47 protein-coding genes and 2 pseudogenes are annotated in these 47,067 nt (G+C 36.4%); 43 read left to right on the forward strand and 6 right to left on the reverse strand.

The features are described 5' to 3' along the window. The first annotated feature begins 350 nt into the window (after window positions 1-350). From N0M92_RS25985 to N0M92_RS26000, 4 genes and pseudogenes are all read left to right on the forward strand, one after another. The gene (locus N0M92_RS25985; protein WP_260288520.1) at window positions 351-533 is read left to right on the forward strand and encodes a hypothetical protein; all 183 of its coding nucleotides are present in this window, start codon (window positions 351-353) and stop codon (window positions 531-533) included. After that, window positions 524-838 carry a hypothetical protein gene (locus tag N0M92_RS25990; protein WP_260288567.1) on the forward strand — a complete coding sequence of 105 codons (315 nt, stop codon included), beginning with the start codon at window positions 524-526 and terminating at the stop codon, window positions 836-838. Before N0M92_RS25985 ends, N0M92_RS25990 begins: the two co-directional genes overlap by 10 nt. Before the next feature lie 10 nt (window positions 839-848). Continuing rightward, a pseudogene (locus tag N0M92_RS25995) lies at window positions 849-1,763 on the forward strand (IS110 family transposase); the annotation flags it as partial. Window positions 1,764-2,051: 288 nt separating this feature from the next. Then, window positions 2,052-2,327 (forward strand): hypothetical protein, encoded by a 276-nt coding sequence (locus N0M92_RS26000; protein WP_260288521.1) that lies wholly within the window; start codon window positions 2,052-2,054, stop codon window positions 2,325-2,327. Between the two features lie 148 nt (window positions 2,328-2,475). On the opposite strand, the gene N0M92_RS26005 is transcribed toward N0M92_RS26000, so the two are convergent. Then, complete coding sequence (locus N0M92_RS26005) at window positions 2,476-3,726, reverse strand: MFS transporter (RefSeq protein WP_260288522.1); 1,251 nt, start codon at window positions 3,724-3,726, stop codon at window positions 2,476-2,478. Window positions 3,727-3,917: 191 nt separating this feature from the next. Here N0M92_RS26005 and N0M92_RS26010 point away from each other — a divergent pair, with 191 nt between their 5' ends. From N0M92_RS26010 to N0M92_RS26070, 13 genes and pseudogenes are all read left to right on the forward strand, one after another. After that, window positions 3,918-4,769 (forward strand): LysR family transcriptional regulator, encoded by an 852-nt coding sequence (locus N0M92_RS26010; RefSeq protein WP_260288523.1) that lies wholly within the window; start codon window positions 3,918-3,920, stop codon window positions 4,767-4,769. A 137-nt stretch (window positions 4,770-4,906) separates the two neighbouring features. Next, window positions 4,907-5,416 (forward strand): MepB family protein, encoded by a 510-nt coding sequence (locus N0M92_RS26015; protein ID WP_260288524.1) that lies wholly within the window; start codon window positions 4,907-4,909, stop codon window positions 5,414-5,416. 600 nt (window positions 5,417-6,016) lie between these two features. Continuing rightward, window positions 6,017-6,664: a type A chloramphenicol O-acetyltransferase gene (catA, locus tag N0M92_RS26020; protein ID WP_260288525.1), complete on the forward strand. Its 648-nt coding sequence runs from the start codon at window positions 6,017-6,019 to the stop codon at window positions 6,662-6,664. 618 nt (window positions 6,665-7,282) lie between these two features. Beyond that, a complete protein-coding gene (locus N0M92_RS26025) occupies window positions 7,283-7,645 on the forward strand; it encodes a DUF4871 domain-containing protein (protein ID WP_260288564.1) in 363 nt (120 codons plus the stop codon). A 495-nt stretch (window positions 7,646-8,140) separates the two neighbouring features. Then, window positions 8,141-9,280, forward strand: coding sequence for an FtsW/RodA/SpoVE family cell cycle protein (locus N0M92_RS26030; RefSeq protein ID WP_260288526.1), 1,140 nt, complete (start codon window positions 8,141-8,143; stop codon window positions 9,278-9,280). 208 nt (window positions 9,281-9,488) lie between these two features. Further along, the gene (locus N0M92_RS26035; RefSeq protein ID WP_260288527.1) at window positions 9,489-9,734 is read left to right on the forward strand and encodes a hypothetical protein; all 246 of its coding nucleotides are present in this window, start codon (window positions 9,489-9,491) and stop codon (window positions 9,732-9,734) included. 64 nt (window positions 9,735-9,798) lie between these two features. Next, on the forward strand, window positions 9,799-10,377 hold the full coding sequence (locus tag N0M92_RS26040; protein ID WP_260288528.1) for a dihydrofolate reductase family protein: 579 nt from the start codon (window positions 9,799-9,801) through the stop codon (window positions 10,375-10,377). Between the two features lie 278 nt (window positions 10,378-10,655). Beyond that, a complete protein-coding gene (locus N0M92_RS26045) occupies window positions 10,656-11,165 on the forward strand; it encodes a YfiT family bacillithiol transferase (protein WP_260288529.1) in 510 nt (169 codons plus the stop codon). A gap of 480 nt (window positions 11,166-11,645) precedes the next feature. Then, a complete protein-coding gene (locus N0M92_RS26050) occupies window positions 11,646-12,029 on the forward strand; it encodes a DUF1259 domain-containing protein (protein ID WP_260288530.1) in 384 nt (127 codons plus the stop codon). Between the two features lie 257 nt (window positions 12,030-12,286). Further along, window positions 12,287-12,940, forward strand: a complete 654-nt coding sequence (locus tag N0M92_RS26055; RefSeq protein WP_260288531.1) for an ArsR/SmtB family transcription factor — start codon at window positions 12,287-12,289, stop codon at window positions 12,938-12,940. 11 nt (window positions 12,941-12,951) lie between these two features. Continuing rightward, window positions 12,952-14,223, forward strand: coding sequence for an MFS transporter (locus N0M92_RS26060; protein ID WP_260288532.1), 1,272 nt, complete (start codon window positions 12,952-12,954; stop codon window positions 14,221-14,223). A gap of 660 nt (window positions 14,224-14,883) precedes the next feature. After that, window positions 14,884-15,984: a CotS family spore coat protein gene (locus N0M92_RS26065; protein WP_260288533.1), complete on the forward strand. Its 1,101-nt coding sequence runs from the start codon at window positions 14,884-14,886 to the stop codon at window positions 15,982-15,984. Further along, window positions 15,981-17,114 (forward strand): annotated as a pseudogene (locus N0M92_RS26070) (glycosyltransferase family 4 protein); the annotation flags it as partial. The gene N0M92_RS26065 and the pseudogene N0M92_RS26070, both read left to right, overlap by 4 nt. A 577-nt stretch (window positions 17,115-17,691) precedes the next feature. Here N0M92_RS26070 and N0M92_RS26075 read toward each other — a convergent pair. Further along, the gene (locus N0M92_RS26075; RefSeq protein WP_260288535.1) at window positions 17,692-19,032 is read right to left on the reverse strand and encodes a nucleobase:cation symporter-2 family protein; all 1,341 of its coding nucleotides are present in this window, start codon (window positions 19,030-19,032) and stop codon (window positions 17,692-17,694) included. A gap of 247 nt (window positions 19,033-19,279) precedes the next feature. On the opposite strand from N0M92_RS26075, the gene N0M92_RS26080 reads away from it, so the two are divergent. Then, the gene (locus N0M92_RS26080) at window positions 19,280-20,467 is read left to right on the forward strand and encodes a PucR family transcriptional regulator (protein WP_260288536.1); all 1,188 of its coding nucleotides are present in this window, start codon (window positions 19,280-19,282) and stop codon (window positions 20,465-20,467) included. A 111-nt stretch (window positions 20,468-20,578) separates the two neighbouring features. Here N0M92_RS26080 and N0M92_RS26085 read toward each other — a convergent pair whose 3' ends face one another. After that, window positions 20,579-21,769 (reverse strand): PucR family transcriptional regulator, encoded by a 1,191-nt coding sequence (locus N0M92_RS26085; protein WP_260288537.1) that lies wholly within the window; start codon window positions 21,767-21,769, stop codon window positions 20,579-20,581. Window positions 21,770-22,006: 237 nt separating this feature from the next. Between N0M92_RS26085 and uraD the strand changes: the two genes are divergently transcribed. The 7 genes from uraD to N0M92_RS26120 all read left to right on the forward strand — a co-directional run bounded on the left by uraD (window position 22,007) and on the right by N0M92_RS26120 (window position 27,855). Beyond that, the gene (gene uraD / locus N0M92_RS26090) at window positions 22,007-22,504 is read left to right on the forward strand and encodes a 2-oxo-4-hydroxy-4-carboxy-5-ureidoimidazoline decarboxylase (protein WP_260288538.1); all 498 of its coding nucleotides are present in this window, start codon (window positions 22,007-22,009) and stop codon (window positions 22,502-22,504) included. A gap of 13 nt (window positions 22,505-22,517) precedes the next feature. Beyond that, window positions 22,518-23,501 (forward strand): factor-independent urate hydroxylase, encoded by a 984-nt coding sequence (pucL, locus tag N0M92_RS26095; RefSeq protein ID WP_260288539.1) that lies wholly within the window; start codon window positions 22,518-22,520, stop codon window positions 23,499-23,501. Beyond that, complete coding sequence (uraH, locus tag N0M92_RS26100) at window positions 23,501-23,860, forward strand: hydroxyisourate hydrolase (protein WP_260288540.1); 360 nt, start codon at window positions 23,501-23,503, stop codon at window positions 23,858-23,860. The genes pucL and uraH overlap by 1 nt, the downstream gene beginning before the upstream one ends. Before the next feature lie 30 nt (window positions 23,861-23,890). Next, a complete protein-coding gene (gene tpx, locus N0M92_RS26105) occupies window positions 23,891-24,430 on the forward strand; it encodes a thiol peroxidase (RefSeq protein ID WP_260288541.1) in 540 nt (179 codons plus the stop codon). 593 nt (window positions 24,431-25,023) lie between these two features. After that, the gene (locus N0M92_RS26110; RefSeq protein WP_260288542.1) at window positions 25,024-25,782 is read left to right on the forward strand and encodes a carbon-nitrogen hydrolase family protein; all 759 of its coding nucleotides are present in this window, start codon (window positions 25,024-25,026) and stop codon (window positions 25,780-25,782) included. 258 nt (window positions 25,783-26,040) lie between these two features. Then, entirely contained in the window at window positions 26,041-26,895 is an 855-nt protein-coding gene (locus tag N0M92_RS26115; protein WP_260288543.1) for a hypothetical protein, read from the forward strand. A 54-nt stretch (window positions 26,896-26,949) separates the two neighbouring features. Continuing rightward, on the forward strand, window positions 26,950-27,855 hold the full coding sequence (locus N0M92_RS26120) for a VanW family protein (protein WP_260288544.1): 906 nt from the start codon (window positions 26,950-26,952) through the stop codon (window positions 27,853-27,855). A 688-nt stretch (window positions 27,856-28,543) separates the two neighbouring features. On the opposite strand, the gene N0M92_RS26125 is transcribed toward N0M92_RS26120, so the two are convergent. Next, entirely contained in the window at window positions 28,544-28,924 is a 381-nt protein-coding gene (locus N0M92_RS26125) for a hypothetical protein (protein WP_260288545.1), read from the reverse strand. Between the two features lie 249 nt (window positions 28,925-29,173). Here N0M92_RS26125 and N0M92_RS26130 point away from each other — a divergent pair, with 249 nt between their 5' ends. From N0M92_RS26130 to N0M92_RS26200, 15 genes are all read left to right on the forward strand, one after another. Further along, window positions 29,174-29,701: a nucleotidyltransferase domain-containing protein gene (locus tag N0M92_RS26130; protein WP_260288546.1), complete on the forward strand. Its 528-nt coding sequence runs from the start codon at window positions 29,174-29,176 to the stop codon at window positions 29,699-29,701. A gap of 138 nt (window positions 29,702-29,839) precedes the next feature. Continuing rightward, complete coding sequence (locus N0M92_RS26135; protein ID WP_260288565.1) at window positions 29,840-30,403, forward strand: MOSC domain-containing protein; 564 nt, start codon at window positions 29,840-29,842, stop codon at window positions 30,401-30,403. A 209-nt stretch (window positions 30,404-30,612) separates the two neighbouring features. Beyond that, window positions 30,613-31,185 carry a hypothetical protein gene (locus N0M92_RS26140; protein ID WP_260288547.1) on the forward strand — a complete coding sequence of 191 codons (573 nt, stop codon included), beginning with the start codon at window positions 30,613-30,615 and terminating at the stop codon, window positions 31,183-31,185. Between the two features lie 105 nt (window positions 31,186-31,290). After that, window positions 31,291-32,064, forward strand: coding sequence for an SDR family oxidoreductase (locus N0M92_RS26145; protein WP_260288548.1), 774 nt, complete (start codon window positions 31,291-31,293; stop codon window positions 32,062-32,064). Window positions 32,065-32,213: 149 nt separating this feature from the next. Continuing rightward, entirely contained in the window at window positions 32,214-32,615 is a 402-nt protein-coding gene (locus N0M92_RS26150) for a DUF6157 family protein (RefSeq protein WP_260288549.1), read from the forward strand. Window positions 32,616-32,923: 308 nt separating this feature from the next. Further along, window positions 32,924-34,012, forward strand: a complete 1,089-nt coding sequence (locus N0M92_RS26155) for a tetratricopeptide repeat-containing glycosyltransferase family 2 protein (RefSeq protein WP_260288550.1) — start codon at window positions 32,924-32,926, stop codon at window positions 34,010-34,012. Between the two features lie 456 nt (window positions 34,013-34,468). Further along, window positions 34,469-36,082 (forward strand): hypothetical protein, encoded by a 1,614-nt coding sequence (locus N0M92_RS26160; protein WP_260288551.1) that lies wholly within the window; start codon window positions 34,469-34,471, stop codon window positions 36,080-36,082. A gap of 451 nt (window positions 36,083-36,533) precedes the next feature. Beyond that, window positions 36,534-37,241: a DNA alkylation repair protein gene (locus tag N0M92_RS26165; RefSeq protein ID WP_260288552.1), complete on the forward strand. Its 708-nt coding sequence runs from the start codon at window positions 36,534-36,536 to the stop codon at window positions 37,239-37,241. Window positions 37,242-37,425: 184 nt separating this feature from the next. After that, window positions 37,426-38,034: an undecaprenyl-diphosphatase gene (locus tag N0M92_RS26170; protein WP_260288553.1), complete on the forward strand. Its 609-nt coding sequence runs from the start codon at window positions 37,426-37,428 to the stop codon at window positions 38,032-38,034. Between the two features lie 366 nt (window positions 38,035-38,400). Continuing rightward, on the forward strand, window positions 38,401-39,090 hold the full coding sequence (locus tag N0M92_RS26175) for an HAD family hydrolase (protein ID WP_260288554.1): 690 nt from the start codon (window positions 38,401-38,403) through the stop codon (window positions 39,088-39,090). Between the two features lie 176 nt (window positions 39,091-39,266). Then, window positions 39,267-39,476 (forward strand): hypothetical protein, encoded by a 210-nt coding sequence (locus N0M92_RS26180; RefSeq protein ID WP_076370451.1) that lies wholly within the window; start codon window positions 39,267-39,269, stop codon window positions 39,474-39,476. A 282-nt stretch (window positions 39,477-39,758) separates the two neighbouring features. Continuing rightward, window positions 39,759-40,400, forward strand: coding sequence for a DUF4272 domain-containing protein (locus N0M92_RS26185; protein ID WP_260288555.1), 642 nt, complete (start codon window positions 39,759-39,761; stop codon window positions 40,398-40,400). Window positions 40,401-40,919: 519 nt separating this feature from the next. Then, window positions 40,920-41,717 carry a fumarylacetoacetate hydrolase family protein gene (locus N0M92_RS26190; protein WP_260288556.1) on the forward strand — a complete coding sequence of 266 codons (798 nt, stop codon included), beginning with the start codon at window positions 40,920-40,922 and terminating at the stop codon, window positions 41,715-41,717. Window positions 41,718-42,146: 429 nt separating this feature from the next. Then, window positions 42,147-42,359, forward strand: a complete 213-nt coding sequence (locus N0M92_RS26195; protein WP_260288557.1) for a hypothetical protein — start codon at window positions 42,147-42,149, stop codon at window positions 42,357-42,359. A 209-nt stretch (window positions 42,360-42,568) separates the two neighbouring features. After that, window positions 42,569-42,988, forward strand: a complete 420-nt coding sequence (locus N0M92_RS26200) for a VOC family protein (protein WP_260288558.1) — start codon at window positions 42,569-42,571, stop codon at window positions 42,986-42,988. A gap of 333 nt (window positions 42,989-43,321) precedes the next feature. Here N0M92_RS26200 and N0M92_RS26205 read toward each other — a convergent pair whose 3' ends face one another. Beyond that, on the reverse strand, window positions 43,322-43,861 hold the full coding sequence (locus N0M92_RS26205; protein WP_260288560.1) for an ECF transporter S component: 540 nt from the start codon (window positions 43,859-43,861) through the stop codon (window positions 43,322-43,324). 209 nt (window positions 43,862-44,070) lie between these two features. On the opposite strand from N0M92_RS26205, the gene N0M92_RS26210 reads away from it, so the two are divergent. The 3 genes from N0M92_RS26210 (at window position 44,071) to N0M92_RS26220 (ending at window position 46,723) form a co-directional block, all read left to right on the forward strand. After that, the gene (locus N0M92_RS26210) at window positions 44,071-44,919 is read left to right on the forward strand and encodes a pyridoxamine kinase (protein WP_260288561.1); all 849 of its coding nucleotides are present in this window, start codon (window positions 44,071-44,073) and stop codon (window positions 44,917-44,919) included. Window positions 44,920-45,359: 440 nt separating this feature from the next. Next, entirely contained in the window at window positions 45,360-45,737 is a 378-nt protein-coding gene (locus N0M92_RS26215; RefSeq protein ID WP_260288562.1) for a MarR family winged helix-turn-helix transcriptional regulator, read from the forward strand. 167 nt (window positions 45,738-45,904) lie between these two features. Then, window positions 45,905-46,723 carry a DUF4097 domain-containing protein gene (locus N0M92_RS26220; RefSeq protein ID WP_260288563.1) on the forward strand — a complete coding sequence of 273 codons (819 nt, stop codon included), beginning with the start codon at window positions 45,905-45,907 and terminating at the stop codon, window positions 46,721-46,723. A 255-nt stretch (window positions 46,724-46,978) separates the two neighbouring features. Here N0M92_RS26220 and N0M92_RS26225 read toward each other — a convergent pair. Next, the coding region (locus N0M92_RS26225; RefSeq protein ID WP_260288566.1) for an IS3 family transposase at window positions 46,979-47,067 on the reverse strand (89 nt) is incomplete at its 5' end.

The following is a 47,067-nucleotide window of genomic DNA, read 5'->3' on the forward strand; positions in this document are numbered from 1 at the left end:
TATTCAACTAGGAATTCCGGAGGAAGAAGCGAAAGGATTAACCTACTGTCGAAAAGGTTACCGATTCATAGGAGTATCCAAAGTCGTCCAAAGAGCAATCTCAAACAAAAGACTAAAGCAGAGGGGAATCCCCTCTGCTTTAGAACATTATCTAAAAGCACACACTGTGATATAAATTGAAACGCCGTATACGCGAACCGTACGTACGGTGTTGTGAGAGGGGCGAAAATAAACTTATTTTCCCCCTACTCGATTATGGGACTAAAGGAGCAGTTTAGTTTAAGAAGAAATTGTCTTATAATCTATACAATACCATTATAATAAAGATAAAAAAGTGGGTGTGTAACCAATTGATTTCTTGGAGGATAACAAAATATAATCCTAAAAACAGAGATGAAAGTGGTTATTATCTTGATGACAAGGAATGGACTTGTTTTTCAGAGGTGGAAACAGTAGTAATTGAAGAAGATTATTTGAGAACAGAATCAAATTACATAAACGCAATTACTACTTTTATGGATAGATGGGCTTAAATAAGGTTTATTTAAATGCTTTAGAGATATGGTCTGACGAGGTTGCGAATCAAAATGCTTCTGGTTTTTTATCAAAAATGTGGGTGGGCAAAGGCGTAACTACTCAAGAAATCAATGAGTTAGCAAAGTTAACTTTAAGGAATGTTATTTGGTGTAAGTTAAGTTACAAAAACGATTTTTTTGTTCATTTCGGTTACGATTACTATATGTACATTGGGGCAAATAAGGATTGTCCTAACGCCCGTAAAAAGGTTGAAGATTCTGGATTATTTGTTGAGAATTTTAATTCTCCTTATTTAAATTAGTACCACAATTTCAGTGAGGTTTATACAAACAGACGCTATCGATGCGTACCAGTTGTGTGTGCTGTATTACAAAGAGGATTTTGAACCTCATAAAATTAGAGGAATTCAGCTATTAGACCTTCGGAATTTGTCAAGACAACAGGAAATCGTTACGAATATGTATGTGGAAGCTAAACTTCAGTTTCACACCATTTTAGATCAAGTGTTTCCTGAATACCGGAAGGTTTTTGGGGATCTATATTCGAAGGTTTCTTTATTGATGTTAAAGGAATATCCCACTTCAGAGGCGGTATTAACAGCCGGGGAAAGTAAGCTAGCAGAGAGTGTTATAGAGTTCTGTCCTAGCCGATCGGGTCAATGGGCATGGGAAAAAGCAAAAAAAATAATGGACTCCGCATCTCGAAATCCATTCCAAAAAAACGTGTATGAAAGTCACGTAATCAATCTTCGTATGTATATTGAGTTGCTTTTTCATTACCAGGGACACCTCTCTGATTTGGAAGATCGTATAGTGGCCCTGGCAAATGAACTGGAAGAATATAAGATCATCCAATCGATTCCCGGTATAGGAGAAAAAATCGCAGCCACGATTATCTCTGAAATTGGTGAAATCGATCGGTTTAATCATCCGAAAAAACTGGTTGCCTTCGCTGGAGTAGATCCAAGTGTTCACTCTTCGGGTAAGTTTACGGCAACCATTAATCGTATTACTAAAAGAGGTTCGAGCAGACTACGTCATTCTCTGTATCTTGCCGTACTTTGCGGCATAAGAAGTTCAAGGAACAAAAAGCTTAAAGCTTTCTATGATAAGAAAAAATCAGAAGGAAAACCGGCCAAAGTGTCAATCGTTGCCTGTATGAATAAGTTGCTTCATTGGATTTACGCTCTATTAAAGAGAAAAGAAACGTTCCTAGATTTAGCCTGATTAACGGTTTTGTGAAACAGAGAAAAATCCTTCCAAAAGGGTTTTGGAGGGTTATTTGGCATGGCCAAAAATAGTATATCATAAGGGAAATGAAATTTTTAGAGAAAGATATTGACATCCTATTAGCTGGTTTAGCTGAAGATCAGAGCTGTCTTTAAGGCAGCTTTTCTTTATTAAACTATCGGGGCAGGTTACTGAAAGAAGGACTAATATACCATTATATTACACATCCAATTCTATCCATAATATATATATGGTATAATTATACATATTCTAAGGAGGTAGATTATGTTTAAGAAAATCCTTATGTTATTCTTCTTATTGATCACTTTCATTGGTCTTTCTTCTTTCCAATCTGATTTAGCAAATGCGCCAGTACCAGAAGATGAAGAAGTTATTCTATTACCTGGAAGTGTCACATTAGTTGAAGATGACATTGAAACAGCAAAAAAACAAAGAGAAAAGGCGATGCAAGACATGGCAGATCACCCTGAATTATTTCAATTTGCAACAGAAGTAAATACACTAGAAGAGATGCCAGATAGTTCCAACTTTGATTTTTAATAATATTTCTTCCACAGCTAACGGGTGTGTTAGTTGATTAAGGAACACAATAAATGATCGATCATTTTTATAAAAGAATAATCCATTAAATAGTATAAGGGCATGTGTGTTGATTCATCTTTTTTCAAAACATGCCCTTTCTATTTATTCATTTATCAAGGTTATTTGTATTAATTTGATCAAATTTTGCGGTGATCCTATGATCCATTCTTTTTTTTATTTTTGCTCTGTATAAATTAATCGCTCCTAAAGCTACAGATATTCCGGCCCAATATAGGGCTTGTTGATAACTGTTCAATAGATTAACGACTAATCCGAATAAAGAGGGTGCTATGACAATAAATAATTGATTTAATGTCAATGCTGAACTCACCGTTAAACCTATAAAACGTGAATCCGATTGTTCTGTGATACAAGCAATAAAAATGGAATACCAACCAATGGCTACAAAACCCAAAAGAAAACAAAATAATAGCATCACTATTTCCATTTCAACAGTTATGATGAGTGGGAGCATCACTGTAAGAATTACGGTAACAGCCATCACAATAAGCAATAATCTTTCCCTTTTACCTTCAAAGAATTGATCACTCGCCCATGCGATGACTACCCGTCCAACCATACCACCTATTAAAACGACGCTTAAATATTTTCCTGCCGCTGTTAATGGATAGCCCCCTTCGTTGTGCAAATAACTCATAAAATGCGCAATGATAATCATCTGTAATGACATCATCACAACACCCACTATATACATCGGATATAACTCTTTATTATTTTTGATGACACTCATTTTCTCCTTGAACCCGACCGAGGTTGATCCCGTTTCACTCGTTCTTTCTGGTTCTTTATATAATAATAGGAAGAGCAGCCCTCCCATTATCGCTACGATACCTTGTACTACATGAACTGATGACAAATTGAAATGATAATATGTATAGGATAAAACTGCAGAGGCTAAAGATCCTCCAAGCGGTATTCCCGTCTGTCTTATCCCTAGAGCCAGACCTCTATGTTCGTTTGGAAACCATTTTACGATGGCCGTGCTTCCACCGGTTTGAGCACTTCCGTACCATATACCAACCAACAATAATAAAAGCAGCAATACCATATAATCATTAACAAAAACTAGCGTTAAAGCTGAGAGCCCCAATAAAATGGTCCCCCACCCGATAATGTGTTTTTCCCCTTTTTTATCCATCAAGTAGCCGAATGCCAGCATTGAAAACATCGGACCAATATTGACCGCTGAAACAATGAAGCCTGTTTGAAGCGGTGTTAAATTCCATTCAATTTGATAAAATGCAGCGATGGGTCCCATGCCATATGTCACAAAGGTTGCTGCAGTTTGGGATAACGTGGCCACCAATACGATTAACCATTTATAATATGTATGCATTAAAGCTCCCCCTATGTTTGATGTATCGTTCAATAAGAATTCGGTGGGGTATATTCTTATTATTAGCTTCTAACATTATTTAGTCTCCCTTACTTATTAAGCTAACTAGAGTTTACTCTGCCTGCCCAGAAGCGTAAAATGGAGGAAATTGATAGGGTTCATAAAAATTTTTTATAGGGTGTGCCAACAATATGAACATCAAAGAAATAGCATTGAAAATTGAAATATTAAACCGTCAAAATTTAAGTAAGTCTGCAGAAATCACGAACTATACTCAATCCGCCCTTACGGCTAAAGTGAAAAAAATAGAGTCGGAAATTGGCAAACTTGTTTTTAAACGCACGCCCCAAGGATTGAAAATCACTAGTGTAGGATTACAGTATAAAAACTATCTTCAACTTATTTTAAAAGAGTACGAAGAATTTTTACAAAAAATTGGTGCCTTTCAAACTAACGCTAAAGTGGATTTTGGCACATCACATACAACCTTGAAAATCTATGGTGCCGATATCGCGAATACTTTGAATAAGAACGACATTCAAATGGATGTGGATTTCGCCGTAGATTCCAGTAATGCCATAAACCAAAAAGTGCACAATTCCGAATTAGATTGTGCACTCATTAGTGAACCTATTAAGAAATATCCCGACTTAACTTATGACATCGTTGCAACTGAAACATTCGAGGTCATTTCAAGTAAGGACCATATCATCAATTTTGATTGGGAAACACCTATTACATTGCTCGTATTGAGTATAGGTTGTATGTATACAAGAGCTGTGACCGAATGGCTTATGAATAATCAAATACCATATAAATTAAAGGAAATAAAATCAATCAGCAGTATCCAAGATTTTTTGCAAATCAGCAATACCATTGCAGTATTGAATACTAAGCTTATAGATCTATATAACTATACAAACATTCACTATTACAAATTAAGCTTTAACAATGTCATTAATACCGTTTTTGTTTATAAGATGAACGACGGCGAACAGAACAATATCGTACAAATAAAAAATGTTCTGAAGACGATTGGTTAATTATAAAAAGGGTTTTATCTTAGAGTTGCTTTGGTGGCTCTTTTTTTATGTAACTATCGGGGCAGGATAGTTGAAGAGTACTGTTTGATCTTTATTCAATAATTGGGCCATTTTGTTTGAAATTTAGGAGTGAAGAAATGAATAATTTTTTTACAGCATTAACTTATGTAAATAAAATGATTTATGAGTCGAATCACTTAACTGTAAAGTCAGTTCAAGAAGAGAAACAAAATTCTAAGTATGGTGCTGGTACATTTCAATTATCTTCTAAAACAGTTCGATTCAGAGTTGCGAATATAACCCCTACCAAAGTAGGGCAGTTTGTTGCATTTTGGGAAAAAGACGAAAATAATAAAAATCAACCCTACTTATATGAGGAAGCCCCTGATTTATTAGTTATAACTACCTTTAAAAATGAAAATGAGTTTGGTCAATTTATTTTCCCAAAAGAAATTCTTTTAAAACAGAACATTCTTAGGTCTACTTCAACAAAGGGCAAAATGGCAATAAGAGTTTATCCTAGCTGGGATAGTCCGAGTAGTAATCAAGCGATGAAAACTCAAAAATGGCAGTTACCCTATTTTGTTGACATGTGTAATCCGGATAAATTACCCTTAGAAAAAATATTAGAACTCTATTCTTTTTAATCCTCTGTAATCGGGCGCGATTCTTGAAGAATTTTCGCTTTTCTTGTTGTCGGACTACTTTTATTTGTTGGTGAAATAACAACGGCAGGGGCAATTTCAGCTTGGAGTTATTATCAAGAAAAATTTGGAAACAATTAATTTCTTCTTCATGAGGACTAATCAATTTGGTTAGTCTTTATTTTTTTCACTAGGGAGCAGTTTGTGTCAACTCTACAATAAGCCTTAATGAACTACCATGAAAATAAGTTTCTTTAAAAATGAAAAATGATAATACTTAAAAAGACCCTACTCAATCGTTTAAAAAAAAGAGGAGAGCGTTAATAAATTAGCCTATAGATTAGGGTTGAATGGATTAAGGTCAGTATCAGTATTGACACTTCCTAACCATTTTCATTCTTTGTGGTGAATCGCCGATTTTTGCGATTCATGGATGGCTAACGGGGCAGTTAGTTGAAGAAAGTAATATCTGTAAGTTGATTTTAGTCTAGGAATACTTGATAATGTTGTGGTATAAATGAGTTTGCAAAAGGATGATTGTCATGAAAAAAGCAGAGGAAATAGCCTCCTAAATCAAATAAAACATATTAGGAGGCGTTGTATATGAAATTCAATATAATTGATCGTGAAAATTGGTATCGAAAAGAGTACTTCGAACACTATTTACAACAACAAACAACATTCAGTATAACGAATGAAATTAATATTACTGTTCTTATGAAGAACTTAAAGAAGAAGAATTATAAGTTATATCCTGCGTTTATTTTTATGGTTACAAATATAGTTAATTCCCATCGGGAATTTAAAACCAGTTTTAACCCAGAAGGGAATTTAGGTTATTGGTCAGAAATTTTGCCTTCTTATACAATTTTTGATAAGAAGACATACACATTTTCTAGCATCTGGTCACCAAATGTAAGTAGGTTTTCTGAATTTCATTCTCAGTATGAAAAAGATGTAGAAGAATACAATGGTACGGGTAGTTTATTTCCAAAGACTCCTGTACCAGATAATAATATTCCGATATCTATGATACCTTGGAGTTCTTTTACAGCATTTAATTTAAATATTAATAATGGTGGAGATTTTCTCTTACCCATTATAACTGGGGGGAAATATTCACAAACAAAAGATGAATGGTTCTTACCTGTTTCGTTACAAATTCATCATGCTGTTTGTGATGGTTATCATGCAAGTGTTTTTATGAATGACTTACAAAGGTTTGCTGATGAAAGTGCAGACTGGATCTAGTTGTTCATTGGGTAAATATCTAAAAGGGGAACTGTGAAAGCAGTTCCTTTTTTTATAGAATTACAACCAAAGTTTGTTAATAATTGTACTTAAACTACCATGAAAATAAGTTTCTTTAAAAATGAAAAATGACAATACTTAAGAAGACCCTGCTCAATCGTTTTAAAAAAAGAGGAGAGCGTTAATTAATTAGTCTATGGATTAGGGTTGACTGGATTAAGGTCAGTATCAGTATTGACACTTCCTAACCATTTTCATTCTTTGTGGTGAATAGCTGATTTTTGTGATTCATGGATGGCTAACGGGTGCGTTAGCTGAAGATCAGAGCTGTCTTTAAGACAGCTCTTTTCTTATGGAACTAAAGGGGCAGGATAGTGAAAAAGCATACGTAATATAACTATTTTAAATGTTTGGTATGGTATTTAATGGTATAATTTAAAGAAAAAGAGAAATGAGCTGAAACTTTTTGAAAAAAAAAGCCTTTTTGTAGCACTATTTTTATGTTTATTTGTTGTAAGTGGTTGTACATCAACCAAGGTTCAAGAACCTCAAAATCCAACTAAACTCAGCCTTCCTAAAGATATTCCCAATTTTGTAACGGAAAAAGATTTTGAAAAGATAGATTGGGATAGGACGGCTACCGAATTTGATACAGGTGGTAGTGATATGGTTGGAAACAAAAATAAACTTGGCATAATAGGACCAGAATTAAAACCAAATAAAGTGGAAAAGTGGTTGTGGCATTTTTGGGGGATTGATAAAGGTGAATTAACAATCGTTGGTTACAACCAAGATACTTCAAATACAAGTCCTGTTTTAAGTGATGGGGCCTGGTCTGGGCCTGGTGTCAGTGGTGGTAATGGAGCAGATGCGAGTTTGCCTTCGAATGTCACGCTACCGAAAGCAGGGAAATGGGCACTCTTAGTTTATATTGATGGTAAATTATTCGATACATTGGTTATGGATATAAAGGGAAAATAAACGTCCTGCAAGAACAACTAATTTTAAAAGAGGTGTATTTTGCAACTCTAATTCAATTATAAGCACCCATTCTTAATGAACTAACGGGTGCGTTAGCTTAAGATTAGAGCTGTCCTTAAGGCAGCTCTTTCTTTATGCAACTATCAGGACAGTTTAGTTTAATAGAATTTCTTTTCTAAAGGATTATTATTAATGAATTACTTGTATACCATTAATTACTTTTTGTGAAATAATATTTAAATGTGGAAATGTTACTACCAAAATTTAATCACAGAACAAATAAAAAGAAAAAATAAAATCGTATAACAAAAAAAAGATACCATTTTAAGCCTTATTTTTAATTGGTTATCCTCCATACAATCCTCCATGCTTATTTTTATTCAATTGTATACCTAGAATGTATGAACAATAAAAGTGCTTTTATTTTAAAAAAATTACATTTTTAGTATAATTAAGTTAAATTATAACATAAGAAAATATTTACAAGGGGAAATAATGAAAAATTCAAAGTTGGATTACAACCTAATTACACTTTTACTTTTACTATTTATAACAAGTTGTATAGCTATATTAAATGCTCAAGATTTTGGTCAATATGAAGGGAATTTTTTATTTAGACAAATTACCTGGTATATAGTAGGAATCGGAATAATTGCAGGAATTATGTATTTAGATTCTGAACAGATCTGTCGCTTGAATTGGTTTATTTACTCATTTAGCATAATTCTTTTAATAGCATTGATTTTGGCACCTGAGTCAATAGCACGTAAAATAAATGGAGCCAAAAGCTGGTTTCAATTACCTGGAATTGGTTCTTTACAACCAGCTGAATTCACAAAAATATCCTTAATAATTTGTTTGAGTTTCTTAGTACAAAAACATCATGAAAAATATTTAGTTAAAACTTTAAAAACAGATTTATTACTATTAATTAAGATGGGAGCTGCCACAGCTCTTCCTATACTTTTAATTATGCTACAACCAGATTTAGGTACGTCTTTAGTATTAATATGTATTTTTACAGGGATTTTTATTGTTTCAGGAATATCATGGAAAATAATTAGTGTTATTTTTATTATTATTTCCTTAATTGCTAGTATCCTTATATATTTAGTCTTTTTTAACCCTGAAATGCTTCAATCAATGGGATTCGCAACATATCAATTAGGAAGAATTTATGCTTGGGTTGATCCAGAATCTTATGCATCAGGTGAAGGTTATAATCTAACCAAAGCATTATTAGCCATTGGTGCAGGAGGTGTTTACGGTTATCCGGAAAAGGGAATTTATGTTCCTGAAGCACATACGGATTTTATATTTAGCGTTATTTCTTCTAAATATGGTTTCTTTGGAGCTAGTATTGTAGTAACAATTTATTTTCTCCTTATTTCGAGCATAGTGAAGTTAGCTCTAGAAGTAAAAAATAGTTTTGAATCTTACATATGTACCGGTGTTACTTTTATGATTTTTTTCCATGTTTTTGAGAATGTCGGAATGAATATAGGCCTAGTACCTATAACAGGAATACCTTTACCTTTTATAAGTTATGGAGGAAGCTCATTAATTGGTAATATGTTAGCGTTGGGGTTAGTCTTTTCAATAAGCTATCGAAAAAAAACATTTATGTTTGATTAAGATGACTAAGTATTCCAGGATTAGTCCTATAATCTCTATTGTAATATTAGGTTTGTTTTTATTTAGAAAACTAGTGCAATTTATTAGACGGTAAAACCGTCTTTTTTTATGTCACTGTCTTTATCAACTCAATAAAAAGTCTTATGCAACTAAAGGGGCAGGATAGTTCATTAAGGAATGTAAGTTCGTTTTGGGAATAATTGTTATAATGAAGTGGATAAATCTATTAAAGAAGGATTTATGGGATGTAAACGAAGAGCTATTAAAAGAAGAAGTATTATCAATTGGACATTCCCGTGAAACAATAAATTTATTAGATGTAACACCGTTTGACTGGGATGTAGTATATTCCTTTAAACCATATCCCCCGAAAGATGATATATATGAAACGGTAGGCTATAAATGGGATATATTAGCGGTCATTTTCTTGAATAATAGAAGGAATCATTCGTAAGTAAATCGAAGTTAATTCAGAAGATGTTTTTACTCGTTAAATTCAAGAAGAATAGGGGAGGTATATGGGGAAAATAATTGCAAACGTAAGCAACACATTGGACGGTATCTTTACGGGGCCGAAAGGTGAAGAAAACAACATGGTAAGCTGGGCAATGCCTGGCATCGTGGATTCCACAAATGATGGTCTTGTCATGTTCCAGAAGGCTGACGCACTCTTGATGGGGCGGGTCACATATGAAGGCTTTGCAGGATATTGGCCGTTCCAAGAGGGAGATTGGGCTGACGCCATGAATAAAACTCGAAAGTATGTAGCAACTAATAATAATGAGCTTACGGTAATTCACTGGGGAGACTACGATGATACCATTTCTCTGCTTAACCATGATGTAATGTCGAAAGTAGGGGAGCTTAAAAGAGAAATCAAGGGAGATATCATTGTTCCTGCGAGTGCAGCTCTTGTTCAAAGTTTGATTAATGCTAGTTTACTTGATGAACTCCGAATCATCATTCATCCGGTCATTTTGGGCAGCGGAAAACGTTTCTTCGACAACATAGAAACACGTCACGACATGAAGTTGATAGAAACCAAGCTTTACGAAACAAGTGGTTCAATGCTGATGCGGTATGAAACCGTCAAATAAAACGAGTTTTAAAAAAACGTCTTAAAAATTCTTGTAAATTTAAATCACCACGTAGTGCCAAATTGAAGAAATTGCTTTAATTAAATTCCATGATTATGAAGGATGTTAATACTAAAGATTGATACTTCTTTTCTTACCTTTTTAGATTCGATCTTCTAGAAACGGGCGCTATTCAGGAACAAGGGTAAGCGCCTATTTTGAAGTGATATAATTAAATAAAATTAAACGTTAAGACCGAATTATAATGAAATAAAGAATGAGGAAAAGGGGGATTGAAAATGGATGTAAGATACCCAATTGGGAAACTACAAGTTCCTGAAAAAGTAACATTGGAAAATATTCAAGAATGGCTAAAGGAAATCGAAACTTACACGATTCGATTAAGAGAAACTGTCGACTCATTAAGTGATGAGGAATTAAGCAGAACTTATCGTGAAGGTAGCTGGACAGTTCGTCAACTTGTTCATCACATCGCAGATTCTCAGTTGAACATGTATCAACGTTTGAAGCTGGCTTTAACAGATGAGAATCCAACAGTACCAGCTTTTGATGAAGAAAAGTGGGCTATTCAACCGGATTCAAAGCTTCCTGTAGAAAGTTCTATTAAAATGTTAGAAGGTATAAATGAGCGCATCGTATCTTTAGGACATAGTTTAACTGAAGAGCAATTAGATCGAGCTTTTACTCACCAGGTAAACGGTATAATAACAGTTGCAACTAAAGTTGCAAAATTAGCTTGGCACGAAGAGCATCATTTAGCCCATATAAAAATCGCATTATCAAAATAATACAATATGTATAAAAGTGGCTTATCGAACCTCGATAAGCCATTTTTAAAATTAAAATAAGGAATAATTACAGGAGTTTTATTCAACTAAAGGGGCAGGCATTTTAGGTTTTATTTTTATAAATATCTTTACCAATATAGTACCTACCATTATTCTTTTTGGTTACTTCTTTCTGTACTGCCTTATTAGTGGCCTTTATCGTTTATCCCATCATAAGAAACAAAGCAGATCGAACTCATATAATTAATTTTCATACCGTCTCATTTGCGTCACAGTTTGTGTCAACTCACAAAAATTCTTAAAGAACCATCGGCTGCGCTAATTCATTAATGAGCTTTGACATCAGCTCTTTTCTTATGGAGCTAACAGGAGAAGGATAGTTTGAATAAAAAAATGACTTTCATTTCAAAATAGATGCATATCCGTTTCGAATCTATTCATTGATTCATATCCTATTAATATTAGGGAGGGGATGAATAGATGGCATCTAATGATGAATTAATTTGTCAAAAGTTTGCTAGGATTATCGGCGGCCAAGAAGGATTTGCGGGTGGAAAATGTGTGACAACCATAAATCGAAATGATATAAAAGCAAAAATTTTAGGAAAACGTTTTAGGGTGACCTCTTCTTTCTCATTTGAATCAAGAGATAAGACTGGACAAGCATTGTGCCTAGGTAGGGTAGCACTCTTGCAAAGTGAAGTCGAGAAATTTGTTGCTTTGATTCTTAAACAAGGAATAATAGTTTCATCGATACACAATGAGTGGCTATTTGATGATCCGAATTTGATATACGTTAATATCGAAGCTGTTGATGATCCATTAGTTTTTGCAAAGAAAGTCAGAAAAGCGTTAAGGAACTAACGGATTTCCCACTTGTCTGATTTTTGATGAACATAATACAGGGTGAAAACCCGGTTTTGTTGAACGGATAGGTGCGTTAGCTGATGATTGGAGCTGTCTTTAAGGCGGCTTTTTCTTATGGAACCTAAGTGCTAAAGGGGGATTTTTAACAAACGGTTGGAGTGAAATTTCATAAATAATTGTTTGACTTTTCTTATAACTTTGCTTAATATTCAAGTATTCAATAAAACACTTGAATAGATAGATGGTGATTTTACATGTTTAATGATCGCAAATTAAAAGATTTATTGTATCAAGAGTTCGCAAGAATAGGTAAAAGCCTTTCTAGTCCAAAACGATTGGAAATTCTTGATATTTTATCTCAAGGTCCAAAGTCGGTGGAGACATTATCTAAAACTGCTAATATGTCTGTGGCGAATGTATCTCAACATTTACAAACCCTTGCTAATTCTAGATTGGTAAAGTTTCAGAAGAAAGGGAACTACGTCATTTACGAACTGGCGGATGCAGCCATTTCGGATTTTTTAACTTCCTTGCATACATTATCAGAAAAACAGTTTGTACAGGTTCAACAAATTAAGCAGGAGTTCTTAAATGTCAATCTTGGCATGGATGGGGTTTCACTTTCAGAACTTAAAGAACGGATGGATAAAGGTGAGGTTATTTTGTTGGATGTAAGACCTATGGAGGAATATGAAGAAGCTCATATTCCTGGTGCAGTTTCTATGCCAATTGAAGAGTTAAGTGAGAAACTTTCAACTTTACCAACCAATTGTGATGTGGTTGCTTATTGTCGTGGTTGTTACTGTTTAATGTCAGTGGAAGCTGTTGAACTTTTAAGATCCAAAGGTTTTCATGCATTTCGTCTAGAGGAAGGTGTACATGATTGGAAATTACAGAATGATAAATGAGGTATTAACAAATGTCCAATAAAGCATATCAATTGAACCAGAGTTATGCAGATTCTCAAGAAAAACAAAAAATGTTATACAAACGCACATTAATTATTGTAAGTATTTCTCAAATTTTTGGTGGTGCTGGGTTAGCTGCTGGAATTACGGTGGGGGCACTTCTTGCACAACAAATGCTTGGGACAGATGCATTTGCTGGACTTCCTTCGGGTTTATTTACTTTAGGGTCTGCAGGGGCTGCTTTAATCGTAGGGAGACTTTCTCAACGTTACGGTCGTCGAACAGGTCTAACAGCCGGTTTTATGATAGGTGGACTTGGGGCAATAGGAGTCATAACTGCAGCTATAATAAATAGTGTTTTCCTTTTATTTGCTTCCCTGCTTATTTATGGTGCGGGTACAGCGACAAATTTACAAGCTCGTTACGCTGGTACGGACTTAGCGAACAATAAACAGCGAGCTACTGCTATTAGTATTACAATGGTGTTTACAACATTTGGTGCAGTTGCAGGTCCGAATTTAGTGAATGTAATGGGGGACTTTGCTACATCTATTGGCATTCCATCACTTGCTGGTCCTTTCATTTTATCAGCAGCAGCATTTATCCTGGCAGGTCTTGTACTTTTCGTCATGCTTCGCCCAGACCCATTAGTGATAGCAAGAACGATAGAAGCGTCCAACCAAGAAAGAAAGGTGTTAGAACATTCGACTGATACTGAACAAATAGCAAACAAAAGAGGAATTATTGTTGGTGCGACAATTATGGTCCTTACTCAAATCGTAATGGTGGCTATCATGACAATGACACCAGTTCATATGGGACATCATGGACATGACTTGGGTGATATAGGTCTTGTTATTGGATTTCATGTATGTGCCATGTATCTCCCGTCACTGGTTACAGGTTTCCTTGTTGATAAGTTTGGTCGTACTGCCATGGCTATTGCCTCTGGAGCCACTTTGCTTTTGGCAGGTTTGATATCAGCGATTGCACCAGGTGATTCCATGATTTTCCTAGTGATTGCTCTTTCCTTACTTGGATTAGGTTGGAATTTTGGTTTAATAAGTGGGACTGCTCTGATTGTTGATTCAACTGAAACTTCAACTCGGGCTAAAACTCAAGGTAAAGTGGATGTTTTAATTGCCTTATCAGGGGCTTCTGGCGGAGCCTTATCCGGAATGATTGTGGCTGGTTCAAGTTATACAACATTATCATTTATTGGAGGGTTATTATCTTTATTATTGATTCCAGTGGTTATCTGGTCCCGGGGAAGTAAAAAATGAAATTTGAACTAACAGATGCTTTAGCACAATAGGCGAAATAAAAAAGTCATTTCCTAACGTATAGGAAATGGCTTTTTTTGCTAGTAATTGCTTATCATACAAAATGCCGTAGTTTGGGTGATTCCCCTTCGATGATGAAGGCTCTTTTCGTAAAGTGGGAGCACCGCCCGCCCCGCGAAAGCAAGCATCTGAGGGGGAAATCAACCACACCGCTTTACTTGGTAAATAGGAACAAAGAATGCGAAAACAGCCATGATAAAAAAGGTAAAGCATGTTTTAAAAGTTTGGTCAAAACATGCTTTTATATATTCAATTGAATTGTCCATGGCGAGAGTGAATTCATCGATGAATGATTTAGAGTAGCTTATATTCCATTTGATGATCCTAACGTGTCATAACTGCACTAGAACCCAATTACCTAACAATTTGGGTGAATTGTCTGATACAAAAGTTTTTTTCCCACATAGTTTAATAAAAAGTATGACTGCTCCAGCGGTGTTTGACTAATCACGGATATTTAATAAAGAACAGTATTCAACATTAGAGTATAAAACTATGCTTGTATATGGATACAACCAGATTGGAACATAATGAATCTGTCGTGACCTTACCCTTATTTTGGCGGAAAATACTTTTATATATATTACAGGAGGGGTTTTCATGGAGAAAGCAATAATTGTGCCTTGGGAAGAAGATGAACTTACTCATGAGTTTTTTGTTCCTGAATATATTGAAAAAATGGCATTGGAAGTTCTTGAACATTACGATTTCTCCGTTCAGAACATGCATGTTGTTACAACAAAACCAGATAAAGGCGGCTCTATATGGAAAATGGAAACAAGTTCAGGGCCAAAGAGTTTAAAGCTTTTACACAGAAGACCTACAAGAAGTATGTTTAGCTTGGGGGCTCAAGAATATTTAGTCAATGTTAAGGAAGCAAGAGTACCGCCCATCGTGAAAACGAAAGATGGAAATGATTATGTTGAGGCTGGAGGGAAGTTATGGTTCGTCGCTGAGTGGATCGAATCATTGGCACCTGTAACAAAAGATTTGGAAGGAGCCAAACACCTTTGTAATGCTCTCGGCGAATTCCACCTTTTAAGCAAAGGGTATGTTCCGCCTCAACAAGCTGAAGTTGCATCCAGATTATATAAATGGCCAGCGACTTATGAAAAAGTCATTAACAAAATGGATTGGTTTCGAAACATTGCTAATGCATATGAAGAAATGCCTGCAAGCCCCCACTTGCTGAATGTTTTAGATCAATTTGAAGAACAAGCAAAAAGAAGCTTGGAAAAATTAAATGAATCAAGCTATTTAGAGTTAGCACAACAAGGAAATGAATATTGGGGATTAGTGCATCAAGATTATGGCTGGTCAAATGGTCAAATGGGAGCTAATGGAATGTGGATTATTGACCTTGACGGTGTTGCTTATGACCTTCCCATTCGCGATTTGAGAAAACTGATTACCGGCACAATGGCAGATTTATATAGATGGGATGTAACTTGGGTAAGAGAAATGATCAAGTCCTATCACGAGGCAAATCCAATTTCATCGCAACTATATGATATCTTAATGATCGATTTATCTGGTCCAAATGAATTTTACAAGAATGTTAAAGAAGTAGTATATGAACCTGAATTATTTCTAAATGATCAAACAACAGCCATGATTCAAACAATTGTTGATACCGATCAGACAAAATGGCCAGTTTTAGAAGAAATTAAAGATGATTGGAAGGGAATAGAACAAACATGAAAATTTTAATGATTTGTACCGAAAAGCTTCCGGTTCCTCCAGTACTAGGTGGTGCCATCCAAACCTATATATCAGGCACCCTGCCATATTTAAGTAAAGTCCATGATATTACGGTTTTGGGAATTAATGACCCATCACTCCCTGATCAAGAAACGATTGATGGAAACCGTTATGTACGTGTACCAGGAAAAATATTCGAAGTATATCGAGAAGAGGTTATTAGCTATCTTCAAGCAAATCATTTCGATCTAATTCATATATTCAATCGACCTCGACTAGTCCTTCCTGTCCGAAAAGCGGCACCTAATTCAAAAATTATCCTCAGTATGCATAATGATATGTTTAATCCAGAGAAAATCAATCCGGAAGAAGCAAAAGCGGCCATTGAAGAAGTTACCAATATTGTAACTGTCAGTGATTATATAGGCAATGTCATCAAAGACTTATATCCACAAGCTTCATCAAAGATTCGCACAATCTATTCTGGTGTAGACACCAATCGATTTCTACCCGGCAGTCACTCGAAAATGCAAGGAATTCGTAATGAATTACGTAAAGCAAATGGTCTTGAAAACAAAACGGTCATATTATTTGCAGGAAGACTATCCAATAATAAAGGCGTCGATAGGCTAATCCGGGCATTACCTGAGCTTTCAAGTAAATTTAAGAATTTAGCTTTAGTGATTGTCGGAAGCAAATGGTTCAGCCAAAATGATGTAACTGATTATGTAGCTTATGTAAGAGCATTGGCAAAAAAGCTGCCTATCCCAGTTGTTTCAACTGGTTTTGTTTCGCCTAGTGAAATACAAAATTGGTTTGCTGCCGCTGATTTATTCGTGTGTACATCAATATGGCAAGAACCGCTTGCACGCGTCCATTATGAAGCGATGGGTGCAGGGCTTCCAATCGTAACAACGGCAAGAGGCGGAAACCCAGAGGTCATTCGTATAAGAGAAAATGGGCTTGTAGTAGAGAATCCAGAAGATCCCGGATGTTTTACAGATAAGATTACAGAAATTCTATCAAACAGATCACTAATGGAAAAAATGGGCGAACGAGGCAGGGAACTTGCCCTTACTTTATATAAATGGGATCGAGTAGGATCTGATATACTTGAAGTTTGGAAAAAATGACTGTTTAGACCAATCAAGAGTTATATGAACATGGATTACACTATACTGGAGTTGCTTTTACTTAAACAGACTTGTCACTGGTGCTGCAGGGATCACATTTATGTGAACAATTTCTAAAGGATACGAAAAACGAAATGATTGGCGAGGATACATTTGCAGGACCCGCCCCTACTCCCCCTATTTGCTAAGCAAGTTAACCTTAAAGCTCTCCAGATCCACCCCAAGTTTCAACTTTATGCAACAAATTTGTCAATGACACTCCTCCTGAAAAGCAATCTTACGAAATCAGCCTTTATAAAAAAATGACAATTTAAGGGACCCCTTGAATATAGACTCAAAAAAAGGTCGTTTTCCACATTTTTCTCGAGAAGTTTTTCAAATGAAACAAGTCGAAAAGCCATCAGGCTTTACCCTAAAATTGAGTAAAAAAAAGCACCGTGCTTACCTATTAAATAGGCTGTTACAAGGTGCTTGCATTATTTGTTTGAAAATTATCTGAATAAGGTTATAATTAAAACTGTTGGAGAATTTAGCCAACTATACACCCTTAGAGACTTGCCTTGTCCGCTACTTTCTAAGGGTGTATATTAATATTCTGGCTTATACTTGGTTGAATATCGGGTATGGAATGATGGTGTGTAATCGATGGATTTGATTTTCCATTCAGGAGGGCATTTAACACAACTAGAGTTATTGTACCCATTACTACTCCATTTCCACATATTAATTGGACTGTTTCAGGGAATTTATCGAATGCTTCAGGGACCCCCTTGATTGCTAGACCGACTCCTATTCCAAGTGCAATCGTCAATTGATTGGAAGGTTTGCTCAAATCAGCTTTGGCTACCATCCCCAATGCTGCAGATAGAAGCATTCCAAACATTGGTATCATAGCCCCACCCAGAACGGGTAAAGGGATCATCGTCGTAAGACCGGCAACCTTAGGCACAAAAGCTAGAATGATTAGAATACAACCTGCCGTGACTACTACCGAGCGCTGAGTTACCTTTGTCAGCAGGACCAAGCCAACATTTTGTGAGAAGGTAGAATGGTTAAAAGAGTTGAAGATACCACTTATGAAGCTCCCAATTCCTTCTGCCCGGAGCCCCTTTTCCACATCTTTTTCGGTTATTTCCTTCCCGCATACTTCCCCGAGAGTCAAAAAGACGCCTATGCTTTCAACAGCAATGATCAAAGATATGATTGTCATAGTGATAATAGATGAAAAGTCGAAGGTGGGTACCCCAAAATAGAAAGGAGTCACCATTGTAAACCAGCTGGCCTCTGTAAAGCCAGAGGTATCGACCATACCTAAGAAACCAGCCAATATAGTACCAAGAACCATGGCGAAAAGAACTGAAACCGCTTTCAAGAAACCTTTAGTAAGTGTATTCAACAGAAGGAAACACAGTAGTGTAAAACAAGCTAGCATTAGATTCATAGGATCTCCAAAGGTGGGGGAACCGCTTCCACCCGCTGCATTTTTCATGGCAACCGGCATTAATGATACGCCTATAATTAAAATGACGGACCCTGCAACAATTGGTGGGAAAAAGGGTATTAATTTACCAATTACTCCTGATAAAATAGCAACAATTATTCCAGATACCATAACTGCGCCTAAAACCCCGGTTATACCATGGACTGTTCCTATAGCTATTACTGGCTCAACCACGATAAAAGAAACAGCCATCAAGGCAGGTAACCTTATACCAAATCCTTTACCGCCAATAACTTGAAGCAAGGTGACTATCCCACATGCGAGTAAATCAAACGAGATCAGGTATATGATCTGTTCTTGTGTCAAGCCGATTGCAGGACCGACGATTAGTGGCACAGCCACCGCTCCTCCATACATTACACAAACATGCTGTAAACCTAACAATAGCGTGTTTACTTTGCTCAAATTTTCCATGATTGCCCCCTTTTAATTAGTAAGAGCCTTCTAATTATGTGAATTTAATGAAATCGCCTCCTTGTGATTTTGTAAACGCTTCCCTATGGTCGGTTTTGTTGTTGCTTATTAAGAAACTGCATTTACAAAATTAATCTGTTTTTATATTATCACCGCCATAATGCTAAATCAAGACTATTTTTTGGAAAAATATGAATATTCTTTCAAGTGCATTCTGTTTATAATTAAGAAGAATAGGGGGAGAAATATGTATTTAACGATCGAAAAAGCTTTGAAGCTTCCTGCCCTAAACCAAGTGGAAGTTATTGGAGGAAATCAAGGGTTAGCTCGGGTAATTAATTCAGTAAGTATAATGGATCATCCGGATATATCATGGATTAAACGAGGGGAACTCCTACTGACAACTGGTTATGTGTTTAAAGATGACCTGAATGCTCAAATCAATCTTGTTAGGGAATTGTCGAAAAGAGGAAGTGCTGGATTAGCTATCAAGATTAAGAGGTTTCTTTCTACGATCCCTCCTGGAATGGTAGAAGAAGCGAATAAGCACAATTTTCCATTACTGGAGATTCCTTATGAAATGCCTTTATCCGACTTATTATTCAGCTTTACATATGAACTTGTTAATAAGGAAAAAGTGAAAAACAATGGAAAAGGAAGTTTTGAAGTTTTTCATTCTCTTTTGAATGGGGAAAATAGGAGTTCATCTTTTATCCCCCAATTACAGGAATTTGGCTTTAATCCCGATAAGCCATATATTCTGCTCTTAATAAATGAAACGAAAGAAGAAGGGGATTCATTCTTTCCAATTGGTAGAATGTTGGAGAAATTAAACCAAACGGAAAAAAAAGATTTTATGTATTGGAATATCGACTTCGATGGTCAATTGATTATCCTACAAGGAAAAGGAATGGTGACTGATGAACACCTACTTCTGCAGGCTCAAAGAATTGCCGGCGTTTTAGAAGGTCTTATATCCGAAGATAATCCTGGCACTTCACCATCCATGGGGTTAAGCAAGGTGAAAAAAGAAATCTACAATATGAAAGAAGGGTATATTGAAGCTAAAAAGGCTATTCAACTTGGCTCGAGGGTCAACCCGACTAACATCAATGATTACGCAAGCATTGAAGTTGAAGATTTAATAAATCAAATCCCTAAGGATGCAATAACTCAATACGTGCTATCCATGATTCAACCGATTATTGTATATGATAGGGAAAATGAGGGGGAGTTGTTAAAAACGCTGGAAACATATCTATTTTCAAGAGGGAGAATAGAAGATGCGGCACGCGCTTTGTTTGTTCATCGAAATACTGTAAAGTTCCGTTTGTCTAGAATTGAGGAATTATTGGGAGTTGATTTAAAATCGAGGGATATTGCTTTTAAATTGCAGTTTAGTATAAAAGCCGCGAAGTTATTATCACATGACTAGGTAAAGGAAGCAGGATTTGAAGGAATCGGGGATCAAGTGTTACTGAACTTAGAAAAAACTGCCAGGGAATTAGGCTTCTCTGGCAGTTTTTCATATGGTATGGACTATTTCTTATCGGTCATCCAGTAGACGTTTGGCATATAGGGCAAGTTTTAAAGTGAACAGATCATCATTGCTTAAGTCCATTCCCAATAGTTTTTTTATGCTTTTTATTCGAAAATGGATAGTGTTTCGATGTACCCCCATTTTTCTGGCCGTTTCAGCAGGTCGAAGATTGCATTGCAAATATGCCTCCAAGGTTTTGATAAGGTCAGACTGGGTTTCATCGTCATGGTCCTTCAGCGGTGCTAAATTACTTATAACAATATCCATGAGCATATTTTTTGGAGCATACTGCAAAATTTTAAATGTTATTATTTCTTTGTAGCTGTAAATTTCCTTTCCTGGGTTCAATCGTTTTCCCAAATCAATAGATTGTAAAGCTTCCTGTAAGCTATTAGCTAGGTTATTAATACCTGTATGATAGTTACCGACTCCCAGCGAAAGTTCCATTGGCAGGTGTTTAGCTAAAGTGGAGATAATTTGTTGGCTTATCTGGGTGACTTGTGAATAAAAGTGGGTGTTCCCTAGGGGGATGGTATCCAGATAAATGATAACTAGACTGCCCTTGATATTCCTTATGAGCTTATCGATTTTATATTGCTCGGTTAATGTTTCAATTGTCTTGATGAGCTGTTTATAAGCAATGGAATCATTCCTTTGATTCCATTGCAGCGTTAAAGGTAAAACAGTACATATGTATCCTCCAGTAATTTTAGGGAAGCTGGATTTAAACTCCGTCATCCCTAAAATCCCGTAACTTATATTTTCGGCACCAACTCCTGAAATATCTTCAATACTATAACTCGACTCTTTTTGTTCATTCTGTCTCGTTACAATTTCACGAAGTAGGGGAGACATGATATCTGATAGCGAAAACTCAGTGGGGATTCTGAGAATAGGCAAATTGGCCATATTGGCGATGCTGATAGTAGTTTGTGAAATTTCTTCCAGTTTGATGAACAATCCTGAACAATTCATTTTTGCTAATTCGATTACGAATTGGTCTAATTGTTGCGGATTATCTTGAAATAAGTATCCTGTTGTTAGAATCAATTCATTTGGCTTCAGCCAGGAAAGCACATCAGGAGCATCAAAACTATTGATTGATTCTATTTCTCTATTAAGTCCCTGAATGCCAGCAACCACTTGGCATTGTTTTATCTGTGGTAATTTTAATGCATCAGTCACCGTTAAAAGCATGATAGGCCCCCTTCGCTGTGCCTTTTTTTCTAATTTAACTAATTTTATGAATATTAGCAACTAAAGCTAAGCTATAAGGATAGACTGTTCTTTAAAGGTGAGTGCGGTAAGCACAAAGGGTTTGGAAAAATATTAGCTTTTTCAGCTAATGACCTATAAATAAACACACGTATATAATTCAATTAAGTTAAGAATGTTTTGAATTATAAAAATAATCCGAAGAAGGGAGGGCCAGTATTGATATCTGACCTTAATAGCATAAATGAGTTGAACAAGGTGGAATTCATCCAAAAGTTAGGATGGGTATATGAACATTCTCCATGGATTGCAGAGCGTTCATGGGATTACAAGCCATTCATTTCCTTAGAGGACCTAAAAAAGAAAATGGAAATAGTTGTGCAGAATGCCTCACTTTCGGAACAGCTCCAATTAATCAAGTCTCACCCGGACTTGGCAGCCCGGATTGATATGGCTGAAGCATCAGTTAAAGAACAATCCGCAGCCGGTTTGAATTCGCTTTCTCCGGATGAATATGAAGAATTTCATGCGTTAAATAATCAGTATAAAGAAAAGTTTGGATTTCCGTTCATATTTGCTGTCCGTGGCAGCGATAAAACGTTGATAAAGGCAGAGATGAAAAGAAGGATTGGTTTGGATCAGCCAAATGAACTTAAGGAAGCGATCAAGCAAATCCACTTAATTGCTAGCCACAGATTATCTGATTTTATTAAATAGGAGGAGGAATAATATGACAGTTCAAAATGAAAACAGAACGATGTATTACGGTAAAGGGGATGTATTTGTATATAGGACTTTTGTACAGCCTCTTACAGGTTTGAGGAAAATACCGGAATCAGGTTTCACAGAAAGAGATAACACTATTTTTGGATTTAATTGCCAGATTTCTCTGAAAGGGGAAGCTTTCTTATCTTCTTTTACGGAAGGAGATAATAGCTTGGTGATTGCAACGGATTCCATGAAAAACATCATTCATCGCCAGGCCGCCAATTATCAAGGAAATACGGCGGAAGGATTTTTAAAGTTCTTATGTGAAGTCTTCCTTGATAAGTATAGCCACATAGATGCAGTAGAATTGACAGCAAATGAAGTTCCCTTCGATCATGTACTTGTTCCAAAAGGGGAAGGACATGAAAATAGTGATGTTGTGTTTCGATGTTCCAGAAATGAGAGGGCTACCACTACAATCGAAGTGAAAAGGACACCTACTGGAAGCAAAATCGTCAAGCATTCAAGTGGAATAGTTGATGTCCAGTTAATCAAGGTTAAAGGAAGCTCTTTTTATGGATTTATTCAAGATGAATACACCACACTGCCAGAAGCTCAAGATCGTCCACTATTTATCTACTTGGATTTCGATTGGGAATATAGCCGCTGGGAGGATGCCACTGGAACAAATCCAGAAAAATATGTAGCAGCAGAACAAATTAGTGATATTGCAAACACAGTGTTCCATGAACTGAATAACCGTTCGATTCAGCAGCTCATTTATCATATTGGCATCAGGATTCTGGAACGTTTCCCTCAGCTGGCAAATGTTCAATTTAAAACTAATAATCGTACCTGGGAAACAGTTGTAGATACTATTCCAAATTCGGAAGGAAGTGTTTATCAGGAACCTCGTCCTCCTTTTGGCTTCCAAGGCTTTGTCGTTACACAAGAAGACGTTAAACAAAAAAAGGCAGCTGATTCAACTGTAGGGGTTTCCCGATAATGGACAGTAAGCTGACCACACATGTTTTAGACCTGTCTAAAGGCCTGCCGGCAAAAGGGATGAAGATAGAACTCTGGACCATTGCAGAACAGGGAGACCATTCTTTCATTAAAGAAGTCTGTACAAACAAAGATGGGAGAGTGGATGATCCGCTACTTCAAGGGGATGATCTCAAACCAGGGGAGTATGAGCTTGTCTTTTATGTTGGGGAATATTTCAATGATGGAGCGAATGATCCTTATATAAGGCCATTTTTAAATAAGGTCCCACTTCGTTTTGGAATAAGAAGTAATGAAGAACATTATCATGTTCCTCTGCTTGTTGCTCCAGGAGGATATAGCACCTACCGAGGAAGTTAGTAAATTAGTAAGGGAGTTGGAGGGTTCAATTTGGCATATGAGCGTACTGGTGTAGTGACTTTAGGCGGTAATCCAGTGACCTTAATTGGTCCTGAACTAAGGGTAGGGGATAAGGCTCCTGACTTTGCACTATTAACAAATGACCGCCGTAAAGCACATTTAACAGACTATAAAAATAAGACATGCATCATCACGACTGTTCCTTCGCTTGATACGGGTGTATGTGATTTACAAACAAAGCTCTTAAATGAAGAAGCAAGCAAAATGGGTGATGATGTAGCAGTGTTGGCCATCAGCGCAGACCTTCCCTTTGCTCAAGCAAGATGGTGTAAAGAGAGTAATGTGGAAGCTATAACCATTCTCTCCGACCATTTTGATTTGTCATTTGGTACTGCATATGGAACGTATATGAAAGAACAACGACTGGAATGCAGGGCAGTATTTGTAATAAATCAAGAAGGAACTATTAAGTATGTGGAATATGTACCCGAGGTCACGGATCACCCAGATTATGAATCCGCATTGCAGGCAGCGAAGGAAGTGATAAATAAAGCTGGTATGGCTAAATGAATATTTTCCCTCACGAAGGATATTAAAATTTCATTCTATTATTCGTAAGACCGTCCGATTTACAAAGACTGGACGGTCTTTTGATGATACTGAATTAAATTGGAGTGGTTTTCCCGTGACTTCATTAATGCAAAAGCAGAAAAGTACTTCTACCCAAGTCTTTTTCAGATGTAAAAATATATTAAAAATGACTAAATTTATCATTAATTACTTTTATTTGAATAGTGACTCATGATATAATGAAAGTCCAATAGCTTTATATAACATGGAAGCGCTCCCTTTTAGGGAGTGCCCTTTTTATGTTTTTCACTTACTAATTAACATAACAACGCTAAAAACACCTGAAATAGAAATAAGTATAAACTCCTGTTTAACATCCAAAATTCCTCATCTCTACTCCTTCCACTTCAATTTCTTGATGATACAACAAACAGCCCCTGCAACGGAGAATATTGTGGTAAATGTGTGATATATTCCACATCAGCAAATGGCAAAATCTATCGAGGAAGATTAGTCGAACAAGCCAATCAATGTCTATGCTACAATCATGACAAGCATGGCCATTAAAATAAGTTGATGTTTGGGAGATCACTATGGGGAAAATTAAAATATCTTTATTACACCTATTGCCTATCGCTGGTGATGTGGAGTATAACCAAAAACTAATTGAACAAGCCATTCATATTGCATCAAATAAAAATGCCGAATGGATTATAACACCCGAACTATGTGTCAGCGGACTTCAATTCAATCATAAGATTGGCACTGGATGGATTAACAGGCAGCCTGATTCTTGGATGAGTGATTTGAGCCATAAACTAAAGAATTTGAAAAGCACTGTATTTTTGGGTTGCCCCGAAAAAGGCAGTAACGGAGAGCTGTATAATTCTGTGTTTGTCATAGATAAAAACGGTCATTTATTAGGGAAACAGAGAAAAATCAGTGTTATTGATGATTGGTCAGCTTCCGGGGATGTAATAGAGCCAATAAAAACAAACAATGTCGAGGTTGGTATTATGATATGTGCTGACGCATATCACAAAGATATTGCTAACAACTTATTTGAAAAAGGAGCAAAAATATTAATTGCACCATCTTCCTGGGGTCCCGGATTACATGGTCCAGAGGGAGAATGGGAACAAAGGTCATTAGAAACAGGATTGCCTGTAATTGTTTGTAATCGTACTGGCGAAGACAAAACTGTCCGTTTTTGGGATGCAGAAAGCATGATCATAAAAAATGGTGTACCCCTTCTAACACATAAATCAAAACAATCAGCGATACTTACTTTTGAATGGGATTTAAAAAGCATGGAATTAATATCCCCTCATTTCGACATCGAATACATATAATGAGAACTTAATTTACAACATACACGGCACTCATGTTCAATTAAAGGTTGCGTTAGTTCATTCATTAAGGAACAGGAAAATGAAAAAACTTTGTCATAAATGGAGAAACCCCTTTGGCCGTCCAGGGGTTTTTTTTTGGTGGTCTTTTTATGATTCCCCCAAACCCTGTGTAACAAGGAGGAGTTTAATTTCCAAATTTTCAAAGGTATTCTACTGATAATGTTCTGAAATAATAAGAAAAAATGTGGGAGATACCAAATGAAAAACCATAAATTTTATCAAGTGATTATCGCTATTTTTATACTTGTCTTCATGGTCGATCACCCGGCCCATGCAACGGAATGGGAAGATGAAGAAGGACCAATAAGCTTTAAAATTGAGATGTTGCCATGGGAAATCGTGAACAACATTATTCCTAATAAAACTATTTTCACCATTATTGATATTGAAACGGGTTTATCATTTAAGGTTCAGCGAAGAGCAGGCAGCCATCATGCCGATGTACAGCCACTAACCAAAGAAGATACTCAAATCATGAAGAAAATTTATAATAATAAATGGAGTTGGAATAGAAGAGCCATTATTGTATTAATCAATAATCAAATGATTGCTGCATCCATGCACGGAATGCCACATGGTGCCGGTGCTCTTCAAAACGGTTTTTCAGGTCATTTCTGTGTTCATTTCTCTGGAAGCATTACGCATCGTTTGAAAAACGAAGATCTTTCTCATAAATTAATGGTATTGAAAGCGGCTGGTAAGCTTGATGATTATATACAAACGATAAGTCCTTATGAACTTATACGTATTTTTACCATTGCCGTTAACCAAGGAAATCATAAATTATTAGCAATGACCTTATCAAATCCAGGATATCCTAAAACTGTCAATGAACTTGTTGAAGATATTACATATTTTGGAGTGGTTGAGCCTTTAAGACAACCGCCGGAACAACTAAATGGGCTATTTCTCGTGGATGTACCCGTTCAAGTAGCTATTAATAAGAAGAGAGAAGGCAAAGAAAAAAAGGTAATGCATTTTATGATCCGAAGGGAAAGTTTGACTGATCGCTGGTTCATTGATCAAGATTCGCTCCATGAAGACTTAAAATAAAGGGATACATGCAATGATTAATCCTAACTATATTAGTGTGGGGGGAGCATTCAAATGAGATTAACATGGATTGCCGGAATTTTACTATTCGTTCAACAAGTGAATATCTCTGAAAGCTTATCGGTAACTCAACACGGGCAAACCATTGCCACTGTCAACCGTGCTGATGTTACTATGCCCTCACTAAATGTTCCTATGATGGACTTGGAAAAATACAATCGGTTTATCGAAAAAATAGACCGCCAAGTGTACCAAAAACCTGTAAATGCCACTATCGATAAATATGGTAATATGCTACCTGGGCGGGTAGGTTATAAGCTTTACCATCAGGCGTTTAATGAGCAATTTTATTCCTTTTTGTATAGTAGTAAAGCATACAAAATGGAAGTGCCTTTACTTGCCATTTATCCAAAAGTTGACATCGAATTGCTTGCTCAGATACGTGTGAAAAAAATAGGTGAATATACAACCTATTTTAATCCGAACAATAAAAATCGTTCAAATAATATCTTACTTGCAACAAAAGCGATTAATAATTATGTCGTGTTTCCAGGAGAGACGTTTTCTTTTAACCAAGTCGTTGGCCAGAGGACAGGAGACAAAGGATATATGCTCGCTCGGGTTATAGTCGAAGGAGAGTTTTCTGAAGGGATCGGTGGAGGAATCTGTCAGGTGTCATCCACCCTGTTTAACGCTATCGACAATGCAGGATTGCAAATTATTCAACGCTATTCCCATTCTAGGAGCGTTCCTTATGTTCCATCTGGGCGGGATGCTACAGTAAGCTGGGATGGTCCTGATTTTAGCTTTAAAAACAAGTACAATCAACCTATCCTCCTACGAGCTACAACACAAGGAGGAATTGTTAGCATCGCGGTGTATTCTTCAGATATGATTAATTATGAGGCCCGAAAAGTTCCCAACGCTTCAAAACACATATCAAAAGAAATTTCGGTGTGATTAAAAAGTAAACTCAAGCACGTTCTGTCGTAGACAATCCTCACTAAAAACTGCCCCATTCATACAATATTGCATTAAAAATAATGTCGGTAAATCGAGGAAAACCTGTTCGTAAAAGTACACTTTTACGAACTTTTTACTGTTGAACATGCTTTTGAATAAGAGATATGTTAAAAGTTCAACTGTAGTTACCAATTTATGGTACCATTGGGAGAGCTAAAATTATGGGGATTATATTTCAATTTTTTACGGCTTTGTTGGTTTAGTTATTCTCTTTTTTGTCGTTCAATATGCAATTAGTAGTGGGATTGACAATTCCAAAGAAGTTAAGGGTTTAAGGTCCGAACTTAAACTATATTTTTAACTATAGCGGCAGGTTCGTAGAATAATAAAAAAAATGGGCAACTTCACTAGTAGATGGTTTTTCTAAGTAAGGTGAATTAGTTTCAGTAAACATATTTGGAATGAAGTAAAGCATAGACCGGTCATCAGTAGAGATCCCCCACGAAATAGAAGGGGGCGATGCATGTATGACAGTACAATAAGAGAAAAAAGACAATTAATTAAATAATTGTCTTTTTTTACCTGCATGGAATAGGGGAGAATGTGAAAGGGTTTCAGTATGTGTAGAAATTTGGAACTTCCTGACCCCTATCTCCCTTTGGGGAGTTTTCTCTATAAAGTCTTTTTAAACATTAAATATCCGTGGCGTTGTAACGGAACAAATAGTTTTAACGGAACAAATGGATGAAAGGCTAATGGTGAAATTACCCATTGCCCTGTCATTAACTATCACTTGTCCGGTAACAGCATCAAAACTTCGTAACTCTACAAATATAGGTGTAAATGGTTCAGCGGTTGTAGTGAATCCAATGATTGAACCTATGATAGAAGTCCTTAAAAACTCACTTATTTCTCGTCGAGTCTGACATGCTTGTCCGATTGGCTGTAATGTTGTTTTATGACTCTTATCCATTCCTTTATGACAGCAGAATGATTTATCCTCGCTGAATGAATTATGACCGCAGAATGGGTTATGGCGGCATAATATATTTTGACAAGATTTCATATATATATCACTCCTTTATCTACTATATATATGAGATGAAAAAAAACATGCTTGTACAAATATACTAAATTCCCTGCCTTTATCGCATCCGTGCTTCCATTCGGCCATCGTATTTATATTTTTATGTGTTGGCTTAAGGTCAGAACTGGCTTTAAGGCAGCCTTTTTCATGCATAAAAAAGGTTATTGCAATACGTATGCAGAATAAGGAAATACTTAAAATCTTAGTACATAAAGGGTGTGTATGAGGATGGATTATAAGAATGGTACCGAAGAAAAGGATATAAGCAAGTCACAATTAAAAATAATTCGTGAATTAAATGAAATTTGCTTATCACTTAATATTGACCTTTGGCTACGAGGCGGATGGGCGATAGATTTTCTTCTTGGAAAGATCACTCGGTCACATTCTGATATTGATTTAGTTACTTGGATACAGCATCGTGAGCATTTGGAACAGGCGCTTGTTAATGATGGTTTTCAACTAATGCCAGTCAGCGAGTTTCAAACCGATTTCCTCAAGAACAATGTCGATGTGAGTTTTGTATTTGTTAGGTATTCGGATAATGGCGATATAGTCGCTAACGGATTTCCAGAATGGGTATGGAGGAAAGATGCCTTGCCAATGGAACCTTATAATTTACGAGGTATATCAATGAATGTTTTAAACCCATACCAATTACTTGAAGAAAAAAAAGTTTACGAACAAGGAACAGGAAGGACACTTCGTCCAAAGGATCTTAAAAGCATGGAAATTATTAAAAGATCATTGATGTAAATAGGTAGAAGTTAAATAAGCTTCTTATTGAGCTAACTAATGGAGGTTGCTGCAGCAGCCTTTTTATTATGGAACTAACTGGGCAGGATATTTGAACAAATATATCAAACTATAAGAATAAGGGGGAGATGAATGAAAATGAATGACGAAAAAATCGGCTCGGCCAGTGGAGTAGTAATAGCTGTTAGTAAAAGTGATAAACACACATTCAGTAAGGAAAATTGCACGAGTATAAAGCTGTTGAAAGGTTTGGGCGTTGAAGGAGATGCCCATTTAGGTAAAACCGTAAAGCATCGTTCACGTGTAGCGGCTAACCCAAATCAACCTAACCTGCGGCAAGTTCATCTAATACACTCAGAATTATTAGATGAATTGAAAGATAGGTTTAATGTTAAAGCTGGTCAAATGGGTGAAAATATCACCACAAAAGGTATCGATCTGCTTGAATTACCGAAGGATTCATTACTATATATTGGGGAAACAGCGGTTATTAAAGTAACAGGCTTACGAAATCCATGTGCCCAAATCGATCAATTTAAATCAGGACTGATGAATGCTGTTTTAGACCGGGATAAGCATGGGAACTTGATACGCAAAGCAGGAATAATGAGCATAGTTTTGGAAAGCGGTGAGGTTCACCCAGGGGACGTGGTTAGAATTCAATTACCTCCTTTACCTCATACACCTCTTGAAAGGGTATGAGGTTTTCAAAAGAGCCGTTTTTATTTTCGGTAAAACAAAACAAACTTAACTGGTTGCTTTATTTCTATTAGGGGGTTGCTGAGGCAGCCTTTTTCTTATGTATTGATGAAATTAATCATTTTTAAAGAAAGTAAGCGGCAATAAAATTCTACAAGGAATCCGCTTGAATAATAGGTAAATTATGGTATTGTTAAATTAGAGGTGATTACTTGAGGAAATGTTTTCTTTTTATTAGCCTATTTATTGTTTTATCCTTTTTATCAGCCTGTTCATCAAATCCTTCTATAGAACTAGTAGATGCGAATGTTGATATTGTTAAAGATAAAAGTTTACTTGGTTCAATTGGGATAACTGAAGGAGAAAGAAAGGGAGATGAGCTGGTCCCGACAGCTTTATTTTATAAATTCACCATTGAAAATACAGGTAATAAAACAGCTGGTATTGAAGAAGTTGATAAAGGAATTGAACTTAAGATTGAGCCTAAAGACAAATTGAGAGCGGTGTCAGAAGACGTGATAGGCTTCAATATTTATGATCCCGAAGAGTATAACGGGAGTGGTGTAGGGTTCGGTCATTCCTTCTTATCAGTTCTTAAGCCTGACGAAAAGGGTGAGTATACTCTTGACTACGATTTAGGAGTAAGTGAAGAAAATTCCCAAGTTCCACTACTTGTACCTTCAAAAGATAAATTAGATGAACTTAAGAAGCATGCATTGGATGCTTTTTTAGTTGTAACAATTGAAAATCAAGAAATAGCAAGATTTGACCTGAATAAACCTTAAAAACTAACGTTAGCTAAAAATCGGAGCTGTCATTAAGATAGCTTTTTCTTTATGCGGCAAAAGGGCAAGTATAACTTAAATTTACTGTTGAAATGGAGGGTTATAATGGGCCAAGTAAAAGGGAAAATTGCCATTATTACGGGAGTAAGCCGGCTTAAGGGGATTGGGGCTGCTATTTGTAAGGAGTTAGCCGAAGCGGGTTACGATATATTTTTTACTTATTGGACGGCATATGATAAAAAAATGCCTTGGAGTATTGAATCAGATGAGCCTATGAAATTAAAAGAAGAATTAATAAAAAAGGGGGTTAAGGTATCATGTATGGAGTTGGATTTAACTTTATATGATGCACCTGAACAACTTATAAATGAAGTTTCTGAACAACTTGGTCATCCTGATATCTTGATTAATAACGCAGCATACTCAACTAACAATGATTTTTCAAATTTGACTGCCGTAGAATTAGATAAACATTACATGGTAAATGTTCGTGCAACGACACTATTAAGCAGTAAATTTGCTCAAAGGTTTGATAAGAAATCAGGCGGAAGAATTATCAACATTACATCAGGTCAGTCAAAAGGACCGATGCCTGGCGAATTAGCTTATGCAACAACAAAAGGAGCAGTTGATGCTCTAACCATCACTTTGTCGGCTGAACTCGCCCCTTTAGGAATAACGGTTAATGCAATAAATCCAGGACCAACTGATACAGGTTGGATGACAGCGGAAATAAAAAGTAAATTAAAACCGATGTTTCCTTTCGGCAGAATAGGAAAACCGGGGGATGTTGCAAAAACTATTAAGTTTTTAGTGAGCGATGAAGCAGATTGGATTACAGGGCAGGTTATTCATGCAGAAGGTGGATTTAAAAGGTAAATTAAACTAAATCTTCTTTGTTCAGATATCTTCAATAAAAAAGGTTGCTGAGGCAGCCTTTTTATGTAACTAACGGATCGGATACCGGAAGTGAATAATGGTATAATATGGTATATAAAAATCACGTTGCTAAATAAGGAGGTTGTTATATGAGTTATAAGAACACACTTATTACCATTTCAGAGGATTCAAAAGTTACTTCAGCAAAAGTACCTGTCATCAAAAACGAAAAACCCACAATTGCTTATATTGAGCATGAATTAATTAATAATAACCCATATAAATTTACACAAGAAGACGTACAATTCAAATCATACTTAATCAAGAATCAAATAGAAGAGGAAAATGCAGCGGAACTTCGAGAACAGTTCTTTTCAAAATCCAAAGCTTGCTTCAGGGCTTCTCCGTTAGTGAAAAATTATGGATGGGGAATTCATTATAATAATCAAGGGAAAATCGCCATATATGATGCTAAAAGTGAAATGTATAACCAATTGCTGAATCAAGTCGACATTACAAAACTTAAGGGTATGCGTTCCAAAAGAAAATAAAAACTAACAGGGCAGGTTAGTTGATTAGCAATTGAGCGAGTACACCTGAAAAACTGGAATTAGGAAAGATAACTACTGAGGTGAGTTCAGTATATGAAAATGCTAGATATATATTTGGTGTTTACTAATAAATTAGAGTCCTTCAGCAACGGAATGGTAACAAAAGATGTGTTTGCAAAAAAAAGATCTTAAATTTCCTGCACTTGACGATTTTCCTTGTCATGTCTTGGATTAATTAAATCATACTTCCCCTATCTCCAGACATTATTACAGGCAGAATCTAATATGCTGTTACTGGAGGTGATTTAATGGGCGGGATTTCAATTAGTTTATGCATGATTGTAAGGGATGAAGAAGATTCACTTTCTAACTGTCTTGCTTCAGTTAGGGAATTAGTTGATGAAATTATTATCATTGATACAGGATCAAAAGATAACACGAAACAAATTGCCTCAACCTTCACTGATCATGTTTATGATTTTGACTGGATCGATGACTTTTCGGCTGCGAGAAACTTCGCTTTTTCCAAAGCGACAAAAGAATATATATTCTGGCTTGATGCGGATGATATTTTAACAGAAGAGAATAAGGAGAAATTTTCAAACCTGAAAAAAGAGTTACCTCCCCACTTCGATTCTGTCATGATGTTTTATCATCTTTCTTTTGATGGGAATGGGAACCCCAGCTTCAGTTCCAGGCGGAACCGTCTTGTAAAACGGGAAAAGAACTTCCAATGGATAGGATTCGTTCATGAGTATCTTGAAGTAACCGGACTCACATTTCAATCGGATATTGCCATTCATCATAAAAAGGAAAAAAGCTTTAATGATCGTAATTTGAGAATTTACAAGAAGGCCCTTCAATCAGGAATTGATTTTTCACCGCGCGACAAATATTACTATGCAAATGAATGCAATGACCATGGTTTATATGATGAAGCCATCAAGTGGTATCGTAAATTTCTTGATGAGGGTAAAGGATGGAGCGAGGATAACATTCAAGCATGCGGCAAGTTGGCGGACTGCCATATACAATTAAAAGATTGGGGTTCAGCAGTCCAGTGCTGTCTAAAGTCTTTCGAGTACGATACACCAAGAGGGGAAATCTGCTGTCGGCTCGGATACATCCATATGGAGCAACATGAATATGAACGCTCGATATTCTGGTACAATCTAGCAACACAAATAGAAATACCAGAAACAAAAAGCCCTTTTATCGAGCGGAATTGTTATACATGGCTGCCGCATATTCAGCTTTGCGTATGTTTTGACCGCATCGGCAAGCTAGAAGAGTCAAAAAGACATAATGAGTTGGCTGCTGAATACTTGCCTGATCACCCTTCTGTCCTCTATAATCGCAATTACTTTCAGAGTATCGAAAAAAAGGAAAAAAGCTAATCCCTTGAACGCCAGGGAATTAGCTTTTTTTGCTTCTCGAAAAGTTAATTTTGGGTCTTTTAAACGTAAAATTGGAGATGATTCCACTGGCCATGCGGAATACGGGAAAAGAAGAAGAAACACGTCTGCTTAAAGGTTTTACTCCGTTTGATTACTAATGGAAACTGAAACTGCTTAATGTGGTTTTCAGTTTTTTTGCTTTACAGAAATCCCAGAAAAATACCCTTATTCATTTAAGGGGGGACAATAGCTCTATAAAAATATTGATCATCCTTAGATTAAACAAAGAATACAGACTAATATTATACCTTTTTTGTAGAACACTGGATATTTAACAACGATAAAGGGTTTGTGCCGTTTCACAGTTGTTGTACATTTCATAAAGTATTATAAGGTTCTAACGCCAAAATAAAACACCTAGTATATGGAAAAAACGTTTAGAGGGTGAAACAAAGTATGCCAGAATTCTTTGATGGAATAACATCTCAAAATGCTTCCTATGCCAACTCCATTAACATTCCCACTTCGTCTGATTACCAACTTTTTGGACAGGTTGGTCTTAATGTTAGCGAAGCAATTCCCACTTCAATGATTCGTATTCAATTTGACGGGATCATCACCTTAAAAGTAAATCCAGAAGCCAGTGTTCCTGCACATTTTATTGAAATTATAATTGTTAGAGGGACCAATCCTAATGTTAATACAATTTTTAGCGGTATTAAGACTATTGTTGTTAATGGCTCTGAGGTCGGACCTCAAGAGTACGCATTTTCAGCTTCTGATTACAATGTCCCCAAAGGTTCAGGATATTTAGAATATACAGCTTTTGTTCGTAACATTACTGGTTCAGTTGATACGGATGTAACGCGTGTTGGCCCAGAGAGCTTTAATGTATCAGCTAGTGGAATTACAGGCGCCACCGGAGCTACCGGAGCCACGGGAGCAACGGGAGATCCAGGGGCAACAGGCGCCACCGGAGCAGCGGGTGCAACGGGAGATCCAGGAGCAACAGGCGCCACTGGAGCCATGGGAGATCCAGGAGCAACCGGAGCGACAGGAGCCACTGGAGCCACGGGAGCCACGGGAGCCACGGGAGATCCAGGAGCAACAGGCGCCACTGGAGCCATGGGAGATCCAGGAGCCACCGGAGCGACAGGAGCCACTGGAGCCATGGGAGATCCAGGAGCAACAGGCGCAACAGGAGTAACGGGAGCCACGGGAGATCCAGGAGCCACGGGAGCAACAGGAGCAACGGGTGCAACCGGAGCGACGGGAGCAACAGGTGCAGCGGGAGCAACAGGAGCAACAGGAGTAACAGGAGTCACGGGAGCTACAGGAGATCCAGGGGCAACAGGATCCACGGGAGCGACAGGATCCACGGGAACCACGGGAGCCGCCGGATCCACGGGAGCGACAGGAGTCACGGGAACCACCGGAGCAACAGGAGCCGCCGGATCCACCGGAGCGACAGGAGCGACGGGATCCACGGGAGCAACAGGAGCCACGGGAGCTGCAGGAGTCACGGGAGCGACAGGATCCACCGGAGCAGCAGGAGCAACCGGAGCAACCGGAGCAACAGGATCCACGGGAGCCACCGGAGCCGCCGGAGCGACAGGAGCCACGGGAGCAACAGGAGCAACAGGAGTCACGGGTGCGACAGGATCCACCGGAGCAACTCCTCAATTAACTTTTGCAGAAGTGGATGGTCCAGTCGCTCTCACAACTACTGGAACCGAAACGTCAGTGGTTACAATGAATGTACCAACTATTATTGGCCAGAACGTTAAAGTGGACTATGCGGTATCAATTGATGTGATCACAACGGCCAACTCAAATTTCACCTTTCAAACTAGGCTATATCGTAATGGGACTTTAGTTGATACACGTTCCGTTCAAAGAAGTATAACTGCTGCAGGTACGTCAAGATTTCCTGTTGCATCTACTAATGTAAATACTGCCGCTATTACTGGAACTTCAACATATGAAATTAGAATCGCTTATACAGTAGCATCAAATGTAACCTCTTCAAGTGCAATAAATGCCGATATTAACGCAATACGCTTTCCATAATGAAAGTAACTCTATATCACCAGCCATATTCCTTTAAACTAAGGGTATGGCCTTTTTTTAGGCTCTTTTCGCAAAGATTGTTGTTTTTAAAAACTAAACGATTTAAGTTTGATTGGAGCGCAAGTGCGAGACTCCTGCGGGAGCAGCGGGACAGGTGAGACCCCACAGGCGTTTACGCCGAGGATGCTCACCGCCCGCCCGCGGAAATCGAGCATCTGGAGGGGAAATCAATCACACCGCTTTACGTGGTAAATAGCAACAAAGTATGCGAAAACAGCCTTTTTTTAAAAAGGCTATAAGGCCATAACTTTTTGGATGTACTGAACGTGGATTGAGTACAATGGTATGTATGGCCAAGCTGACAAATGGCAGTTTGTTATAGGATAATGGTGATATATTTGATGGGCAAAATATTAGGGGGAAAACTCCGAAAAGAAGGAAGTGCTAAGCGATGAATTTAGAGATGGTTATGCAGGAACTTGAAGCCCTTGGCAAGGAACGAACTAAAAAAATATACATATCCAATGGTGCGCATGAGCCGCTTTTTGGCGTGGCTACAGGCGCTATGAAACCAATCGCAAAGAAAATAAAAATAAGTCACCATTTAGCTGAAGAGCTTTATTCGACGGGGAACTACGATGCTATGTACTTTGCAGGCATTATTGCAGATCCAAAAGCCATGACTGAGTCGGATTATGATCGTTGGATGGATGCAGCGTATTTTTATATGCTGTCCGATTTTGTAGTGGCCGTAACTTTAGCAGAGTCGGATATTGCACAAGAAGTTGCTGATAAATGGATTGCAAGCGGTGAAGAGCTGAGAATGTCGGCGGGCTGGAGTTGCTACTGCTGGCTTTTAGGGAATCGGCTTGACGTTGAATTTACAGAAAGCAAGATTTCCAATATGCTTGATAGTGTGAAGAATACGATTCACGATTCGCCAGAACGAACGAAATCCGCCATGAATAATTTTCTATACACCGTGGGGATTTCATATTTGCCGCTCCATGAAAAGGCAGTCGAGACTGCAAAGGCAATAGGAACAGTAGAAGTCAAACGGGACAAGAAAAAAAGCAGTTTTCTAAATGCTTACGAAATTATTCAAAAAGAAGTCGATAAAGGAAGGCTTGGTTTTAAACGCAAATATGTAAGATGTTAAAAAAATGGCATCGCATTATGATTGGATACAAGAAAATATCCTTCTTAAACTAAACGTTTGCTTTACTTCAATAAGGAAGGTTGCTGAGGCAGCCTTTTTCTCTAGGTTTAATTGAAGTTTATCTTATTTACATAATGGAATTTAATAAAGTTAAAGTGATAATACAATCAGGAGGAATTTTTCAATGGCTTTGTCCGAAATGAATAGTACATTGTTTAGAATGATTAATAATCTAGGTAAACAATACACGGATTTAAATCCTTTCTTTGTATTCATCGCTGAATACATGATTTTTTTCTTAGTATTGGCGGTCCTGATGTTTTTGTTTTCTCGAAGAAATAAAAATAGAATCATGGTAATCTGTGCATTTATTACATTGGTTATCTCGGAACTATTGGCAAAAATAGCAGGGCAATTCCACTCGAATAATCAACCATTTGCTGAGTTGCCAAACGTTAATAGGTTAGTTGAAAAAGCAGTCAATAATTCCTTTCCAAGCGACCATACGATCATATTCTTTTCATTTTGTATAACCTTCTGGTTGTTCAAAAGGGGTTGGGGGATATTATGGGTGATTTTGGCTGTACTTGTAGGTATTTCGCGAATTTGGGTAGGTGTCCATTATCCAGCAGATGTTCTTGTCGGAGCCATCATCAGTATCGTTTCAGCCACGATCGTTTATAAAATTGTTCTTAGGTTAAGTCTGACTAAGAAATTTTTGGGGAATCAAGGCGAACCATCGATTCTATCTGCCCTATCCGAACAAAAGAAAGGTAAGTCTAAGGACTTTTAAAAAAGAGCCTAAATATACTACCAAATCGATCATTGCTTTCACTTGCACTTTTGGATTTTAGGTCTAGTTTAAAGAACCGAACGGAAGAAGCAAAAAGCATGGAGCAGGACAGAAAATGATGCTTTTATCAAAAGAAAAAAGAATAACAAACAACTAAGAGGTGATTGTATGAAATATAAGAAAGCCAAATAAGAAAGATATAAAAGACCCTAATTGGAAACCGTTTATTAGATAAAGCTTTTAAGCTAACGCCGCACTTTAATTCAATAAGGAGTTGCCTTGGCAGCTCATTGTGTGGAAAACAGAATATTGCAAGTTAAATATTAATATGTTTGGTAAATTTCATTTTTGCAAAGGGGGAAGAAAATGACACAATCATTGATTTTTGATATGGATGGTACATTATTTCAAACAGATAAAATTTTAGAAATATCCCTTCAAGAAACATTTGATCATTTGAGGAATTTGAGTTTGTGGGAGCATAAAACGCCCATTGAAAAATACCGGGAAATTATGGGTGTGCCTTTACCAGTTGTATGGGAAACCTTATTACCTGAACATTCGAGCGAAATCAGACAACAAGCAAATGAATTATTCCACGAGAAATTAATTACTAATATTAATGTAGGCAAGGGTGCTTTATATCCGGATGTAAAGGAAGTTTTTGACCATTTAAAAGATAATGACTGTGCAATATACATAGCAAGCAATGGGCAAATAGAATATTTAAATGCAATCGTAAAGTATTATCATTTAGATAATTGGGTTACGGAAACATTTAGTATACAACAAATACAATCTCAAAATAAGTCAGATTTAGTACATACAATAGTGAACAAATATAATGTTGAAAAAGGTGCTGTAATTGGAGATCGCTTATCAGATATTAAAGCAGCAAAAGATAATAGTTTAGTAGCGGTAGGGTGTAATTTTGATTTTGCTCAAGAAAATGAGCTTGCGCAAGCAGATATCATCATTAACAGCTTAGTTGAATTGAAATCAGTTTTAGAAAAATTAAATGACAAAAGCAATGGCGGAAATAAGGCAATAAGGTGAATTGGTGAAGTTTTTTCTGTTTGCAACAAATGGGGCAGGATAGTTTAAGAAGATGCATCCATCTGTATTATTGAGTCCCAGCGCATGTTATAATGAATGACTTAAGATAATTACTGTTTTTGGACGGATGCCAAGTAAAGCCTCCGCATAGCGATAAAATATGGAGGTGTAAGAGATTGAATAAACAATGGACGATTGGCAAAATTAAAGAATTTGTTGAGAACAATTCGGAAAGTAAGTTGCTAACGACGGAATATCACGGTTTTTCTCAAAAGTTACTATTTAAATGTACATGTGGTAGCAATTTTGAAAAAACGTTTACGAAGTTTAAGAATAATAAACAACGTAAATGTGACGTGTGCCAACCGCCTAAAGCTGCACGATAACATAGTGAATAATCGAAGTGCTGATTTCTTTAGGGAAGTTGGCACTATTTTTATTTAAGGGGACTAAAAGTGGATTTCCTGAAGGGGAGGTCTGGACGATTATTCACGCTTAAACTAGTGGGTGCGTTAGCTTTAAAAATGGGCTGTCATAAGGCAGCTTTTTTTATGCAACTAAAGTCTCAGGGAAGTTGGGATTAATGGTATAATAAAAGATAGTGTGTGGAAAGTTTTCCTAATAATAGTTTTAAGGATGACGGGATTTACCTAATAGTGAGGTGCGGAATGAGAAGTTCGAAAAATAGAAAAAAAAGATCGGAAAAAATATTAAAGACCCTAAAGGTACCAATAAATAAACATTTACCCTTAACGGAAAATGAAGAAGAAGTTTCTCTTAGAACGAAAGAAGAGATCATTAACAGAATTATTCCATTAGCGATAGTCTCAGCGAAAGCTATGGAGGCTCCGTTAGAAAAAATTGAGGAATTTATTGAAAGATATAATGCTAACGAATTATTCACAGAAGAAGAAAAAAAGTTTTTAATGAAAAAACATCTGAATCAGAACGAGCTGATCCAGTACTCTTGGAAGTTGGAATGTATTTGGCTTCTGCTTTGGTCTGTAAATCTAATATCCGATATAGATGTTCCAGCCGATACGTGTAATGCTGAATATGTTTTTGAGACGGTTTTTCTTCATTCTAAAAAAGAGTTGCTTGATAAATCCTCTATAAAACCATCCAGTGATATATTAGATAGCCTTGATTTTATTTATAGAGCGCATTGGGCGGTACGGGAAGCCCAAATAAATCATTTGGAAGTTCCATCCTCTCTAGATGAAGGCGTTGTATATGAAAGACACTACACTCTTAATTGGCTAGTAAATTATATGGATCAAGAATGGGAAGAAATAAGTACAGATACATAAAAGCGCGAATACTTTCATGCTCCCTTATCAGGGGTAAATGTGAAGTTTTCCACTTAATTTAACGGGTGATTGTTTCAAACAAGGAAGGCTGCTGAGGCAGCCTTTTTATTATGGCACTAACAAGGCAGGTTTGCTGGACAGGGACGAATTACCAGTACAAAAGTTTTCATATTTTGAGATAATCAATAAGCACCAAGATGAATGTAATAGGGTGTATGAGTTGCAATTGTATGCATGAAATGAAGTGAGAATTTCATGGGGAATGTATTACTAGGGCTGCCAATCGGAAGATTTATTGCAGCCTATATAAGGCAATACACAGATTATAAATAAATTGTAGGTTCCATAAAATACATAGTTAAATAATTTAATTTTATTGAACTAAAGGTCGGTTCAGTTGAAGAGAGGGTTGCGACGAGAGCTCATTTTTCACGTAAAAGAACAGACATGTTATAGTATAGGAGAATCGGATTTTATTTTATCTGAGGTAATCTTAATCATCAAAGGAGTTTATTCATAATGCATGTGCTACAAAAAACACAAAAAATAGTTCGCTATCAGAATCAACAGGGCAATATACATTACGGTATTGTTGAGGATGAAAAGATATTACAACTGTCTAGCAGTTTTGCTGAACTTGTCAACAAGGAAATAAAGTATGACGGGGTAGAGCTGAAATATAGTGACGTAAAAATTCTGGAACCTGTAAAACCTTCGAAAGTTGTTAACTTCGGCTGGACATATGCAGGTCATGCAAAGGAAACAGGGGGAGAGGCGAACCTTGTAGAACCATTTCTATTCTTAAAGCCGTTATCTTCGCTTATTGCAGACAAGGAGAAAATTATCCTTCCGCCAAACGAGCTATCCAACCAAGTTGAACTTGAAGGGGAAGTAGCCTTGGTGATTGGAAAGCGCGGAAAAAACATCAAAGAAGAAGATGCGCTTGATTATGTGTTCGGTTGCACGATATTTAATGACGTCACAGCAAGAGATCTTACAAAAAAAGATCCACAGTTTACGCGGGGCAAAGGATTTGATACGTTCGGACCTTTGGGACCGTGCATCGTTACCGGGGTAGATCCCACTAATTTGCGGATTGTGACCACTTTAAACGGCCGCGTTGTCCAGGACGGAAACACCAATGAAATGTCTCTAAGCATTCCGTTTCTAATCAGCTGGCTTTCACAGGTAATGACACTGGAGCCAGGTGACATTTTGGCCACGGGTTCACCATCTGGCAGCTGCCCGATCAAGTCGGGGGATGAGGTCGTTGTTGAAGTCGAGAACATCGGTCGCTTAACTAATGATGTTCAGTAAGATGTGCCAGCATTCTTCATAACCACAAATGCTAATAGTTAGTAAAGATCGGAGCTGTCTTTTAAGGCAGCTCTTTTTCTTTATGCATCGGGCAAGTTAGTTTAATAAGGGATTTCCACTTTTACACAAATGGAAAGATGTGAAATGGTATGATTGAAAGAGAAACAGTAATTGTACAGAACCTAATTTTTTTTTGGGGGAATATATTCTTGAAAATGGTTAGAATCTCTTAACAATAATGGTTATTGTTCTATCAGGTTATATTCTAATAACTCGAACACTGGATTTATTAACGCCGTATTATTTGTTTTTCCTTGGGGCACTAATTTGGGTGATGGGATTAGCCGAATTTCAAAAAGACAGAAAAGTTTGGGGGAGCTATTGGAGAGTAAATATGCTTACGATGCTGTTTAAGGAGTGAGATAAATAATGAATTTATTAAGCTTTTCAAAAGTGAAGATTTTAAAACTATCTATTCATGCATTGTTAATAGGTGTTTTATTAACATTAGTTAGTTTAATTGTTAATGATGTTATTTCAATGGTTCTTCATGAAAGAATGACATTGAATTTAATATTTATTAATGTAATTATGGCTTTTTGGGTTTTGTGGGCAATGCAAAATACAAAATATCAGAAATAATGAACTTGAGTTTAGTTAAATAAAGTGTTTTTTATTCAGCTAACGGGTGCATTTCTTCAATAAGGGAGCTGCTTCGGCAGCTCTATTTCTTTTGGAACTAAAGGGGCTGGGTAGTTGAAAATTCAAAAGGGCAATTATGGATAATTAAAAGGGGAAAGATATATAAGTGGAGAATGAGTTTATTTAAGTGATTAAAGGAGGCGAACAGTGTGAATAAAAAATTATTAAGGGTAGGAACTACTTATATCCCAGTTTCAAATGTAGAACTTTCTTCTGAATGGTATGTAAACAAATTGGGGGCAGAGTTAAGCTATAAAGACGAAGACAAAGCAATTCTTAATTTTGCGAACCAAAGTATTTTCCTTGTTAAATCTAAAGAAAATCAAAGCTCAAATTTCTATGATATTTACGGTGTTGAGCGTTTTTCTATAACTTTTGAAGTTAATGGAATAAATGCTTTAGAAGCTATACATAGAGATTTTAGCCATAAACAGATTAAAGTTAGTGCAATTGAAGATAGAGGACATTCAGGGGAAAATTTTATTTTCTTCGATTTAGATGGTAATAAATTTGATGTATGGAGTGAATTAAGTCCAATCTTCAAAGAAAAATACCTTATCTCGCAATAGAGAAGAATGTTTTCTGGTTGAACTAACGGGTGCGTCGTATTATAAGGTTAGCCAGTTGTTACTGGTTGCTACAGGAGTTCCACGTTATATGCAAAGATTAAATAATATAAATTGGGTGAAATATTCATGTAGTTCTAGTGCCCATTAACTTTTATTAGCCAGTTAAAAAGAAGGTGAATACAAGAAGAAGAAAGAGAAATCAAGATTACGGATTAGAGCGAAAAATCGAACATGTTGGAAAAATCCGCAATGCAGTCTTAATGGCTGCCTTTTTATTTAATTGTCAGGGTATCAAAAACTAACATCAAAAATAAAGGGTGTTTTTCAGCGAATTTACTTAAAATAAGGAACCTTTTTCAAAGCCACATTAACTGGAACGGCAACGATAATTCCTAATATATTTTGAACGAGATCTCCAGGTATCGAAGCTAAAGGTGCAATCCAATTACCGTATAGGATCCCTTCACCAATATAATAAACAGCTATCATAAATGGAATGGAAACGATTGTTGCTATTACATTGAAAGCAATGCTAGTACCGTTGCGACCCTTTGACCAAGCGATTTTACCAACTATATATCCTTGCAAACCACGCGCCACAATGGTGATAGGTGCCCACAATGCCCACCCTCCAACTATATCAAATAACCCCATTCCTATCGCACCAGCAAGAGCTGCTTTTTTAGGACCAAATAAAATAGATGCAATAAAAAGCATAGCTGTTCCTAGATGAACTAACCCTCCATTTGCGGCAATTGGCAGTTTAATATTCAAAAAGAAAGTAGATAGGAACACAAGTGCAATCAACATTGCGGTAATAATTAAATCCATAGTTTTTTGACTTGACCTTGAATAACTTTGTGTATTTTGCATGTCTGTAAACCTTCCTAACTAGAATTTTCCTATGATTTTAGCAAAAGACTGGTGTCTATAAAAGTGTCAATTTATTAAAAAACTATGGGGTCAGTTGATAAAAAATACAGATATTATACGTATTGACAAGAGAGAGGAGATGACTGTTTTTAGCTGATTTATGATAAGATAAATAAAGTTTAAAGTGGATAGGCCATATGGAGGTAATTATGAAAAAAGTTGCTGTACTACAGGATTTATCATCTTTTGGAAAATGTTCATTAACAGCTGCAATTCCGGTTCTTTCGGTCATGGGCGTGCAGGCATGCCCTTTACCAACGGCCATATTGACTGCGCAAACCGGATATCCAAGTTTTTTTTGTGAAGATTTTACATCCAAAATGAAATACTTCATAGAAGAATGGAGCAAGCTTAATGTAACCTTTGATGGAATCTATACCGGCTTCGTTACTGGTGAAGAGCAAATTAATAATATTTTTCATTTTTTAGATAAATTTTATACAAAAGAAACCATTTTACTTGTTGATCCAGTAATGGGGGATATAGGAGAAGTCTATAAACTTTTTACCGATGAATTACTGGTTCTTATGAGAGAACTGGTGAAGCGTGCAGATATCATTACACCAAATGTTACAGAGTGCTGTTTATTAACCGGATTGTCTTATGAAAAGCTGCATAGCTATTCAAACGAAGAGGACTATATTAAAGTGATAGAAGAAGCCGGGAATATGTTGCAGCAAGAAACGGGAGCTCAGGTTATCATCACTGGAATGAATCCACCGTCAGCAGATTCAGAGAAGCAGTTTATCGGAAATATGTATTTGGACGGAAGTAGAACCTTCTATAGTGCGACGCAGTATAACGGTGAAAGCTATTCAGGTACTGGTGATTTATTTGCATCTGTGATTATGGGAAGCATGATGCGTGGAGAGAACCTAGAAAAATCCGTACAGCTCGCAGTGGCATTCCTGACAGAGGCTATCAATGATTCCTCCTTGGAGCAAATTCCTAAAGTAGAAGGAGTTAACTTCGAAAAATATTTACGAATGTTATTATGAATGCTTTTAAAAATGGAAAAAAATAGAGTGACAAAGTGCGTTAGCTGAAGATTGGAGCTGTCTTTAAGGCAGCTTTTTCTTATGGAACTAACGGGGCAGTTTAGTTCATTAAGAAAACATGTTTATCTTGGAAATAATTATTATGATGAAGTGGAATATTCGTTAGGAAGGTGACAACGCCATCCTCCTGTATATTTTCTACAAGAATAGCGTTTGTTTCGTTATGTTAATATAAATTCACTTTAGCTTGATGGCGATGGGGTAGGATTCCGTATACATTAATGAATAGATTATTTTTCCTTGTACTAGTATAATAAATATATATAGTTTTTAAAATGTTTATCGATTATAAATTATAATATAAATATATTTTACATACTAAAATTATTTAAGGGGTGATTAAGATAGAAAAGTCCTCAGACGATGTTGTTCGTATTCTAATGACCGAAATGTTTAACATTCAAAATAAATCAAAAGACTTTATGAAAACACTTACTCATGATGAAAATCTCTCAGAAAATTTAGTGCTTTTATTACTAAGACTTAAATTATACAGACATATGAAAATTACTGAGATTTCAGAAGCATTTATGCTAACGCCTGGTGCAGCAACGAATATGTGCGATAAACTTGAAGACTTAAATTATATAGAAAGAATAAGGGTTAAAGACGATAGAAGAGTTGTAAGGGTTTCACTTACTAGAAAAGGAGAAGAAAGGGTCGAAGCGATATTTTCAAAATTCTCAAAGGAAAAGATAGAGAGAATATCAAGTATTTTAGAAGAAATAAATAAACTATTTGAAAAAATAGAATATTAATAATGTCTAAAAACAGATTATAAAATCTGTTTTTTTATTTTATGGAGAAATTGACAATATATATCAGCAGTTATATATTATAGTAAATAAATATTTTAATAACTAAAATATATTCAGTTGGGAGGAAACAGAGAATTACTATTATTTCTAGAAAAGAGGGGAAAAATATGAAAAGAAAACTATTTATGATGGGGGTTCTGACTTTGATAATAACTGGAGTTTTTGTTGCACTTAGTAAAAAAAATTTTGAGTATAAGAGTGACTTAAAAAACGTAGAAAAGATTATTGTTGATTCTGACGTTTCTAATATTGTCCTTGTTAAAGGTGATTCAAATATGAATATAGAATATTCAGGTCAGAAATCATTTTTAGGAAACCCTAAAATAGATATAGTTTATAACAAAGATCAAGCCATTATTAAAGTGAAGGCTCTTCCAAATAAGTGGATGTACATTTTACCTGGTAACATAAGAAGAGGAAAGTTGATACTGAACATTCCTGCAAAATTATTAGAACATGTTCAAATTAAAACCCAAAACGGAAACATTGATGTTAAAGATTTAAGTGAAGTAAACCGATTATCTCTTAGTTCGAATGTAGGTAATATTAATGTAGATTCTTTTAAAGGGGAATCCGTAAATATAGAGGCAAAGAATGGTTCTATAAAATTAGGAACAGTTGATGGAGAAGTCAAAATAAAGAACCAAACTGGTAACCTAAATAGCTTAGTACTTTCTGATATTAAGGGCAAAAACAACATTAAACTCTCAAATGGCAGTGCAAAGATAACACTTCCTAATGAATTAGATCTTAATGATATAGGATTTAATATTTCAGCCAGTAATGGAAGGATAATTTCTGAACATAATAAATTATCAAGCGATAATATAACAAAACGAGGCGCAGGGCAGAAAATCACTAATCGTTCCAAAGGGAATAAGGAATTAAATATATCTGTTACAATAGGTAATATAAAGATTAATTAAGACCATACAATATGTACATTCATTGACCATCTCAATAATATCAAATGAACGAAAGGCATATGCAATACCAAACGGAAGTGCAATTTTCTCCAAGAACGGGGAATTATTTAAAGTGGTTAATGATATCTACTCCCTTTAAAAATGAAGTAGGAATTAGTAAATTCTACTTCTTAATGAACTAACGGGTGCGTTCGTATTATAAGGTTAGCCAGTTTTTTAAACTGTACCCTATGTAAAGGACATTTTTAAAAAAGGTCATGCCACTTTGAGAAGGTGATTTCTGTATTGAACAGGAGTCATCTTCTTTAAGTTCCATTGATATCTGAAATTGTTATAGTACGTCA

This window comes from Peribacillus aracenensis, from assembly GCF_025175645.1.
Classification (GTDB): Bacteria; Bacillota; Bacilli; order Bacillales; family DSM-1321; genus Peribacillus; species Peribacillus aracenensis.

Coding starts and splice junctions, on each gene's coding strand:
- N0M92_RS26210 (WP_260288561.1), top strand. CDS start 44,071: ATGAAAAAAGTTGCTGTACTACAGGATTTATCATCTTTTGGAAAATGT.
- N0M92_RS26195 (WP_260288557.1), top strand. CDS start 42,147: ATGAATTTATTAAGCTTTTCAAAAGTGAAGATTTTAAAACTATCTATT.
- N0M92_RS26030 (WP_260288526.1), top strand. CDS start 8,141: ATGAAAAATTCAAAGTTGGATTACAACCTAATTACACTTTTACTTTTA.
- N0M92_RS26220 (WP_260288563.1), top strand. CDS start 45,905: ATGAAAAGAAAACTATTTATGATGGGGGTTCTGACTTTGATAATAACT.
- N0M92_RS26075 (WP_260288535.1), bottom strand. CDS start 19,032: ATGGAAAATTTGAGCAAAGTAAACACGCTATTGTTAGGTTTACAGCAT.
- N0M92_RS26150 (WP_260288549.1), top strand. CDS start 32,214: ATGAGTTATAAGAACACACTTATTACCATTTCAGAGGATTCAAAAGTT.
- pucL (WP_260288539.1), top strand. CDS start 22,518: ATGACAGTTCAAAATGAAAACAGAACGATGTATTACGGTAAAGGGGAT.
- N0M92_RS26010 (WP_260288523.1), top strand. CDS start 3,918: ATGAACATCAAAGAAATAGCATTGAAAATTGAAATATTAAACCGTCAA.
- N0M92_RS26035 (WP_260288527.1), top strand. CDS start 9,489: ATGAAGTGGATAAATCTATTAAAGAAGGATTTATGGGATGTAAACGAA.
- N0M92_RS25990 (WP_260288567.1), top strand. CDS start 524: ATGGGCTTAAATAAGGTTTATTTAAATGCTTTAGAGATATGGTCTGAC.
- N0M92_RS26205 (WP_260288560.1), bottom strand. CDS start 43,861: ATGCAAAATACACAAAGTTATTCAAGGTCAAGTCAAAAAACTATGGAT.
- N0M92_RS26165 (WP_260288552.1), top strand. CDS start 36,534: ATGAATTTAGAGATGGTTATGCAGGAACTTGAAGCCCTTGGCAAGGAA.
- N0M92_RS26160 (WP_260288551.1), top strand. CDS start 34,469: ATGCCAGAATTCTTTGATGGAATAACATCTCAAAATGCTTCCTATGCC.
- N0M92_RS26155 (WP_260288550.1), top strand. CDS start 32,924: ATGGGCGGGATTTCAATTAGTTTATGCATGATTGTAAGGGATGAAGAA.
- N0M92_RS26055 (WP_260288531.1), top strand. CDS start 12,287: ATGTTTAATGATCGCAAATTAAAAGATTTATTGTATCAAGAGTTCGCA.
- N0M92_RS26110 (WP_260288542.1), top strand. CDS start 25,024: ATGGGGAAAATTAAAATATCTTTATTACACCTATTGCCTATCGCTGGT.
- N0M92_RS26060 (WP_260288532.1), top strand. CDS start 12,952: ATGTCCAATAAAGCATATCAATTGAACCAGAGTTATGCAGATTCTCAA.
- N0M92_RS26125 (WP_260288545.1), bottom strand. CDS start 28,924: ATGAAATCTTGTCAAAATATATTATGCCGCCATAACCCATTCTGCGGT.
- N0M92_RS26175 (WP_260288554.1), top strand. CDS start 38,401: ATGACACAATCATTGATTTTTGATATGGATGGTACATTATTTCAAACA.
- N0M92_RS26000 (WP_260288521.1), top strand. CDS start 2,052: ATGTTTAAGAAAATCCTTATGTTATTCTTCTTATTGATCACTTTCATT.
- N0M92_RS26115 (WP_260288543.1), top strand. CDS start 26,041: ATGAAAAACCATAAATTTTATCAAGTGATTATCGCTATTTTTATACTT.
- N0M92_RS26045 (WP_260288529.1), top strand. CDS start 10,656: ATGGATGTAAGATACCCAATTGGGAAACTACAAGTTCCTGAAAAAGTA.
- N0M92_RS26040 (WP_260288528.1), top strand. CDS start 9,799: ATGGGGAAAATAATTGCAAACGTAAGCAACACATTGGACGGTATCTTT.
- N0M92_RS26130 (WP_260288546.1), top strand. CDS start 29,174: ATGGATTATAAGAATGGTACCGAAGAAAAGGATATAAGCAAGTCACAA.
- N0M92_RS26145 (WP_260288548.1), top strand. CDS start 31,291: ATGGGCCAAGTAAAAGGGAAAATTGCCATTATTACGGGAGTAAGCCGG.
- catA (WP_260288525.1), top strand. CDS start 6,017: ATGAAATTCAATATAATTGATCGTGAAAATTGGTATCGAAAAGAGTAC.
- N0M92_RS26050 (WP_260288530.1), top strand. CDS start 11,646: ATGGCATCTAATGATGAATTAATTTGTCAAAAGTTTGCTAGGATTATC.
- N0M92_RS26005 (WP_260288522.1), bottom strand. CDS start 3,726: ATGCATACATATTATAAATGGTTAATCGTATTGGTGGCCACGTTATCC.
- uraH (WP_260288540.1), top strand. CDS start 23,501: ATGGACAGTAAGCTGACCACACATGTTTTAGACCTGTCTAAAGGCCTG.
- N0M92_RS26215 (WP_260288562.1), top strand. CDS start 45,360: ATGACCGAAATGTTTAACATTCAAAATAAATCAAAAGACTTTATGAAA.
- N0M92_RS26170 (WP_260288553.1), top strand. CDS start 37,426: ATGGCTTTGTCCGAAATGAATAGTACATTGTTTAGAATGATTAATAAT.
- N0M92_RS26015 (WP_260288524.1), top strand. CDS start 4,907: ATGAATAATTTTTTTACAGCATTAACTTATGTAAATAAAATGATTTAT.
- N0M92_RS26135 (WP_260288565.1), top strand. CDS start 29,840: ATGAATGACGAAAAAATCGGCTCGGCCAGTGGAGTAGTAATAGCTGTT.
- N0M92_RS26120 (WP_260288544.1), top strand. CDS start 26,950: ATGAGATTAACATGGATTGCCGGAATTTTACTATTCGTTCAACAAGTG.
- N0M92_RS26085 (WP_260288537.1), bottom strand. CDS start 21,769: ATGCTTTTAACGGTGACTGATGCATTAAAATTACCACAGATAAAACAA.
- N0M92_RS26185 (WP_260288555.1), top strand. CDS start 39,759: ATGAGAAGTTCGAAAAATAGAAAAAAAAGATCGGAAAAAATATTAAAG.
- N0M92_RS26080 (WP_260288536.1), top strand. CDS start 19,280: ATGTATTTAACGATCGAAAAAGCTTTGAAGCTTCCTGCCCTAAACCAA.
- N0M92_RS26065 (WP_260288533.1), top strand. CDS start 14,884: ATGGAGAAAGCAATAATTGTGCCTTGGGAAGAAGATGAACTTACTCAT.
- N0M92_RS26190 (WP_260288556.1), top strand. CDS start 40,920: ATGCATGTGCTACAAAAAACACAAAAAATAGTTCGCTATCAGAATCAA.